At 41.6% G+C, this 57,446-nt stretch carries 57 protein-coding genes and 1 pseudogene; 40 read left to right on the top strand and 18 right to left on the bottom strand.

Features of this window, described 5'->3' with window-relative positions; all coding sequences use genetic code 11:
* From HKX39_RS00005 to HKX39_RS00115, 23 genes are all read left to right on the top strand, one after another.
* Positions 1–691, top strand: a 691-nt coding sequence (locus tag HKX39_RS00005; RefSeq protein ID WP_246225934.1) for an EF-Tu C-terminal domain-related protein, incomplete at its 5' end; no start/stop codon positions are given.
* Between the two features lie 123 nt (positions 692–814).
* A complete protein-coding gene (gene rpsJ / locus HKX39_RS00010) occupies positions 815–1,126 on the top strand; it encodes a 30S ribosomal protein S10 (protein WP_171679271.1) in 312 nt (103 codons plus the stop codon).
* A gap of 234 nt (positions 1,127–1,360) precedes the next feature.
* The gene (locus HKX39_RS00015) at positions 1,361–2,662 is read left to right on the top strand and encodes an MFS transporter (protein ID WP_171679272.1); all 1,302 of its coding nucleotides are present in this window, start codon (positions 1,361–1,363) and stop codon (positions 2,660–2,662) included.
* 306 nt (positions 2,663–2,968) lie between these two features.
* Entirely contained in the window at positions 2,969–3,994 is a 1,026-nt protein-coding gene (locus HKX39_RS00020; RefSeq protein WP_171679273.1) for a methionine ABC transporter ATP-binding protein, read from the top strand.
* A complete protein-coding gene (locus HKX39_RS00025; RefSeq protein ID WP_171679274.1) occupies positions 3,991–4,650 on the top strand; it encodes a methionine ABC transporter permease in 660 nt (219 codons plus the stop codon). The genes HKX39_RS00020 and HKX39_RS00025 overlap by 4 nt, the downstream gene beginning before the upstream one ends.
* Before the next feature lie 49 nt (positions 4,651–4,699).
* Positions 4,700–5,488 carry a MetQ/NlpA family ABC transporter substrate-binding protein gene (locus tag HKX39_RS00030; protein WP_171679275.1) on the top strand — a complete coding sequence of 263 codons (789 nt, stop codon included), beginning with the start codon at positions 4,700–4,702 and terminating at the stop codon, positions 5,486–5,488.
* A gap of 247 nt (positions 5,489–5,735) precedes the next feature.
* Positions 5,736–6,119, top strand: a complete 384-nt coding sequence (locus tag HKX39_RS00035) for a VOC family protein (RefSeq protein ID WP_171679276.1) — start codon at positions 5,736–5,738, stop codon at positions 6,117–6,119.
* On the top strand, positions 6,116–7,417 hold the full coding sequence (locus HKX39_RS00040) for an MFS transporter (protein WP_171679277.1): 1,302 nt from the start codon (positions 6,116–6,118) through the stop codon (positions 7,415–7,417). Before HKX39_RS00035 ends, HKX39_RS00040 begins: the two co-directional genes overlap by 4 nt.
* Before the next feature lie 11 nt (positions 7,418–7,428).
* Complete coding sequence (locus tag HKX39_RS00045; protein WP_171679278.1) at positions 7,429–8,604, top strand: DNA recombination protein RmuC; 1,176 nt, start codon at positions 7,429–7,431, stop codon at positions 8,602–8,604.
* A 304-nt stretch (positions 8,605–8,908) separates the two neighbouring features.
* Complete coding sequence (rplC, locus tag HKX39_RS00050) at positions 8,909–9,598, top strand: 50S ribosomal protein L3 (RefSeq protein ID WP_171679279.1); 690 nt, start codon at positions 8,909–8,911, stop codon at positions 9,596–9,598.
* On the top strand, positions 9,598–10,218 hold the full coding sequence (gene rplD, locus HKX39_RS00055; protein ID WP_171679280.1) for a 50S ribosomal protein L4: 621 nt from the start codon (positions 9,598–9,600) through the stop codon (positions 10,216–10,218). Before rplC ends, rplD begins: the two co-directional genes overlap by 1 nt.
* Positions 10,215–10,517, top strand: coding sequence for a 50S ribosomal protein L23 (gene rplW, locus HKX39_RS00060; protein ID WP_171679281.1), 303 nt, complete (start codon positions 10,215–10,217; stop codon positions 10,515–10,517). The genes rplD and rplW overlap by 4 nt, the downstream gene beginning before the upstream one ends.
* A 1-nt stretch (position 10,518) precedes the next feature.
* A complete protein-coding gene (rplB, locus tag HKX39_RS00065; protein ID WP_171679282.1) occupies positions 10,519–11,346 on the top strand; it encodes a 50S ribosomal protein L2 in 828 nt (275 codons plus the stop codon).
* Positions 11,347–11,362: 16 nt separating this feature from the next.
* Complete coding sequence (gene rpsS / locus HKX39_RS00070; RefSeq protein ID WP_171679283.1) at positions 11,363–11,638, top strand: 30S ribosomal protein S19; 276 nt, start codon at positions 11,363–11,365, stop codon at positions 11,636–11,638.
* 3 nt (positions 11,639–11,641) lie between these two features.
* Positions 11,642–11,971, top strand: a complete 330-nt coding sequence (rplV, locus tag HKX39_RS00075; RefSeq protein ID WP_171679284.1) for a 50S ribosomal protein L22 — start codon at positions 11,642–11,644, stop codon at positions 11,969–11,971.
* 9 nt (positions 11,972–11,980) lie between these two features.
* On the top strand, positions 11,981–12,763 hold the full coding sequence (rpsC, locus tag HKX39_RS00080) for a 30S ribosomal protein S3 (protein WP_171679285.1): 783 nt from the start codon (positions 11,981–11,983) through the stop codon (positions 12,761–12,763).
* A 2-nt stretch (positions 12,764–12,765) separates the two neighbouring features.
* Entirely contained in the window at positions 12,766–13,182 is a 417-nt protein-coding gene (gene rplP / locus HKX39_RS00085; protein WP_171679286.1) for a 50S ribosomal protein L16, read from the top strand.
* A gap of 10 nt (positions 13,183–13,192) precedes the next feature.
* Positions 13,193–13,384 (top strand): 50S ribosomal protein L29, encoded by a 192-nt coding sequence (gene rpmC / locus HKX39_RS00090; protein ID WP_159991439.1) that lies wholly within the window; start codon positions 13,193–13,195, stop codon positions 13,382–13,384.
* A 1-nt stretch (position 13,385) separates the two neighbouring features.
* Entirely contained in the window at positions 13,386–13,658 is a 273-nt protein-coding gene (gene rpsQ / locus HKX39_RS00095; protein WP_171679287.1) for a 30S ribosomal protein S17, read from the top strand.
* A gap of 489 nt (positions 13,659–14,147) precedes the next feature.
* On the top strand, positions 14,148–15,608 hold the full coding sequence (betB, locus tag HKX39_RS00100; protein WP_216605005.1) for a betaine-aldehyde dehydrogenase: 1,461 nt from the start codon (positions 14,148–14,150) through the stop codon (positions 15,606–15,608).
* A 78-nt stretch (positions 15,609–15,686) separates the two neighbouring features.
* Complete coding sequence (betA, locus tag HKX39_RS00105; protein ID WP_171679289.1) at positions 15,687–17,372, top strand: choline dehydrogenase; 1,686 nt, start codon at positions 15,687–15,689, stop codon at positions 17,370–17,372.
* 29 nt (positions 17,373–17,401) lie between these two features.
* Positions 17,402–19,399 (top strand): choline BCCT transporter BetT, encoded by a 1,998-nt coding sequence (gene betT / locus HKX39_RS00110; RefSeq protein ID WP_171679290.1) that lies wholly within the window; start codon positions 17,402–17,404, stop codon positions 19,397–19,399.
* A gap of 268 nt (positions 19,400–19,667) precedes the next feature.
* Positions 19,668–20,843 (top strand): acyl-CoA dehydrogenase, encoded by a 1,176-nt coding sequence (locus HKX39_RS00115; protein WP_171679291.1) that lies wholly within the window; start codon positions 19,668–19,670, stop codon positions 20,841–20,843.
* A 108-nt stretch (positions 20,844–20,951) separates the two neighbouring features.
* Here HKX39_RS00115 and pcaF read toward each other — a convergent pair whose 3' ends face one another.
* The 3 genes from pcaF to HKX39_RS00130 are packed head-to-tail and all read right to left on the bottom strand — an operon-like array spanning position 20,952 to position 23,498.
* On the bottom strand, positions 20,952–22,163 hold the full coding sequence (gene pcaF / locus HKX39_RS00120; protein WP_171679292.1) for a 3-oxoadipyl-CoA thiolase: 1,212 nt from the start codon (positions 22,161–22,163) through the stop codon (positions 20,952–20,954).
* A 14-nt stretch (positions 22,164–22,177) separates the two neighbouring features.
* On the bottom strand, positions 22,178–22,828 hold the full coding sequence (locus HKX39_RS00125) for a 3-oxoacid CoA-transferase subunit B (protein WP_171679293.1): 651 nt from the start codon (positions 22,826–22,828) through the stop codon (positions 22,178–22,180).
* Positions 22,818–23,498: a 3-oxoacid CoA-transferase subunit A gene (locus tag HKX39_RS00130; protein ID WP_171679294.1), complete on the bottom strand. Its 681-nt coding sequence runs from the start codon at positions 23,496–23,498 to the stop codon at positions 22,818–22,820. The genes HKX39_RS00125 and HKX39_RS00130 overlap by 11 nt, the downstream gene beginning before the upstream one ends.
* Before the next feature lie 140 nt (positions 23,499–23,638).
* Here HKX39_RS00130 and HKX39_RS00135 point away from each other — a divergent pair, with 140 nt between their 5' ends.
* The 9 genes and pseudogenes from HKX39_RS00135 to HKX39_RS00175 all read left to right on the top strand — a co-directional run bounded on the left by HKX39_RS00135 (position 23,639) and on the right by HKX39_RS00175 (position 33,231).
* Entirely contained in the window at positions 23,639–24,541 is a 903-nt protein-coding gene (locus tag HKX39_RS00135) for a LysR family transcriptional regulator (RefSeq protein ID WP_171679295.1), read from the top strand.
* Between the two features lie 74 nt (positions 24,542–24,615).
* Positions 24,616–25,974, top strand: a complete 1,359-nt coding sequence (locus HKX39_RS00140) for an FAD-binding oxidoreductase (protein WP_171679296.1) — start codon at positions 24,616–24,618, stop codon at positions 25,972–25,974.
* Positions 25,975–25,994: 20 nt separating this feature from the next.
* A complete protein-coding gene (locus HKX39_RS00145; RefSeq protein ID WP_171679297.1) occupies positions 25,995–27,380 on the top strand; it encodes an FAD-binding oxidoreductase in 1,386 nt (461 codons plus the stop codon).
* 39 nt (positions 27,381–27,419) lie between these two features.
* Positions 27,420–28,316, top strand: a complete 897-nt coding sequence (locus tag HKX39_RS00150; RefSeq protein WP_171679298.1) for an aldose epimerase family protein — start codon at positions 27,420–27,422, stop codon at positions 28,314–28,316.
* Positions 28,317–28,454: 138 nt separating this feature from the next.
* Positions 28,455–28,901: pseudogene (locus tag HKX39_RS00155) on the top strand (tripartite tricarboxylate transporter TctB family protein); the annotation flags it as partial.
* A gap of 98 nt (positions 28,902–28,999) precedes the next feature.
* Complete coding sequence (locus HKX39_RS00160) at positions 29,000–30,508, top strand: tripartite tricarboxylate transporter permease (protein ID WP_171679865.1); 1,509 nt, start codon at positions 29,000–29,002, stop codon at positions 30,506–30,508.
* Positions 30,509–30,646: 138 nt separating this feature from the next.
* Positions 30,647–31,633 (top strand): Bug family tripartite tricarboxylate transporter substrate binding protein, encoded by a 987-nt coding sequence (locus tag HKX39_RS00165; RefSeq protein WP_171679300.1) that lies wholly within the window; start codon positions 30,647–30,649, stop codon positions 31,631–31,633.
* 18 nt (positions 31,634–31,651) lie between these two features.
* A complete protein-coding gene (locus HKX39_RS00170; RefSeq protein ID WP_171679301.1) occupies positions 31,652–32,074 on the top strand; it encodes a PaaI family thioesterase in 423 nt (140 codons plus the stop codon).
* Positions 32,075–32,082: 8 nt separating this feature from the next.
* A complete protein-coding gene (locus HKX39_RS00175) occupies positions 32,083–33,231 on the top strand; it encodes an acyl-CoA dehydrogenase family protein (protein ID WP_171679302.1) in 1,149 nt (382 codons plus the stop codon).
* Between the two features lie 169 nt (positions 33,232–33,400).
* On the opposite strand, the gene HKX39_RS00180 is transcribed toward HKX39_RS00175, so the two are convergent.
* The 7 genes from HKX39_RS00180 to HKX39_RS00210 form a co-directional block, all read right to left on the bottom strand.
* Positions 33,401–34,366: a Bug family tripartite tricarboxylate transporter substrate binding protein gene (locus tag HKX39_RS00180; protein WP_171679303.1), complete on the bottom strand. Its 966-nt coding sequence runs from the start codon at positions 34,364–34,366 to the stop codon at positions 33,401–33,403.
* A gap of 31 nt (positions 34,367–34,397) precedes the next feature.
* Entirely contained in the window at positions 34,398–35,306 is a 909-nt protein-coding gene (locus tag HKX39_RS00185; protein WP_171679304.1) for a hydroxymethylglutaryl-CoA lyase, read from the bottom strand.
* A 19-nt stretch (positions 35,307–35,325) separates the two neighbouring features.
* Positions 35,326–36,528 carry a CaiB/BaiF CoA transferase family protein gene (locus HKX39_RS00190; protein ID WP_171679305.1) on the bottom strand — a complete coding sequence of 401 codons (1,203 nt, stop codon included), beginning with the start codon at positions 36,526–36,528 and terminating at the stop codon, positions 35,326–35,328.
* A gap of 119 nt (positions 36,529–36,647) precedes the next feature.
* Positions 36,648–37,553 carry a LysR substrate-binding domain-containing protein gene (locus tag HKX39_RS00195; protein ID WP_171679306.1) on the bottom strand — a complete coding sequence of 302 codons (906 nt, stop codon included), beginning with the start codon at positions 37,551–37,553 and terminating at the stop codon, positions 36,648–36,650.
* 86 nt (positions 37,554–37,639) lie between these two features.
* The gene (locus HKX39_RS00200; RefSeq protein ID WP_171679307.1) at positions 37,640–38,617 is read right to left on the bottom strand and encodes a tripartite tricarboxylate transporter substrate binding protein BugE; all 978 of its coding nucleotides are present in this window, start codon (positions 38,615–38,617) and stop codon (positions 37,640–37,642) included.
* Between the two features lie 88 nt (positions 38,618–38,705).
* Positions 38,706–39,683, bottom strand: coding sequence for a tripartite tricarboxylate transporter substrate binding protein BugE (locus tag HKX39_RS00205; RefSeq protein WP_171679308.1), 978 nt, complete (start codon positions 39,681–39,683; stop codon positions 38,706–38,708).
* A gap of 130 nt (positions 39,684–39,813) precedes the next feature.
* Positions 39,814–41,019: a CaiB/BaiF CoA transferase family protein gene (locus tag HKX39_RS00210; RefSeq protein WP_171679866.1), complete on the bottom strand. Its 1,206-nt coding sequence runs from the start codon at positions 41,017–41,019 to the stop codon at positions 39,814–39,816.
* A gap of 136 nt (positions 41,020–41,155) precedes the next feature.
* On the opposite strand from HKX39_RS00210, the gene HKX39_RS00215 reads away from it, so the two are divergent.
* On the top strand, positions 41,156–41,365 hold the full coding sequence (locus HKX39_RS00215) for a heavy-metal-associated domain-containing protein (RefSeq protein WP_171679309.1): 210 nt from the start codon (positions 41,156–41,158) through the stop codon (positions 41,363–41,365).
* Between the two features lie 5 nt (positions 41,366–41,370).
* Positions 41,371–43,524: a heavy metal translocating P-type ATPase gene (locus HKX39_RS00220; protein WP_171679310.1), complete on the top strand. Its 2,154-nt coding sequence runs from the start codon at positions 41,371–41,373 to the stop codon at positions 43,522–43,524.
* On the opposite strand, the gene HKX39_RS00225 is transcribed toward HKX39_RS00220, so the two are convergent.
* The 5 genes from HKX39_RS00225 to HKX39_RS00245 all read right to left on the bottom strand — a co-directional run bounded on the left by HKX39_RS00225 (position 43,521) and on the right by HKX39_RS00245 (position 47,899).
* Entirely contained in the window at positions 43,521–44,714 is a 1,194-nt protein-coding gene (locus HKX39_RS00225) for a YncE family protein (protein WP_171679311.1), read from the bottom strand. The genes HKX39_RS00220 and HKX39_RS00225 overlap by 4 nt on opposite strands.
* A 21-nt stretch (positions 44,715–44,735) precedes the next feature.
* Positions 44,736–45,230, bottom strand: a complete 495-nt coding sequence (locus tag HKX39_RS00230; protein WP_171679312.1) for a copper chaperone PCu(A)C — start codon at positions 45,228–45,230, stop codon at positions 44,736–44,738.
* An 18-nt stretch (positions 45,231–45,248) separates the two neighbouring features.
* Positions 45,249–45,812, bottom strand: coding sequence for an SCO family protein (locus HKX39_RS00235; RefSeq protein ID WP_246225936.1), 564 nt, complete (start codon positions 45,810–45,812; stop codon positions 45,249–45,251).
* Positions 45,813–45,897: 85 nt separating this feature from the next.
* Positions 45,898–47,034 (bottom strand): copper-containing nitrite reductase, encoded by a 1,137-nt coding sequence (gene nirK, locus HKX39_RS00240; RefSeq protein WP_171679313.1) that lies wholly within the window; start codon positions 47,032–47,034, stop codon positions 45,898–45,900.
* Positions 47,035–47,296: 262 nt separating this feature from the next.
* Entirely contained in the window at positions 47,297–47,899 is a 603-nt protein-coding gene (locus tag HKX39_RS00245) for a cupin domain-containing protein (protein WP_171679314.1), read from the bottom strand.
* Positions 47,900–48,079: 180 nt separating this feature from the next.
* Between HKX39_RS00245 and HKX39_RS00250 the strand changes: the two genes are divergently transcribed.
* Genes HKX39_RS00250 through HKX39_RS00275 form a run of 6 tightly spaced genes read left to right on the top strand, consistent with a single transcriptional unit; the run spans position 48,080 to position 54,993 of the window.
* On the top strand, positions 48,080–49,759 hold the full coding sequence (locus HKX39_RS00250) for a peptide ABC transporter substrate-binding protein (protein WP_171679315.1): 1,680 nt from the start codon (positions 48,080–48,082) through the stop codon (positions 49,757–49,759).
* A 2-nt stretch (positions 49,760–49,761) separates the two neighbouring features.
* Complete coding sequence (locus HKX39_RS00255) at positions 49,762–50,712, top strand: ABC transporter permease (RefSeq protein WP_171679316.1); 951 nt, start codon at positions 49,762–49,764, stop codon at positions 50,710–50,712.
* A gap of 10 nt (positions 50,713–50,722) precedes the next feature.
* Entirely contained in the window at positions 50,723–51,595 is an 873-nt protein-coding gene (locus HKX39_RS00260; RefSeq protein ID WP_171679317.1) for an ABC transporter permease, read from the top strand.
* 11 nt (positions 51,596–51,606) lie between these two features.
* On the top strand, positions 51,607–52,617 hold the full coding sequence (locus tag HKX39_RS00265) for an ABC transporter ATP-binding protein (protein ID WP_246225938.1): 1,011 nt from the start codon (positions 51,607–51,609) through the stop codon (positions 52,615–52,617).
* Between the two features lies 1 nt (position 52,618).
* Positions 52,619–53,617: an ABC transporter ATP-binding protein gene (locus HKX39_RS00270; RefSeq protein WP_171679319.1), complete on the top strand. Its 999-nt coding sequence runs from the start codon at positions 52,619–52,621 to the stop codon at positions 53,615–53,617.
* A 44-nt stretch (positions 53,618–53,661) separates the two neighbouring features.
* Positions 53,662–54,993, top strand: coding sequence for an NAD(P)/FAD-dependent oxidoreductase (locus HKX39_RS00275; RefSeq protein WP_171679320.1), 1,332 nt, complete (start codon positions 53,662–53,664; stop codon positions 54,991–54,993).
* 92 nt (positions 54,994–55,085) lie between these two features.
* Here the strand turns inward: HKX39_RS00275 and HKX39_RS00280 are convergent, their stop codons facing one another.
* The 3 genes from HKX39_RS00280 to yczE form a co-directional block, all read right to left on the bottom strand.
* Positions 55,086–56,411 (bottom strand): Na+/H+ antiporter family protein, encoded by a 1,326-nt coding sequence (locus tag HKX39_RS00280; RefSeq protein WP_171679321.1) that lies wholly within the window; start codon positions 56,409–56,411, stop codon positions 55,086–55,088.
* Between the two features lie 88 nt (positions 56,412–56,499).
* Entirely contained in the window at positions 56,500–56,649 is a 150-nt protein-coding gene (locus tag HKX39_RS00285; RefSeq protein WP_171679322.1) for a hypothetical protein, read from the bottom strand.
* Between the two features lie 98 nt (positions 56,650–56,747).
* Positions 56,748–57,401 (bottom strand): membrane protein YczE, encoded by a 654-nt coding sequence (gene yczE, locus HKX39_RS00290; RefSeq protein WP_171679323.1) that lies wholly within the window; start codon positions 57,399–57,401, stop codon positions 56,748–56,750.
* Positions 57,402–57,446: the final 45 nt, after the last annotated feature.

Consider the following 57,446-nt stretch of genomic DNA (forward strand, 5'->3'; position numbering starts at 1 on the left):
TACACCAATCGTTAAAGGTTCTGCTAAATTAGCGTTAGAGGGCGACGAAGGTCCTTTAGGTAAGCAAGCGATTTTAGCGTTAGCTGAAGCGTTAGACTCATACATCCCAACACCAGAGCGTGCAGTTGATGGTACATTCTTGATGCCAGTAGAGGACGTATTCTCTATTTCAGGTCGTGGTACAGTGGTAACAGGCCGTATTGAGCGTGGTATCATTAAAGTGGGTGAAGAGATTGAAATCGTAGGTATCCGCGAAACAGCAAAAACAACGTGTACAGGCGTTGAGATGTTCCGTAAGTTACTAGACGAAGGTCAAGCGGGTGACAACGTAGGTTTATTACTACGTGGTACTAAGCGTGAAGACGTAGAGCGTGGTCAAGTATTAGCGAAACCAGGTTCAATCAAGCCACACACAAACTTCTCAGCAGAGGTGTATATCCTTTCGAAAGAAGAGGGTGGTCGTCACACACCATTCTTCCAAGGTTACCGTCCACAGTTCTACTTCCGTACAACGGACGTAACAGGTACAATTACATTACCAGCGGACAAAGAGATGGTATTACCAGGCGATAACGTAGCGATGGAAGTTGAATTAATCGCTCCGATCGCGATGGAAGAAGGTCTACGTTTTGCGATTCGTGAAGGCGGTCGTACAGTAGGCGCTGGCGTTGTATCTAAAATCACTAAGTAATTTATACGCTTTAGTATAGTTGCTTAGACTAGCACGACCATCTTTCGGGATGGTCGTGTTTGTCACATAATAAAATCGTTCTTTTATTATTGTTCTTTAAATCTGTTCTTTAGGATTATTCAAATGAAAAACCAAAAAATTCGTATTCGTTTAAAAGCGTTTGATTACAAATTAATCGATCAATCAGCTGCTGAAATCGTTGATACAGCGAAACGTACAGGTGCAGTAGTTCATGGTCCAGTACCACTACCAACACGCATCAAACGTTACGACGTTTTACGTTCTCCACACGTAAATAAAACATCACGTGACCAATTCGAAATCCGTACACACCAACGTCTAATGGACATCGTTGATCCAACAGACAAAACAGTTGACGCATTAATGCGTTTAGACTTACCAGCTGGTGTTGACGTAGAAATCGCTTTACAATAATCCTAATTATTGAAGCAATGAGCCGCACAAATTGTGCGGCTTTTTTGTTTTTAGACGAAGGGATGCTCAGAATAAGAGTATCCTGCATTGATAAGAAGAATATATTTGCTTTAATTATAAAATAACTATATGGAAAATCCTTATAGTTAAATGTTATTGTATCAGTTACAATTGGAAATATAAAACTATATACACATGCAATAACTTTAAGTTTGAATGATTGAGAGGATTGATATGTCACAACAAACATCTAAAATGCGGAATCTAGCCGCTGCTATTATCGGGAATGCCTTGGAATGGTATGACTTTTTAGTCTTTGCCTTTATGACCCCGATTATTTCTAAAGTCTTCTTTCCTATTCCTGAAGGTGAAGCCAATAGTTTAAATGAAATTCTTTATATGACGGCTATTTTTGGTGTGGGATTCTTTATGCGTCCTGTGGGTGGCGTACTCATTGGTCTTTATGCCGATAAAAAAGGACGTAAAGCAGCGATGGTATTAGTGACAACGCTGATGGCGATTTCCTTAGCATTGATTACGGTGACACCGTCTTATGCGACGATTGGGGTATTAGCTCCCTTGGTTGTGTTGGTAGCACGTTTGATTCAGGGTTTTTCTGCTGGTGGTGAATTTGGTACAGCGACCGCGTTATTAATTGAAATGGCTCCACCTAATCGTCGAGGATTTTACGGCTCATGGCAAATGACCGGTCAAATGATGGGCTTACTCATTGGTGCTGGAGCAGGTACCTTAACGACGGCATTGTTTACACAAGAAGAAATTCAAGCATGGGCATGGCGCATTCCTTTTCTGTTTGGTTTATTGATTATCCCAGTAGCCGTCTATATCCGTAACCGTTTAGAGGAAACAGATACGTTCAAAGAAGCTCAAGCAGAAAATGCGCAGAAAGGCATGCAACAACGTGTGACAATGACTGAGGCATTAATGCAATCGTGGCGTGAGATTCTTATCGGTATTGGTTTAGTCGCCGCAGCGACGGTAACGGTATATATCACCTTTACTTACTTGGTTACCTTTTCAACGCGTATTTTAGGTCTACCTTTACAAGAAACCTTCCAAGTGCAATTATTAGGCGCTTTATGGGTGGTGATTCTGACGCCATTATTTGGTTTATTATCAGACAAGATAAGTAAAGCCTTAATGTTAAAAGTCTCATTAGGCTTATTTTTGGTGTCGATGTACCCTGTATATTCATGGTTGGTAGCGGCTCCTTCTATTGAGCGATTAATGATTCTTCAATTAATTGTGGGTGTCTTTACGGCGTGCTTCTTCTCAGTGTTTAGTACCGTCATGGCGGTATTGTTCCCAACCAAAGTGCGTTCTCTAGGGATGTCAATTTCTTATAATGTAGCGGTATTGGTATTAGGCGGATTTGCGCAATTCTTTGTGACTTGGTTGATTCAACAAACCCAATCACCTTTAGCGCCTACTTATTATGTAATGGGTGGTTTGGCTATTGGTTTAATCGCGGCTATTATTCTTGGTAAGCGAGCGGATGCTGAGATTCCTCATTGAGTAGGGGCATAGCACCTTTCTAGACGAAGTCCTGATGACTGGAACTGACTATTAAACTTCCTCCATAAGTTGGATGTTTATGATGGGTAGTTCAGACCATCAGGGCTTTTTTATGAGTAAAACTAATATATAACTTAAAAGAAAATAATAAATAATTGTTTATTTCTTTTTGTTATATGCAAATAGTTGAATATATTACTAGAGGTGATAATATACACCCAACTCATTCAATAAAGTTATACGTTGTGAGAGCCATGAAGAAGAGTAAAAACTCTCACACACATAGCATATCAGTAGGGTTTTATCTTGATTCAGATTAAAAATATTCATAAGTACTTTAAGACGAAAGAAAAAGTCTTACATGCTTTACAAGGCATTGATTTAAATATCGAGGCAGGTAAGGTCTTTGGTATTATCGGTCGTTCAGGTGCGGGTAAATCAACGCTTATCCGCATGATTAATTTATTAGAGCGCCCAGATCAAGGAGAGGTTATTGTTGATGGGACAGATATTACCAAACTGTCCGTTGATGAATTGCGCAAATTACGTCATCAAATTGGGATGGTGTTCCAGCACTTTAACCTATTGAACTCAAGAACGGTTTTAGATAATGTTATTTATCCTTTACGCATCGCCGGTGTGGATAAAGAGAGTCGTAAAGCGCGTGCTTTAGAGTTATTAAAGCTAGTCGGTCTAGAGGATCATGTGCATAAATATCCTCGCCAGTTGTCAGGTGGTCAGAAACAACGAGTTGGTATTGCACGTGCTTTGGCAACTGAGCCTAAAATTTTATTATGTGATGAAGCAACGAGTGCATTAGATCCTGAAACTACACAATCTGTGTTAGCGTTGCTCAATGAGATTAATCAAAAGCTTGGCATTACGATTGTTTTAATTACGCATAGTATGGATGTGATTCGTAATGTGTGTGATGAGGTGGCTGTCATCGATGGAGGTAAGATTGTTGAGCTAGGTGAGGTGGTTAATGTATTTTTACACCCACAACATAGCACGACAAAAGCCTTACTGAGCGAGAGTGGTGTGGATGCAGATGCTTGGAAGCTATTTTCTGACAATGTTCATGGTGATGTTATTCGTTTAACTTATCATGGCGTTGCCGCTGCAGAGCCTCTATTAAGTCATATCAGTCGTGAACTTGAACTTAACCTCAGTATTCTTCAAGGTTCGGTCGGTAAGATTAAGGATACACCATTTGGTCAGTTGGTGATTGTGGTGAACTACCCTGAGCATACCCCAGCAGAACAAGCTAAGGCTAAAATGAAAGCCTTTTTTGAAGAGAAGAATGTAGACTTTGAGGTATTACAAGCATGAATTGGTCAAACATTAATTGGAGCATCGTTGGTGAAGCGACCATTGATACCTTGTTAATGACAGGGTGGTCGTTATTATTTACTGTGATTATTGGTTTACCATTGGGCGTTTATTTATTTCTGACGAGTGAACGACAATTGTTGGAAAATAAGCCGGTTTACCAAACATTGTCATTTATCGTCAATGTGTTGCGGTCAGTACCGTTCCTGATTTTATTAATTGTGCTTATCCCATTCACACGCTGGATTATGGGCAGTGCTTTAGGTGTACCGGGATCGATTCCTCCGCTTGTGGTAGGTGCAGCGCCTTTCTTTGCTCGTCTTGTAGAGAACGTATTGCGTGAACTGGATCCAGGTATCAGCGAGGCGAGTAAGGCGATGGGGGCAACACCTCGTCAGACAGTATTGTGGGCGTTATTGCCAGAATCACTTACAGGTATCATTAGTGCTGTTGTGGTGACAGCTATTGCATTAGTCAGTTATTCGGCCATGTCAGGTGTTATTGGCGGCGGTGGCTTAGGTGATATTGCCATTCGCTTTGGTTATCAACGTTATCAAACAGACATGATGGTAGTGACCGTCATTATTCTGATTGTGTTAGTGCAACTCATTCAGATGATAGGTGACTTCCTTGTAAAAAAACTCATGCGTAAATAAATCTATATTTAAAGTATTTTTAATTCAACATTATTTAAGGAGTAATTCTATGAAATTATCACAATTATTTGGTGCAGTAGCACTAGCTGGTTTCTTAGCAACTGGCGCACAAGCAGCGACAAAATTAAGCGTAGCTGCAACACCAATTCCTCATGCTGAAATTCTTGAGCAGGTTAAACCTGTTTTAGCTAAAGACGGTATTGAGTTAGACATTAAAGTATTTACTGACTATGTACAACCTAACCAACAAGTATTCGATAAAGCCATCGATGCAAACTTCTTCCAACACCGTCCTTACTTAGAAACGTTTAACAAAGAGCGTAAAACTAACTTAGTAGGTGTGGGCTTAGTGCATGTAGAACCTTTCGGTGCTTACTCTAAAAAGTTGAAAAAAGGTGATGCTATCCCTGAGGGTGCTGTAGTGGCAATTCCTAATGACCCATCAAATGGTGCTCGTGCATTATTATTAATCCAAAAACAAGGTTTAATTAAGCTAAAAGACCCAAGCAACTTATTAGCAACAGCAGCTGATGTGGTTGAGAATCCTAAAAAATTAAAATTTAAAGAGTTAGAAGCGGCAACGTTACCGCGCGTATTAGACGATGTAACATTCGCGTTAATCAATGCTAACTATGCTTTAGAAGCGGGTCTAAAACCAACTCAAGAAGCGTTATTTATTGAGGATGCAGAGTCTCCATACGCTAACTTAGTCGCAACAACACCAGAAAAAGCGGAATCCGCAGAAGTGAAAGCGTTAGTAAAAGCCTTACAAACGCCAGAAGTGAAGAAATTCATTGAAGACAAATACGCTGGTGCTGTAGTACCTGCATTTGAATAAGTTGAGGTTACATGGGTGAGCTAGTATAAGTAGCCCATGCCTTTCAAAACACAATAGATTGACCGCTGAGGAGAATAACTTCTCAGCGGTTTTTGTATGAAACTTTCTCTGTAAAGTGATGAAGTTCTCTTTGCTTCAGAGTAAAAGCCAAGAAGATTTATGCTTATGTTGATTAAAAGGATTGACTTGTCATCGTCAAATAGTGAAAAGCTTGCTTTATAATTTGTTTTTTATAAAAGGATAAACAATGAATATCGAACGTTTAGATCATTTTGTATTAACAGTAGCTGATATTCAACGAACCGTTCAGTTTTATACAAGCATTTTAGGTATGCAAGCAAAAACGTTCGGTGAGGGTAGAGTTGCCTTGCATTACGGACAGCAAAAGATTAATTTACATCTAAAAGGTCATGAGATTGAGCCTAAGGCACAGCACGCTATTTGCGGAAGCGCTGACCTTTGTTTTATCACTAGTACGCCTATTGAAAGTGTATTGCGTGAGTTGCAGGAAAAGCAAGTGGATATCATTGATGGGATTGTTCCGAGAACAGGTGCTTTGGGTCCTATCCAGTCAATTTATTTTCGTGATCCAGATGGGAACCTTATTGAAGTGAGTGCGTATAGTAAATGAAACTCTCCATCCAAGACTATATCAACCAGACCCCTTTTTCAGGCTATCAAAAACTGATTTTTATCATGACTTTTTTAGTGGCTTTTTTTGATGGCTATGATACGGCTGTCATAGGCTATATTGCCCCTAGTCTTGTGCAAGAGTGGGGGATATCGCGACCAGATTTGGCGCCGGTATTAAGTGCCGCTTTATTTGGTTTGGCTTGCGGTGCGATTAGTAGTGGTCCAATTGCTGACCGTTTTGGACGAAAGTATTTATTGATTGCCTCAGTGGCACTTTTCTCCATAGGTAGCTTGATTTCTGCTCAGGTAGATAGTTTGGTTGCTTTAGAACGTTGGCGTTTTATCACGGGGATTGGCTTAGGGGCAGCGATGCCTAATGCGGTAACTTTACTATCAGAGTATTGTCCTCAACATCAACGTGCGCGTATTGTGAATACGATGTTTTGTGGTTTTCCACTAGGTGCGGCATTAGGTGGTTTTATCGCGAGTTATCTGATTCCTGCTTTTGGATGGCGTTCTACCTTGGTTTTTGGTGGTGTATTTCCTCTGGTATTAAGTGTTTTGATGCTTTTTATGATTCCCGAATCCGTGCGCTTTTTATCATCCAAGCCGAATATGCAGTCACGTATACAAGCGATTTTGAGGAAATTTAAAGGGCATGATTTGGATGTTGTGGACTTCAGTTTACAAGAGCAAGGAAACGTTCTAGGGCAAGGAGTAAGACTTGTCTTGTCTCGACAATATATTATTGGTTCAGTGCTTTTGTGGATTTGTTATTTTATGGGCTTAATCATCTTTTATGGTGTGATTAATTGGATGCCCGTATTGTTAGAGCAGGTGATGAGTGCTGCAGTGGCTAAACAAATCGTGGGTTTATTTGCGTTAGGTGGACTGGGAGCGATTGCAAGTGGTTATCTCATGGATCGCTACAATGTGAATTATTTAAATGCTTTTCTTGCACTATTAACCATGATGAGTATTGCAATGATGGGGTGGAGTTTGCAATGGGGTATTGTGGTTTTAATTGTGGTGGTGCTGTTTGCCGGGATTGTGATGAATACTTTACAGGCTTCGTTGCCGACGGTGGCAGCTTTATTCTATCCTACGCAAGGACGGACTACCGGGGTGTCGTGGATGATGGGGATTGGTCGCTTTGGTGGTGTCGCAGGTTCTTATTTAGTGGCAGAATTAGTGCGACGTGAGTTTAGTATTGAACAGGTGTTTTTGAGTTTAGCGGTTCCAGCGGCGATTATGGCTATATGCTTGTTATTGAAGCAATATTTGTATCAACGATAGAAGGGAAGAGAATGAGCTTAGATAGCTTTTTGCAGGCAAATTACCTAACCTTATTAGCGGTGCTATTGCTGTTGGTAATCTTACTCTTTTTTTGGCGACAATTAAGTGTCGCAAGGGCTAGAACACAAATTGCTGTTTTAGAGCGTGCGTTACAGGATACTGAGAATGATTTATTGAGTGCACAACAAACCTTGCATCAGTTGCAACAAGAGCAACAAGCACAAAAAAATATTCAACAGATTTTGCAGCCATTTAAAGAACAGTTACATCAGTTTCATCGACGTGTTAATGATATTCATACACAGTCAATGATGGGACAAGCTGCTCTACAACAGCAAGTACAGCAAATGATGCAAGCCAATATCAAGATGGGTGAAGATGCTCAACAACTGGCACAGGCACTAAAAGGGAATAAGAAGGTCTTAGGCAATTGGGGAGAGTTGCAGTTAGAAACTGCCTTGGAGCATGCAGGTTTGCAGAAAGAGGTGAATTACTTTACACAGCCGCATTTTAAAAATCAGCAAGGTGAACGCTTAATTCCTGATGTAGTGGTTGCGTTGCCAGAAGGTAGACAGCTGATTATCGACAGTAAGGTTTCTTTAGCAGCCTATCAACAAGCAGTTGCTGAAGCTAATTCGCAGAGAGTTGAGCGTTACTTGAAGCAATTAGTAAAAGATGTTCGTGCACATGTTGATGATTTGGCACGCAAAGATTATGCCGGATTGCCTGATATCCAGTCTGTCGGGTTTGTGATGATGTTTATGCCGATTGAAGCGGCTTATGTTGAGGCGTTACGTCAAGACGAGGAGCTTTTTCAATATGCTTATGCAAAAGGTGTTGTCTTGGTATCGCAGACTAGTTTGTTGCCGACTTTGCGTACAGTAGCAAATGTGTGGATGCTCTCTAACAGTCATCGAGAATTACAAGAGATTGGAGATAGGGCCGTGGATACTTATAATCAGTTGGTAACGGTGGCAGAGCATTTATCTAGATTAGGTACGGCACTTAATAATGCCAATAAGGTTTATAACCAAGCGATGACAAGCTTTGCAGGACAACAAGGTCTCGTATCTAAGTTAGATAAGTTTCAGCGGCTCTCAGCTAAGAGTGTCAAAGTAATGCCCGAGCTGGGAGGTATTGATATTGTCGCCGAAACCGATAAACTGCAGTCATTATCAAAAGATTGAGTTAAAAGAGGTCAGAGAGAGATCACTTTCTTATCACCAGCACCTGATAAATTGCTCAAAAAATGCCCAACTTTTTTTGAGGACTTCGATAAAGTATTGAAAAAAAGGGATTTTTACAACAATTTTCGATACTCTCTATTGTGGAAAACTAGGAAAAGTGTTAAATTAGTAGGCTAACCATTAAGGTTAGATAAGTAATATTGTGCTTTTTTCTTATGATTGTCTTTTTAAATCATAGGCTTAGGTGCTTTAATTAATTAATATTTAGAGTCTCACCAATCGTAGTGAGATATTGGAGAAAATGATGTCGAATACGACACCTACACCTGCCGCTCATCGGTTAGGACTAGTGGGTCGCAAAGTTGGCATGATGCGTATTTTTACTGAGGAAGGCGAGTCTATCCCAGTAACAGTATTAGACGTATCAAACAACCGCGTTACTCAAGTTAAGTCTGTTGAAACTGATGGCTATGCAGCAGTTCAAGTTGCTTACGGTACTCGCCGTGCAACTCGTGTGACTAAAGCTCAAGCTGGTCACTATGCTAAAGCTGGCGTTGAAGCTGGTTCAATCCTTAAAGAGTTCCGTTTAGATCCTGCTAAAGCAGCTGAATTCACAGCGGGTGCTGTTGTGCCTGTTGAAAGCGTGTTTGAAGCAGGTCAAAAAGTAGACGTTCAAGGTACAACAATCGGTAAAGGTTTTGCAGGTACTATCAAGCGTCACAACTTCGGTTCTCAACGTGCTTCACACGGTAACTCTCGTTCGCACCGTGTTCCTGGCTCTATCGGTCAAGCACAAGACCCTGGTCGTATTTTCCCTGGTAAGCGCATGTCAGGTCACATGGGTGACGTGACTCGTACTGTTCAAAATCTTGATATCGTTCGTGTAGACGCTGAGCGTGGTTTATTATTGGTTAAGGGCGCTGTTCCTGGCCATAAAAACTCTGACATCGTTGTTCTACCGGCAATCAAAATGTCTGCTAAAGGAGCCAAATAATGGATCTTAAGCTCCTAAATGAACAAGGTCAATCTAGCGCAACTGTTAGCGCTCCAGATACAATTTTCGGTCGCGAGTTCAATGAAGCATTAATCCACCAAGTCGTAGTAGCTTACCAAGCTAATGCACGTAGTGGTAACCGTGCTCAAAAAGATCGTGCGGACGTTAAACACACGACTAAAAAACCATGGCGCCAAAAAGGTACAGGCCGTGCGCGTGCTGGTATGTCTTCTTCACCATTATGGCGTGGAGGTGGTCGTACGTTCCCTAACTCTCCAGACGAGAACTTTAGCCAAAAAGTGAACAAGAAAATGTACCGTGCAGGTATCCGTTCAATCTTGTCACAATTAGCTCGTGAAGACCGTATCGCAGTTGTGGATTCATTCACATTCGATACCCCTAAAACAAAATTGGCTGCAACAAAATTAAAAGCAATGGGTTTAGACTCAGTATTAGTGATTACTGATTCAGTAGACGAGAACACTTACTTAGCGACTCGTAACCTACCACACGTTGCTGTTGTTGAGCCTCGTTACGCTGATCCGCTATCTTTAGTACACTACAAAAAAGTGTTAATTACTAAAGCAGCTATCGCTCAATTTGAGGAGATCTTAGGATGAAAGCAGAACGTTTATTGCAAGTAATTCTGGCTCCAGTCATCACAGAAAAAGCAACATTTATTGCTGAATCTGGCGCGAAACCACAAATCGCTTTACGTGTGGCTTCTGATGCAACTAAACCAGAAATTAAAGCAGCTGTTGAAATGCTTTTTAAAGTAGAAGTTGAGTCTGTCTCTGTTCTGAACCGTAAAGGTAAAGTTAAACGTACTGGCCGTTATGTTGGTCGTCGTCGTAATAACCGTATCGCTTACGTTTCGCTCAAAAAAGGTCAAGAGCTTGACTTTTCGGAGGTGAACTAAGATGGCATTAGTTAAAATGAAACCAACGTCAGCTGGTCGCCGTGGCATGATCAAGGTAGTTACACCTGGTCTACACAAAGGTGCTCCATTTGCTGCGTTATTAGAGTCTAAAAAACGTAGTTCTGGCCGTAACAATAACGGTCATATTACTGTACGTCATCGTGGTGGTGGTCATAAATCTCACTACCGTATTGTTGACTTCCGTCGCAATAAAGATGGTATCCCTGCTAAAGTTGAGCGTATTGAATACGATCCAAACCGTACAGCACACATTGCATTAGTTTGCTATGCTGATGGTGAGCGTCGTTATATCATTGCTCCTCGTAACTTAGAAGTAGGTGCGGTTGTTGAGTCTGGTAAAGAAGTGCCTATCCGTGTAGGTAATACAATGCCAATTCGCAACATTCCAGTAGGTTCTACTATTCACTGCATCGAATTACAACCAGGTAAAGGTGCTCAGCTAGTTCGTTCAGCAGGTGCTTCTGCTGTATTAATGGCTCGTGAAGGTATCTACGCTCAAGTACGTTTACGTTCAGGTGAAGTTCGTTTAGTTCACATTGATTGCCGTGCAACGATCGGTGAAGTGAGCAACGGTGAACATAGCTTACGTCAAATCGGTAAAGCCGGTGCAGTACGTTGGCGCGGTATCCGCCCGACAGTACGTGGTGTAGCAATGAACCCGGTTGATCACCCACATGGTGGTGGTGAAGGCCGTACTGGTGAAGCTCGTGAACCTGTTAGCCCATGGGGTACTCCAGCTAAAGGTTACAAAACTCGCCGTAACAAACGTACAGACAATATGATTGTCTCACGTCGTAAGCGTAAATAAGGGACGGTAATATATTATGTCACGTTCAATTAAAAAAGGTCCTTTCGTAGATGCTCACCTTATCAAAAAGGTAGAAGCTGCTATCGAAGGTAAAGATAAAAAGCCGATCAAAACTTGGTCGCGTCGTTCAACCATCCTTCCTGATTTTATCGGATTGACAATCGCTGTACATAACGGTCGTCAACACGTTCCGGTTTATGTTAACGAAAATATGGTTGGTCATAAGCTTGGCGAATTCGCGCATACTCGTACATACAAGGGTCATGCTGCGGACAAAAAGTCTAAGAGGTAAGCGATGGAAACAACAGCTGTAGTTCGTGGTGTTCATATTTCAGCGCAAAAAACACGTCTTGTTGCGGATTTAATCCGTGGTAAGTCTGTGGCTCAAGCGTTAAATATCTTAACATTCACACAGAAAAAAGCCGCTGGCATCATTAAAAAAGCTTTAGAGTCTGCAATTGCAAACGCTGAGCACAACAATGGTGCTGATATTGATGAGTTAAAAGTAACAACAATCTATGTTGACAAAGCTCAGTCAATGAAGCGATTCTCCGCTCGTGCTAAAGGCCGCGGTAACCGTATTGAGAAGCAAACTTGCCACATCGTGGTTAAAGTTGGTGCTTAAGGAGTCATAATGGGTCAAAAAGTTCACCCTACAGGGTTCCGTCTCGCTGTAACCCGTAACTGGAATTCTCGCTGGTTTGCTGAAGATACAGAGTTCAGCTCAATGTTAGCGGAAGACATTCGTGTACGCGAGTACTTGAAGCGCAAACTTAAAGCAGCTTCAGTTGGTCGTGTATTAATCGAGCGTCCAGCTAAGAATGCTCGTATTACTGTATTCTCATCTCGTCCTGGCGTTATCATTGGTAAAGGCGGTGACGATATCGATTCACTAAAAGCAGATTTGCAACGTTTAATGGGCGTTCCTGTTCATGTGAATATCGAAGAGATTCGTAAACCAGACGTTGATGCGCAATTAATCGCGGATTCTATTGCACAACAACTTGAAAAGCGTATTATGTTCCGTCGTGCTATGAAGCGTGCTATGCAAAATGCAATGCGTGCTGGTGCACAAGGTATCAAAGTAGCTGCATCTGGTCGTTTGAACGGTATCGAGATTGCTCGTACAGAATGGTATCGTGAAGGTCGTGTACCTCTACATACATTACGTGCAATTATTGATTACGCTACATCAGAAGCTCAAACTACTTACGGTATCATCGGTATCAAAGTATGGGTTTACAAAGGCGATTTATTACCAAATGGCGAAATGCCTGCTGAAGTAACAGCACCTCGTGAAGAAGAGCGTCGCGCTCGTCGTCCTCGTGGTGAGCGTACTGAGCAACGTCGTCCAGGTGGTCGTGGTCGTGGTCGCAAACCAGCTGCTGACGCAGCACCTGCGGCAGAAGGAGAATAAGCATGTTATCACCAGCGCGTAGAAAATACCGTAAAGAGCAGAAAGGCCGTAATACTGGTCTAGCTACTCGTGGTACTGACGTAAACTTTGGCGATTTCGGTCTAAAAGCAACTGGTCGTGGTCGTTTGACAGCTCGTCAAATCGAATCTGCACGTCGTGCAATGACTCGCCATATTAAACGTGGTGGCCGTATTTGGATTCGTATCTTCCCAGACAAACCAATTTCGCAAAAACCTGCTGAGGTTCGTATGGGTAACGGTAAAGGTAATCCAGAGTACTGGGTCGCTGAAATTCAACCAGGCAAAGTTCTGTACGAAATGGACGGTGTGAGCGAAGAGCTAGCACGTGAGGCATTCCGTCTGGCAGCTGCCAAGTTACCTATTTCGACGACATTCGTTGTTCGTCGTCTAGGTTCTTAAGGGGATCTTTATGAAAGCTAGTGAACTACGTTCAAAAGACGCAACCGAGCTAAATAAAGAGCTCGAGGACTTGTTGAAAGCACAATTCAACTTACGTATGCAGCGTGCTACTCAACAACTTTCTAACACAAGCCAGTTAGGCAAAGTACGTCGCGATATCGCTCGTGTACGCACTGTATTGACCGAAAAGGCAGGAAAGTAATATGAGCCAAACTCAAACTGAAAAACGCCAACGTACTTTAATCGGTAAAGTGGTAAGCAACAAGATGGATAAAACAGTGGTTGTTCAAGTTGAGAACCGTGTTAAACATCCAATCTATGGCAAAATCATCATCCGTACTAACAAGTACAAAGCGCACGATGAAAACAATCAATACAACGAAGGCGACACAGTAGAAATCGCTGAAGGTCGTCCAATTTCACGCTCAAAATCGTGGAGTGTTGTACGTTTGATTGAAGCTGTTCGCGTAATCTAATTTACGCCTAATAGCGAAAAGAAAAGAGCCGCCAGAAATGGTGGCTCTTTTTTATTTCGGCGTATCGCCGGAGAGTGATGGGTTGGTGTAGTCGGAGGCGATACGCCAAAACCCTTTAGGGGTTATGCGGGCTGTTACGCCAAAACCCTTTAGGGGTTATGCGGGCTGTTACGCCAAAACCCTTTAGGGGTTGTGCGGGCTGTTACGCCAAAACCCTTTAGGGGTTGCTGGAGGGTAATTTGACAACTTACGACAATATACTTTAAACTTATATTAATTTTCATTAATTGCAGTAAATTTCAAAAAATCAGTATAACACTGTTTACAGTGGATGACTGTTGTCTTTTTCAGTTTACGCTGACCTCTTTCAGTATTGCTGTGTAAGTACAGCAATGTATTTCACTAAGCAGTGTTTCAATAAGTAAATTTGCTTATCCTATTCGGTCGATTATGACTGAACAAGAAATACATCACTTAAAGAGGTATCTTATGACAATTCTCACTGCTTATATCAATGGTCGTTACGTTGAGCAAGATAGTCAAGCAGAACGATTCAAGAATATTAATCCTGCGACTGGTGAGGTACTTTCAGAAGTTCAACAATCATCAGAACAAGAAGTTAATCTTGCTATTCAATCAGCTAAAAAAGCCCAACGCATATGGGCGGCGATGACGGCGGTTGAACGTAGCCGTATTTTATTAAAAGCCGTTGCTTTATTACGTGAACGTAATGATGAGTTAGCACGTATCGAAACCTTAGATACAGGTAAAGCCCTTTCTGAAACCCTTTATGTAGACATCGTTACTGGTGCAGATGTGATTGAGTATTATGCAGGTTTGGCAACGATGTTGGAGGGACGTCAAATTCCTTTGCGAGAAACGAGTTTTGTGTATACCCGTCAAGAGCCACTTGGTATCGTTGCAGGTATTGGTGCTTGGAACTATCCTATTCAGATTGCAATGTGGAAAGCTGCCCCTGCATTAGCGGCAGGTAATGCCATGATTTTCAAACCGAGTGAAGTGACGCCAACAGGTGCCTTAAAGCTCGCCGAAATCTTTACAGAAGCTGGTGTTCCTGATGGTCTATTCAATGTCGTACAGGGTGACTGGCGTGTAGGCGCAGCCCTAAGTCAACATCCTGATATTGCTAAGGTATCTTTTACCGGTGGCGTGAGTACAGGTAAAACAGTCATGTCACAAGCGGCATCGTCGAGTCTTAAAGAGGTGACGATGGAGTTGGGTGGCAAGTCTCCTCTGATCATTATGGAGGATGCAGATTTAGATTTAGCTGCGGATATTGCCATGATGGCAAACTTTTACAGCTCGGGTCAGGTATGTACAAATGGTACGCGTGTTTTTGTACCTCTTACTAAGAAAGAGGCGTTTGAGCAAAAGGTCGTAGAACGCGTCCAACGTATCCGCATGGGTAATCCCCTTGATGAAAATACGAATTTTGGTCCTTTAGTGAGCTTTCCTCATATGGAAAAGGTCTTGGCATATATTGAGAAAGGTAAGCAAGAAGGGGCTACTTTATTGATTGGTGGGGGACGAGCAGGTGGTGACTTAGCCAAAGGGGCTTTTATCGAGCCGACTGTTTTTACAGATTGCTTAGACGAGATGACCATTTGCCGAGAAGAAATCTTTGGCCCTGTGATGAGTATTCTGACCTATAGTACAGAAGAAGAAGTGATTGTCCGAGCAAATAATACAACGTATGGTTTAGCCGCAGGTGTTGTCACACCTAATATTCAAACAGCCCATCGTGTTATTGGGCAAATTCAAGCAGGTATTTGTTGGATTAATGCATGGGGAGAGTCGCCAGCACAGATGCCTGTGGGAGGCTATAAGCAGTCAGGTATTGGGCGCGAAAATGGTGTGCAAACGCTTATGCATTATACGCAGACCAAATCAGTGCAAGTGGAATTAGCGAGATACTCCTCTGTATTTTAATCAAGACATATAAGGGTCTATCACTAAAAATCAGATGGACAGACGAGGTGTATTCGCAGACAAAGAATAGGAGAAAAAATGCAATTAAAACCCGCTTATGATTATGTCATTATTGGTGCAGGGAGTGCAGGTAATGTATTAGCTGCACGCTTAACAGAAGACGAAAATGTCTCAGTATTGTTGTTAGAGGCAGGTCTACCTGATTATCGCTTGGATTTTAGAACGCAAATGCCAGCCGCTTTAGCGATGCCTTTACAGGGAACGACCTATAACTGGGGGTATAAAACAGATCCAGAGCCTTATATGAATAATAGGGTGATGGATTGTGGACGAGGCAAGGGTCTTGGAGGCTCATCCTTAATTAATGGGATGTGTTATATCCGAGGCAATGCGTTAGATTTTGACCATTGGGCTAAAAAACCGGGTTTAGAAAATTGGACTTATTTAGATTGTTTACCTTATTTTAAAAAAGCAGAACAACGTGATGCTGGAGAAAATGACTATCATGGTGGCAATGGTCCTATCCATGTGACGACAGCCAAAGCCGATGTTAATCCCTTGTTTGAGGCGATGATTCAAGCAGGTGTGGATGCGGGTTATCCACGTACAGAAGACTTAAATGGTTATCAACAAGAGGGCTTTGGTCCGATGGATCGTTTTGTAACCCCTAATGGTCGTCGGGCATCAACAGCGCGTGGCTATTTAGATATGGCAAAATATCGCGACCGTTTGACGATTGTGACGGGTGCGTTGACTGATACGATTTTATTTGATGGTAAGCGTGCTCGAGGTGTTAAGTTCCTGCATAAAGGCGAAGCTTATAGCATTGATGCCAACAAAGAGGTTTTGCTATGTGCAGGAGCCATTGCTTCGCCACAAATTCTTCAGCGCAGTGGTGTGGGGCCAGGTCAATGGTTGCAAGAAGCCGGAGTGAATGTCATTCTTGATTTGCCGGGTGTGGGCAATAATTTACAAGACCATCTAGAGTTGTACATGCAGTATGAGTGTACGCAACCGGTATCCATTGCACCAGCGACACATTGGTGGAATAAGCCTAAGATTGGTGCAGAATGGTTATTTAATGGTACGGGGCTTGGTGCAACCAATCACTTTGAAGCCGGAGGGTTTATCCGTACGCATGAGAAATTTGCTTGGCCAAATATTCAATATCACTTTTTACCGATAGCGGTGCGTTATGACGGACGTAATGCAAGTAAGTCGCATAGTTTCCAAGCTCATGTGGGGTCGATGCGTTCTTTGAGTCGTGGTCGTATTAAATTAAAGTCACGTAATCCAGCAGAGCATCCGAGCATCTTATTTAACTATATGAGCCATGCGCAGGATTGGGAAGAATTCCGAGCTGCGATTCGTATTACACGAGAGATTATGAATCAGCCTGCACTTGATCCGTATCGAGGCAAAGTCATTACACCCGCAGAGCATTTACAAAGCGATGCTGAGTTAGATGAATACGTGCGTAATCATGCGGAGACCGCTTATCATCCTTCATGCACATGTGCGATGGGTGAAGGAAATGATGCGGTGACTGATGCACAAGGACGCGTGCATGGTATCGAAGGATTACGTATTGTGGATGCATCGATTATGCCCGATATTATTACCGGCAATCTGAATGCCACGACGATTATGATGGCAGAAAAAATTGCAGATGTTATGAGAGGACGTGTGTTACCTAAATCGACAGCCTCCTATTATGTCGCTAATGGTAGTCCAGTGAGAGGGACACCTCTAAGAAGTGTTTAAACATAAACACAAAGAATAAGGAGAAGACTATGCAAATGAGTGTATCTAAGGGAGATAGCACCTCCACGGTGAATAAAACTGTTTTTATTACTGCCTCAGTAGGAACTATCGCTTTAATTTTAGGGACCATTTTATTTCCCGTGACGAGTGAAGCGATTTTAGGTAATGCTTTACGCTGGGTATCCGATTATTTTGGCTGGTATTACATGCTAGCAGTGGCGGCTTATGGAATCTTTGCTTTGTTTATTGGTGTATCACGTTATGGTGATATTAAGTTAGGGCAAGATCATGATAAGCCAGATTTCCCCTTTTTAGCATGGGCAGCTATGCTTTTCTCAGCAGGTATTGGGATCGATTTGTTGTTCTTTGGTGTATCTGAGCCCTTAACACATTACCTTGCTCCACCAATGGGAGAGGGAGGAACCTTAGAGGCAGCAAGAGCCGCTTTGCCTCAAGCTTTTTTACATTGGGGGCTCCATGGATGGGGGATTTACGCCTTAATCGGTATGGCCTTAGCGTATTTTGCGTATCGTAAGAATATGCCTTTAGCCTTACGTAGTGCTTTAGTGCCTTTATTTGGTGAGAAACGCGTCAATGGGGCATTGGGTTATACCGTTGATACATTTGGTGTGGTGTGTACCTTATTGGGTATTGCCACGAGTTTAGGTATTGGCGTATTACAAGCCAATGCGGGTCTCAGCCATATGTTTGGTATAGAAGACAGTAAGACAGTTCAGGCGCTGATTATTATCAGTGTAGTGGCTGCCGCTGCTTTGTCGGCTATGTCAGGTGTGGAAAAAGGGGTGCGTCGTCTATCTGAAATTAATATGCTGGGCGCTACCGTTTTATTAATCGCTTTGCTGGTGATGGGGCCAACGGTTTACTTACTGAATACCTTTACTGAAAATATCGGTGACTATTTCCAAACACTTATCAGTAAAACATTCCAAGTGTATGCGTATGAGGGTGAAAAAGGCGCTGAGTGGAAGTCTTGGTGGACCATTTTCTTCTGGGCATGGTGGGTAGCTTGGGCACCATTTGTTGGGTTGTTTATTGCACGTATTTCGCGCGGTCGTACCTTACGTGAGTTTGTGTTTGGTGTGATGTTTATTCCGTTAGGCTTTATTTTTGCTTGGTTCTCTATCTTTGGTAATAGCGGTATTGAGTTGGTTGCTAATGGGGCTGCAGATCTAGGTAAAGTAGCGCTAGAAGAGCCGGCAATGGGGATGTTTGCCTTATTTGAACATTACCCTTATGCTAAATTATGGTCAATGATGGGAGTCATTATCGGTCTAATTTTCTTTGTAACATCAGCAGACTCTGGTGCATTGGTTTTAGCTAATTTAAGTTCTAAAAATCTATCAGCAGAAGTGGATGCCCCAATTTGGTTGCGATTGTTTTGGGCAGCAGCAACAGGATTGGTCACCTTAGGTTTATTATTCGCGGGTGGTTTTTCATCTTTGCAATCGGTCTCTGTCGTGGCTGGTTTGCCATTCTCTTTTGTCTTAATTGCCTATATGATTTCAATGTGGGTGAGCTTACGTCAAGAGGGCAATAAACGAAAAGCAGTTCATGTAGATAAGGCACTTGTGTTGGATAGTGGTAATAACTGGCGCAATCGTTTACATCGCTTGGTATCATTCCCAGGTAAGAAAGAAGCCTATCGCTTTATGGCGAATTATGTGAATCCAGCCTTAGAGGATGTGGCTTCTGAGTTGGAGAAGAAAGGGCTGACGATTAAGCTACTCAAAGAAGAAGATCGTTTGGAACTTGAAGTATTACATGGTGAAGAAGTGGATTTCTTCTATCAAGTACGTTTAGTCAAAGCGATTAAGCCGGTATTTGCACTGGGGCAATCGGCAAATATTTCTGCTATTCATGATGAGGATATGTATTATCGAGCAGAGGTTTTCTTAGCTGAGGGTAGCCAAGACTATGATATTCTTGGTTGTACTAAGGAGCAAATTATTATTGATGTACTTAATCAATATGAGCGCCATATGCAGTTCTTGCACTTTGAACGCTAATCGTTAGTCTATAACACTAGAGCCAACAAGATTGTTGGCTCTAGTACTGAATAACGTACTGTAAAAATTTGCTGGACTGAGTTTTCTGTGGTGAGGCGTCAGTCGATAGAGTTTTGGATGGGACATTTCTTCAACCTGAATTGTTTGCAACTCTTTAAAGGCATGTAGTAGGGGTTTTTATGCTCTTGCTTGATTGTGTTAATCTGATTAAGATATGAGTATTTTTCAGAAGAATATTCTTTAGATTTTCATCATAGGAGACGGAGTGATGTCGCGAGCCCCATTTAATTGGCAAGACCCTTTTTTATTAACGGATCAACTTACCGAAGAAGAACGTATGGTATCGGATACCGCAGAGGCTTTTTGTCAAGAAGTGCTTATGCCAGGTATTCGTGAGGCTAATCGACATGAACATTTTGACCGTGAGCTGATGGTTAAAATGGGTGAGCTAGGCTTATTAGGATGTACGATTGAAGGTTATGAATGTGCAGGGATGTCTTCGGTTGCTTATGGTTTAATTGCGCGTGCGGTTGAACGCGTAGATTCGGGATATCGTTCTGCCATGAGTGTTCAATCTAGCCTCGTGATGCATCCTATTTATGCTTATGGTACAGAAGCCCAAAAACAAAAATATCTCCCTAAATTAGCTAAAGGTGAATGGGTGGGATGTTTTGGTTTAACAGAGCCAAATGCTGGGTCTGATCCGGGAAGTATGCAAACACGTGCTCGTAAAGTGGAGGGAGGGTACTCATTAACAGGCAATAAAATGTGGATTACTAATAGTCCAATTGCTGACGTCCTCGTCGTATGGGCAAAGGATGATGAGGGTGAAATCCGAGGCTTTGTACTAGAACGAGGTATGAAAGGTTTAAGTACCCCTAAGATTGAAGGCAAATTTTCTTTACGTGCCTCTATTACAGGTGAAATAGTGATGGATGAAGTCTTTGTCCCAGAGGAGAATGCATTCCCTGAAATCCGAGGATTAAAAGGTCCTTTTGGTTGTCTGAATAAAGCACGTTACGGTATTGCATGGGGTGCTATGGGGGCTGCCGAGTTTTGTTGGCAGGCTGCTCGTCAATACACCTTAGACCGTATTCAATTTAATCGCCCATTAGCTGCTACTCAAATTGTTCAATTGAAACTCGCTAATATGCAAACAGAGATTGCTTTAGGACTTCAAGCGGCGCTACGTGTAGGTCGTCTGATGGATGAGGATCGTGCTGCACCAGAGATGATTTCATTGATTAAGCGCAATAACTGCGGCAAAGCATTAGATATTGCCCGTATTGCTCGTGATATGCATGGTGGTAATGGTATTTCTGACGAGTTCCATGTTATCCGTCATGTGATGAATCTAGAAGCCGTCAATACTTACGAAGGAACGCATGATGTACATGCACTGATTTTAGGACGTGCTCAGACAGGCTTACAAGCGTTTGCGTAGAGTATTAGTTCTACGTAGTTTATAAAGCAAGGCGAGAGATAGTGTTAATCTCTCGCCTTTTTGCTGGTGTGGTGAGGGAGGAGAATTTACCCCATGGTGTTGAGTATGTTATTCAATACGCTCAATAATTAAAGCAATACCTTGCCCTACACCAATACACATGCTACAAAGTGCATATTTACCTTTGGTACGCTCTAGTTGATGCAATGCCGTAGTGACTAAGCGTGCGCCTGAGGCACCTAGAGGATGACCAAGAGCAATAGCTCCACCATTTGGATTCACATGTGATGCATTATCAGGTAAGCCTAAGTCACGTAGCACAGCTAGTGCTTGTGCCGCAAATGCCTCATTTAATTCGATGACATCCATCTGTTCGATAGTCAGGCCAGTTTGTTTGAGGAGTTTTCTTACGGCAGGTACAGGGCCATAGCCCATAATACGAGGAGCAAGACCTGCGGTTGCCATCCCAATAATACGTGCACGAGGTTTTAATTGATAGGTCTTAACTGCCTCATCAGAGGCTAATAAGAGCGCACAAGCACCGTCATTGACACCCGAGGCATTACCAGCGGTAATGGTACCGTCAGGTTTTGTAATGGGTTTTAATTTTGCAAGACCTTCTAAAGTAGTTTCTGGGCGAAGATGCTCGTCATCTTTGATGATGATAGGATCTCCTTTGCGTTGAGGGATAGAAACTGGCACGATTTCTTCAGCAAAAATACCAGCCTGTTGAGCACGGGCAGCACGTTGTTGGCTTTCTAGTGCAAATTTATCTTGGTCTTCGCGATTAATGTTATAGTCCGTAGCAACATTTTCCGCTGTCTCGGGCATAGAATCAACACCGTATAAGGACTTCATTCGTGGGTTGATGAGTCGCCAACCAATCGTCGTATCTTCAATTTTCTGCTCACGACTAAAAGCTGTATTGCCTTTGCCCATGACAAAAGGAGCTCGTGTCATGCTTTCAACGCCACCAGCAATGACTAGGTGTTGTTCACCTGTTTTGATGGCTCGAGCGGCTGTACCGATAGCATCTAAGCCTGAACCACATAAACGGTTAATCGTATTGCCACCGACCTCTACAGGGAAACCTGCTAATAATGCAGCCATACGAGCAACATTACGGTTATCTTCACCTGCTTGGTTAGCACAACCGAGAATAACATCATCAATTTGAGACCAGTCAATTTGAGAGTGTTTATTTTTAAGGTATTCAAGAGGGATAGCCGCCAAATCATCAGCTCTCACCGTTGATAAACCACCGCCATAACGACCGATAGGTGTACGAATAGCATCAATAATATACGCATTGTTTAACATAATAAGTCCTTTTGTTATTTGGTAGCATTAATTAAAGGGGCATCGGTGAGTTGTTGAAGTTCTTCAAAAGACAGTCCCGGCACCATCTCAATGACGACGAGCCCCTCGGGCTTGACATCAATAACGGCTAAATCTGTATAAATGCGATCTACGCAAGCAAGACCTGTTAATGGATATGAGCATGATTTCACAATCTTTGGCTCTTTGTTTTTGGTGACATGTTCCATCGCGACATACACCTTTTTCGCACCAACGGCTAAATCCATCGCTCCACCGACAGCAGGAATAGCGCCGGGTGCACCTGTATGCCAGTTAGCCAAGTCGCCACGTTCGGATACTTGGAACGCACCGAGAATACATAAGTCGAGATGACCGCCTCGCATCATAGCAAAAGAGTCTCCATGGTGGAAAAAAGCCCCACCCTTTAGTAGCGTAATATATTCTTTACTTGCATTGATTAAGTCCATGTCACGCTCTTTTTCATGCGGTGCGCCACCCATTCCCAGCATCCCATTTTCACTATGAAGAATGATTTCTTTATCGGCAGGAAGATAGTTAGACACGCGAGTAGGTAAACCAATACCGAGATTAACGTACATGCCTTCTTCAATATCTTGTGCAACGCGCTTAGCAACTTCGTCACGGGTAAGTGGTTTAAAAGTCATAATGAGGTACTCCTGTTTCGACAACGTGCTGGACAAAAATGCCCGGTGTGACGATATGTTCTGGGTTTAAATCACCAAGAGCAACAACTTCTTGGACTTGAGCAATCGTGCATTTTGCGGCGGCTGCCATGATAGGACCAAAGTTACGTCCTGCTTTGCGGTAAGTCAGATTACCCCAGCGATCGCCTTGGTAGGCGCGGACAAGGGCAAAATCAGCTTTGATAGGATATTCGAGTACATAATGCTTGCCATCAATTTCTCGAGTTTCTTTGCCCTCAGCGAGTAGTGTGCCATAACCTGTTGGTGTAAAAACGGCGCCTAATCCCATCGCCGCTGCTTCAATGCGGCATACTAAGGTTCCTTGGGGAACGAGTTCAAGCTCAATTTTATTAGCACGATAGAGTTCATCAAATACATAGGAATCGGCTTGACGAGGATAAGAGCAGATGATTTTACGTACTTGACCCGCTTTTAATAGTGCTGCTAAGCCATACTCTGCATTGCCTGCATTATTGCTGACAATGGTTAAATCTTTGGCACCATGTTGGACAAGTGCATCAATCAGCTCAAAAGGCTTACCTGCAACACCGAAACCACTCGTCATGACAGTAGCACCGTCATGAATTTGGCTGATGACAGCACGTATATCTTCACTGGTTTTATCTATCATTATTATCTCCTTACACCATTTAAGGATGGTTTTCTTAAATAGTTTTTTTGTTATGATTTAACATTAAAATACATTATGTTTGATATTTTTTTAGATGTCTAATATAGATTTAGCAATAAATCATAACTAAAAGGTTATTTATGCTGAACTTAAGAAAACTAAAATATTTTGTGACATTGGTTGAGAAAAAGAGTTTTACTAAAGCGGCAGAAACGCTTCGTATTGCTCAGCCAGCATTAAGCAAGCATATTAAAGAGTTAGAAGACTTTTTAGAGGTTGAACTTATCGTACGCAATAGTCGACCCATGGAATTGACAGATGCAGGTGATTTTTTCTATGGTAAAAGCAAAAGTTTATTAGCGGCGGCCACAGAAGCTGTGGTGATGACCAAAAAGATAGGTGGCATGGATAAGGATAAGGTTGTGACGATTGCCTTTGTCGCTTCCTCTTTATATACGGCTTTGCCAACAGTTTTTAAAACAGTTAAAGAAGAGCTACAAGATGTAGATATTCATTTGCAAGAAATGACGACGATGGCTCAAATTGCAGGCTTAAAAGCTGGAACGATAGATGTGGGCTTTGGGCGATTGCAATTACATGATGCTAGTGTGTCTAGTGAGGTATTGTTTGAAGAGGGTTTATATGTCGCTATTCCAAATCATATGACCGAGCTATTGGATAAGGAAGAGGGTATCCGTTTGGTAGATTTGGTTGAGGTACCCTTAATAGTATTTCCCGAGCATCCACGCCCTAGCTTTGCTGATATTGTTTTGCGAGTTTTTCAGTCGGTAGGATTAAAGCCGCAAAAAGTAATTCAAACAAGGGAGTTACAGTTAGCGTTAGGTTTAGTGGCAGCTGGAGAAGGGGTATGTATTGTGCCAGCCAGTTTTGAAAAACTTCAACGATCCGATATTACTTATCTACCGCTAACAGAGGCAGCCGCCAAAGTGCATGTGGTGATGAATACGCGAGCCTTTGATAAAAGTCCTATTGTGCAGCAAATCAAAGATATTGCTAAATCGGTTTATCGTGCTGAGGAATAGTATTTGTAGGCTGTTATCGCCTCATAAAGTCGCTTATAATGAGGCTATTCGATTACTTGATAAATATTCTTCTGATGAACGCTTTTATTTCTCAACTCTCCTTTATTTCTTCCATTACAGATATTGATCAACTGCAAAAATATACAAGTGATAGTAGTGGCTTTACATCAGCCTTACCTGCTATTGTGTTGCGTCCTGCTTCTACAGAGGAAGTGGCAGCTTGTATAAAAGCGTGTGTTGCACATCAAAAAAACTATACCATTCAGGGTGGCTTAACGGGATTGGCAGGCGGAGCATGTCCTGATGAGGGCGATGTCGTTATCTCGTTAGAACGAATGAATCAGATTGAAGAAATTGATACGGTAGGCGGGACAGCGATTGTTCAAGCAGGTGTTGTCTTAGAACAATTACAACAAGCCGTGTTAGAACAAGGCTGGTATTTTCCGCTTGATTTAGGGGCGCGTGGTTCTTGCCAGATAGGCGGTAATATTGCAACTAATGCGGGAGGGAATAAGGTCTTTCGTTATGGGACGACGAGGGAGTTGGTCCTAGGGTTAGAGGTGGTGTTACCTGATGGTACGGTACTTAATATGCTAAATCGAGTCATCAAAAATAATACTGGTTTAGATTTAAAACATCTCTTTATTGGAACCGAGGGGCGTTATGGTGTGATTACCCGTGCTTGTGTGCGCTTATTTCCAAAGCCTGCAGCTGTGTATAGTGCCTTAGCGGCGTTAAAGTCATTTGCTGACGTGACGGTATTATTGAAAGAAGCGAGAGCGAGTATGGCGGAGTTATCCAGCTTTGAGGTGATGTGGGATAATTATTTAAAAACTGCTGCCCAAGTGGCGAATAAAGCAATTCCGTTTGATGGGCAATACCCTATTTATGTGTTGTTAGAGGCAGAAGGTGCAGCGGAGGGACTAGATACCAAGTTGACGACTTTTTTAGAGCAGCAATTGGAGAGTGGTTTATTGCAAGATGTTATTATTCCGCAGAGTGAGGAACAAGCAAAAGGTCTTTGGCATATTCGTGATGCGAGTGGCGAAACCTTACGTATTATGAAACATTTTGTCGCCTTTGATATTGGTATTCCTTTAAAGCATATGCAAGAGTTTATTGAAAAAACGGAGCAAGCCTTACAAGCTAAATACCCCCATGCGATGAATTTATTTTTCGGTCATTTGGGTGATGGTAATCTGCATTTATTAACAGGGAAATTGACTGAGGAAGAGTTATTGCCTGTCGAGGATTTGGTGTATCAATTAACCGCATTGTATGGTGGTAGTATTACAGCAGAGCATGGTATTGGTCGTATTAAAAAGCCATTTTTACATTACAGCCGCAGTCCTGAGCAAATTAAATTAATGCAAAAAATCAGAGAGTTAATCAACTCAGATAATCTATTAAATAAAGCTCGAGTAGTAGAATAGTTTAAATTTAGAGGAACAAAATGCATAACACATTAACCCCAACCATCCAAGAAGAGTTCGAAAAAGCTTTTGGTACACAGTTCGTGACGAGCTTATCGGTGCGAGAGCATCATGCACGCGATGAGTCGGCTTATGATAAAACACTGCCTGATGCGGTGATTTTTGCGCGCTCAGTTGATGATGTGGTTAAGGCGGTAAAGTTATGCCATACACATAGTATTCCTGTGGTGGCGTTTGGTGCTGGTACTTCTATCGAAGGGCATATTCTTCCTATTCATGGGGGGATTACATTAGACCTAAGTGAAATGAATAAAGTCTTATCGGTGGATGATCAAGACTTTACTGTCACGGTAGAGCCGGGCGTTTTACGTCATCAACTCAACGATGAAATTCGCCATACAGGTTTGTATTTCCCAATTGATCCTGGTGCTAATGCCTCTATTGGGGGGATGGTGAGTACACGAGCGTCAGGGACGACTGCCGTCAAGTATGGAACGATGCGAGAGAATGTATTATCACTCAAAGTGGTCACAGCAAGTGGCGAATTAATTCGTACCAGTAGTCGAGCAGCAAAATCATCCGCAGGTTATGATTTGACGCGTTTATTTATTGGTAGTGAAGGTACATTAGGGATTGTGGTTGAAGTTACGCTGAAAGTTTATCCCGTTCCCGAAGAAATTATCGCTGCGGTATGTGCTTTCCCAAGTTTAGAAGACGCTGTTAATTGTACGGTAATGATTCGTCAAAGCGGTACGAATATTGGGCGTGTAGAATTTTTGGATGCTAATGCTATCAAAGCGGTTAATCAATATAGTCATTTAGGCTTAAAAGAATTACCGACCCTATTCTTTGAGTTTCATGGGTCTTCGACGGGAATCCAAGAGCAAATCAGTTTGATTAAAGAGCTGGCACAAGAGTGTGGAGGGGCTGATTTTGAGTGGGCAAACAAAACAGAAGAGCGCTCTCGTCTTTGGACGGCTCGGCATAATGCGTATTTTGCGAGTCTACAATTACGTCCTAATTCACGGAGTATCACAACCGATGTATGTGTACCTATCTCGGCTTTGGCTCGATGTGTGAGAGAAACAGCAGAGGATTTGAAAGCAATCCAGTTTCCTTGGACGATGTTAGGTCATGTAGGGGATGGTAACTTTCATGTCTTGATGATGATTGATCCGAATAATGATGAGGAACGTGCACAAGCAGAAGCATTAAATCATCGTTTGGTGCAACGAGCCATTGCAATGGATGGAACTTGTACTGGCGAGCATGGAATTGGCATTCATAAAATGGAATTTTTAAAAGAAGAATTGGGTCTGCCGGTTGTTGATATGATGCGACGAGTGAAGCATGCTTTAGACCCAAAAAATATTTTAAACCCCGGTAAAATTTTTTCTTGGGAATAGTTGTATAACCATTGCGTTATAAGTGAATCGGAAAAGGTTATGGTAAAAGTAGTGACATTATTGGCATATGGACAGCTTTTACAAGTGGTTCCTGAATTAGGTGCAGCGATTAGTCGTTATGCTGTTGAATGTGATAATGTCTGGTATGATTTTTTACGTCCAGCGACCTCTCAGGCGATAGCACAAGGGGATATTAGCGGAATGGCCAGTTTCCTCATGGCACCTTGGGCTGGGCGTATTCAGAATGGTCGTTTTGACTATCACGGCAAAACGATTCATTATCCTAGCCGTATCACTGGATTAGCCCATAGTATGCACGGCTTTACGCGCGATATGCCGTGGCAGATTGTTGAGCAGACGCAGGACTGTCTAGTATTGCGATTTGTACATCAAGCTACTGAGGAGTGGCCTTTTTCATTTGACATGGTGCAAACTTACCATTTGACTGAAGATGGGCTTTCTATTGATGTAGAAGTGCAAAATACAGGATTAGAGGTAATGCCCTTTAGCATGGGACATCATCCGTTCTTTCCGATTGATGGAGAAACTACGCTTTATGCCCATGTTCAGCAAGCTTGGTTTAGTGATGATGAATTAATGCCGACGCATTTAGACAATCATCCGTTAGTGCAACGACTAGCGATGGGGTATCCGGTGCAAGAAGGCTCTTGGGACACTATTTTTACGGGTTGGGATAAGTCTGCGACGATTGAGTGGTCCAATCGTCGATTGTCTTATACCGTTAGTACTCCGATGGATTTTTTTGTGCTTTATAACCCAACCGGCGAAACTTGGTTTTGTGCAGAACCTTTTGGCAATATCACCGATAGTTTTAATTTGCGTGAAAAATTTCCAAGGCAAAATATCGGTGGATTAGATATAGCTACAGGCAATAAGCTTAAAACTTATTTTTGTTTGAAGCCAGCTTTTTACTGATTTTTGCTACTTTTTTAACAGAAAATCCAGCCTGCTCGGTACTTTTACCGATAGTTTAGGGAATATTTTTTTAGTATGCTAGACGGTTGTAATCTGTTACAGATTTTTGATTAATTCCCGCTGTATAAGGAATAAAGAATGATGATTAAACACCAGCAAAACTTTTGGTCAGGTATTATGTTTGTGGTACTTGGCTTTTTCTTTGCTTATCATGCTACTAGCTATAACATGGGTACTGCTGCTCGCATGGGGGCAGGTTATTTTCCATTTTGGCTAGGGGTTTTATTAGCTATTTTAGGGGCTATTTTAACTTTGGGTGCCTTAAAAGGAGAGATAGAAGAAGAGCATAAAATAGCTAAGTTTGATTTTGATATTTTATTTTTAATCATTGGTTCTTTATTTGCCTTTGCATTAATGATGAATTATCTTGGCATTTTTGTTGCATTAGCCTTTTTAGTGCTAGTAAGTAGCTTAGCTAGCTATGAATTCAGCCTTAAAGTAGCTATTGGTAATGCTATCTTTTTGTTGGCATTTACCTTTTTTGCCTTTGTTAAGGGCTTAGGGCTAGTGTTCCCTTATTACCCTGTGGCTATTTCTGAGTGGCCTGTCTTTGCACTGATTTTAATCCCTGTGGCACTAATTATCGGTGTTGTTCTTATTGTGCGCCGTGTGAGAGGTTAATGATGGTAGATTTATTTTCTAACTTAGCACTAGGCTTGTCTGTTGCGATTACGCCTGAGAATCTTTTATATGCCTTGTTAGGCTGTTTGTTAGGTACATTGATTGGGGTATTACCCGGCATTGGTCCAGTACCGACCATTGCGATGTTATTGCCATTAACGTATGTGCTTCCTCCGGTTGCTGGTTTGATTATGCTAGCGGGTATTTATTATGGTGCACAGTATGGTGGATCAACGACAGCTATTTTGGTAGCCTTACCTGGAGAGACTTCCGCCGTCGTTACCGTGCTTGATGGACACCAGATGGCAAAACGAGGACGAGCAGGCGCGGCATTGGCATTGGCTGCTTTGGGTTCTTTCTTTGCAGGTTGTGTGGCTACCTTATTATTAGCAGGTTTTGCACCTCCTTTAGCTGAAATTGCCTTCAAGTTTGGTCCTGCTGAATACTTCTCTTTGATGGTATTAGGATTGATTGGTGCCGTCGTTCTTGCTTCTGGCTCATTGTTAAAAGCCGTATGTATGATTGTGCTTGGTTTACTACTCGGTATGATTGGTACGGATGTAAACTCGGGTGTGGCTCGTTTTGACTTTGGTATTCCTGAGTTACAAGACGGTATTGATTTTGCTGTAGTGGCGATGGGTGTCTTCGGTTTAGCAGAGATCATGAATAATCTTGCGCAACGGGAGCAGCGAGTTGATATTACCGATAAATTGGGTTCTTTATATCCAAATCGCCAAGAAATCAAAGAAGCAACACCAGCGATTATTCGTGGTACAGCCTTAGGTTCTGCTTTAGGTATCCTGCCTGGTGGTGGTGCGGTATTATCGGCCTTTGCTTCTTATACACTAGAAAAGAAACTATCGAATGAGCCACAGCGCTTTGGTAAAGGGCATCCAGCAGGTTTAGCTGGTCCAGAATCGGCCAATAACGCAGCAGCACAGACGTCGTTTATTCCTTTATTGACACTAGGTATTCCTGGTAATGCTGTCATGGCATTGATGGTTGGTGCGATGACTATCCATAATATTCAACCTGGCCCCCAGGTGATGTCCTCTCATCCAGAACTTTTCTGGGGGTTGATTGTGTCAATGTGGGTAGGTAACTTAATGTTAGTCATCTTAAACTTACCACTGGTGGGTTTATGGGTCAAACTCTTAAAAGTACCTTATCGTATCTTATTCCCTGCCATCCTTCTATTCTGCGCTATTGGCGTGTATTCACTTAACTATAACGTTTTTGATATCTATATGATGGGTATCTTTGGTGTGATTGGTTATATTTGGAGTAAGTTGAAGTGTGAGGGTGCACCGTTGCTATTGGGTCTTGTGTTAGGCCCTATGATGGAAGAAAACTTCCGTCGCGCATTGCTCTTCTCTCGCGGTGACTATACAACCTTTATTAGCCGTCCATTATCGATGGTGCTATTGTTGATGGCATTGCTCTTGGTGCTTATGGTAGTCTCACCGACTATCCGTAAAAAACGAGAGGAAACATTCGTTGAAGAAGACTAAAAATTAACAGTTTCCCCTGAAGTACATCTGAGTATTTCAGGGGTTTTAATTTGGGGGTTTTACTAACTGTTTTAAATCTAAAAAATAGGTCAAGATATAAAAAGAATATTTTAGATATAAATCAATCATGGAGACAGCATGAATAAAACAATTCAAAGAGGATATAAACGTATCCTTGGTAGCTTAGCATTAAGTCTTATCCCAATGACAATGAGTATGGCGAGCGATACTTACCCAGAAAAGCCCGTACGTATTGTCGTCGGATTTAGTGCAGGTGGCACAACAGATGTATTGGCGCGACTTGTTGGTAAAGAACTAAGTGAAACCTTAGGTCAAAGCTTTGTGGTAGAAAATAAGCCCGGTGCAGGAAGTAATATCGGTACTGAAGAAGTCAAGCGTGCTAAGGGTGACGGCTATACCTTATTGATGATGGCGATTACCTCAACAATTAATCAGTCTTTGTATAAAAACGTTAAGTTTGATATTAATAAAGATTTTGATCCTGTTGTGTTGGTCGCTAAGATTCCTAATGTGTTGATAGTTAATCCTAGTGCACCTTTTCATTCAGTAAGTGAGTTGGTGGATTATGCTAAAGCGAACCCAGAAAAAGTCATTTATGGTTCAAGTGGTTCCGGTTCTTCGATTCACCTAGCGGCGGAGTTGTTTAAACAGCAAGCTGGTATTGATATGCTGCATATCCCTTTTAATGGTAGTGCGCCAGCATTGACGGCTTTATTGGGTGGACAAACACATTTGAACTTTGAGAATATGCCAGCCGCTGCGCCGCATATTCGTTCGGGTAAGCTTAAGGCCTTTGCGGTGACGACAGCACAACGTTCTGATACTTTCCCTGATGTGCCAACGTTAAAAGAGTTAGGTTACCCAGAATACAATCTTAGTTCATGGTTTGGATTAGTTGCGCCAGCAGGTACGCCTAAAGAAATCAGGGAAAAGATTAATCAGGTTGTGCATAATATGCTTAAAAAACCAGATGTTCAAGAAAAATTAAAAGGCTTAGGCGTCGTTTTTGAGCCTAATACCCCAGAACAATTTGGTCAATTTATTTCATCAGAAATTAACCGCTGGTCAGATGTTGTCAAACAAGGCAATATCAGCGTTGATTAATACTGAGGAGCATGATAGATGAGTGAGATTGCTATACCGGCAGGATTTGAGAAACTAGATAGAGATAGTCCTTTTTCGGATTTATCCGGACCTTATTATGAAAAAAAGGAGAATGGTAAGCATATCGCGTTGGGGTTACGGGTAGGGCATCATCATTTAAATAAGATTCGCTTAACACATGGTGGCGTTTATATGACATTGGCAGATAATGCGTTTGGTGACGCCATCCTTAGCTATTTTGATATCCCTGTCACGAATGTCACTGTTAGTTTTTCTGGACAATTTCTTGCCTCTTCTAAAGAGGGAGATTGGTTAGAAGCTACTGTGCAGTTTAATAAAGTGGGAAAAAAGCTTTTGTTTGCCACTTGTCGTATCTTAAATGGAGATACATTGGTGTTTACAGCAGACGCGATATTTAGCGTCATGCCTAAAAAAGAATAGGAAGTACAATGATTAGAGATTTAGAGACACAGAATATTTTGGAAAGTACGATTGAGCGCTTTGTTCAAGAGGTGCTTGTTCCTGCTGAAAACATTGTCGCTGAAACGGATGAAATCCCAGCGGATATTATCCAACAAATGAAAGAGTTGGGACTTTTTGGTTTAACCATCCCAGAGGCTTACGGTGGTTTAGGCTTGACGATGGAGGAAGAGGTTAGATTAGGCTTTCTTTTAGGTCAAACATCCCCTGCATTCCGCTCTTATATTGGTACTAATAATGGTATTGGTAGTAGTGGTCTGGTGATTGATGGTACCGAAGAGCAAAAACAAAAATATTTACCTCAGTTAGCAGCGGGAGAGTTAATTGCATCTTTTGCATTAACAGAGCCAGACGCGGGTTCTGATGCTGGTTCTGTGAAAACTACCGCTGTTCTAGAGGGTGATTATTATGTGTTAAATGGTACCAAGCGCTTTATTACCAATGCCCCACATGCAGGTATTTTTACGGTGATGGCGCGTACCTCTAATGAACCGGGAGCGAAAGGTATTTCGGCGTTTGTGGTTGAAGCAAATACTCCCGGGGTGTCTATCGGAAAACGAGATGTTAAGATGGGACAAAAAGGCGCTCATACCGCTGATGTGATTTTTGAAAATTGTCGTGTACCCAAAGAACAGCTAATTGGACTAAAAGAAGGACAAGGCTTTAAAACAGCGATGAAAGTCTTAGATAAAGGTCGCTTACATATTGCCTCTATTGCGACCGGTGCAGCTAAACGTATGTTAAAGGATGCTTTAGCATACGCCAAAGATCGTAAACAATTTGGTCAGGCGATTGTCGATTTCCAATTGATTCAAGGTATGCTGGCTGATAGCAAGATGGAAATTTATGCCGCAGAGAGTATGATTTTGGATGCAGCTAGACGTCGTGATACAGGAGAGAATGTGTCTACATTGGCTTCGTGTGCAAAATATTTTGCGACAGAGATGTGCTGTCGTGTGGCGGATAGAGCAGTACAAATCTTTGGTGGTGCGGGCTATATTTCTGAATATGGTATTGAACGCTTTTATCGTGATGTACGTTTATTTAGATTATATGAGGGTACATCGCAGATTCAGCAGGTGATTATTGCTAAAGATTTGATTAAGAATGGGGTGTAGATTAGGATAGGGAAAAGAATAAAAAATCCTTTTAATACTCGAGATATAAAAACTCTTATCTCAAATGAATTTAATTTTATTATGTAATCTAGAGTAACCCAATAGGCTTAATCACAAAAACAGGAGGACCTCTTGTGCATAAGAGGTCCTTTTTCTAATGGTAAGTTAATTAATCAGCTTTAATCCCGGCTGTGTCAATGACCTTTTTCCAACGCTCTACCTCTTGAGCAGTATATTGTTTAAGTTCTTGAGGATTCATATATACTGCCTCAGCTCCTTGTTTAGCTGCTTTTTGTTTGTAATCCTCACTTTGCATAATGTCCTTAATGGTGGAGCTTAATTTTTCCAGAATAGGAGCAGGTAAATCTTTAGGCGCATACATGGCAAACCATGAAGAAATTATTAAATCAGGGTATCCTGCTTCAACTGTTGTTGATGTATTAGGCAATGAGGCTATCCGTTTATCATGAGTGACGGCTAAGGCCTTTAAAGCCCCTGCCTCAATGTGTGCTAATAAAGGAGGCGGTGTAGTAATGGTAAAGTCAATACTTCCAGCGAGTAAATCGGTTAGAGCTGGACCTGTACCTTTGTATGGTACATGCGTTGTTTTAATACCGGCTAATTGATTTAATTGTTCGGTGGCGACATGTTGGAGAGCACCGTTACCAGAAGAGGCATAGTTTAGAGCGTTAGGACTTTTTTTAGCCATTGCAATTAATTCTTCGAGCGAATTAACAGGTAAGTCTTTCTTCACCACAAGTACTTGAGGGGCAGAAAGTACATTCGCAACAGGTGTAAAGTCATGAACAGGATCCCAGTCTACTTTCTCAACGCTTGGCGTAATGACTTGGAAGCCTGAGTATTGAAGAAGTAAGGTATAGCCATCAGCAGGTGAGCGTAATAATTGTTGTGTAGCGATTTTACCGGCTGCGCCAGGCTTGTTCTCAACAACTACGGATTGGCCTAATGCTTTTCCTAATGGTTCAGCAATCATGCGGGCGGCAATATCTGTTGTACCACCAGGTGCGGCAGGTACAATTAGGCGAATGCTTTTATTGGGATAGTCACTTGCTATCGCTGATGATGAGAGGGCAATGCATAGTGTTGCTAAGAGAGGTTTCCAGAGTTTTTTCATGACAAATGTCTCCTATAAAATGAAATCTTGCTTATTGAACGGGAGCAGGATGTAAAGTTAATCGAGGCCCGGCTTTGATAATTTGGCTATCCGTAGGGTGTCCTATGAGAGTAGGAAGTTGGCGGCTAGTCGCCATAATCTTTTCCAAATGAATACCAGTCTCTAAATGCATCAGTTCTAACATATGTACTAAGTCTTCGGTGCTGGTGTTACCTGAGGCACCGGGAGCATAGGGACATCCTCCAATACCACCTAAGGAAGCATCAAAGTGGGTGATATTACTTTCTAAAGCAGCAAGTGTATTGGCTAATGCAAGTCCACGGGTATTATGAAAATGTGCAGTCCATTCGATACCTGTTATCGCTGTTTGAATCTCTTGAAAAAGAGCTTTAACTTGGCTGGGGTACGCCATGCCTGTCGTATCGCAAAGTGTAATTTTGGTCACACCAAGGTCTGCAAAGTACTTCGCTAAATTGATGACATCAAGAAAAGGAACATCGCCTTGCATTGGGCAGCCAAAGGCAGTAGAGAGTGAAAGATTAATTTGGCATTGTTGATTAACCGCTTGAATAATCGCCTTTAATTGTTCTTGTGATTGTTCTCGACTCATGCGCAAGTTACTTTGATTATGAGCTTCGCTACAAGACATGACTAAATTGATTTCATCAACTTGACAAGATAATGCTCGTTCAGCACCTCTTAGATTAGGTACTAAAGCAGAATAAATAACGTCAGGATGGCGATGGATATTATGCATCACATATTCCGCATCTTTAAGTGCAGGAATCGCCTTAGGCGATGTAAATGAGGTGACTTCAATTTTGTGGTAACCACATTGACTCAATTGATTAATGAAGGCAATTTTTTGTTCACTTTCAATAAAGACTTTTTCGTTTTGGAAACCATCTCTAGGTGAGACTTCAGAAATATAAATTCGCATAGTTTTACACCACTTCTATTTAAATAATGCCATTCTTTTGCCAATTAGCTAGAGTGTCTTTATCAATGCCTAATTGACTAAAGAATTCATCGTTATCTTGACCTAGCGTAGGTGCTTTATGGTCTACACGTCCTGGTGTTGCACTTAATTTTGGAACAATACCTGGTAGTGTAATAGGTGTACCGTCTTCCAATTCGCCTGGAATAAGCATTTCTCGAGCAAGAAAATGTGGGTCTTCAGCGATATCTTTTGCATCGTAAATTTTGCCTGCCGGGATTTTTGCTTCATGCAGTTGTTGCAATACGCTTTCCAAAGGTAGTTGTGCAGCCCATAATCCAATGACACTATCGATGTATTCTGCATGTTGTGCGCGACCATCATTTTGAGCAAAACGCGGGTCTTCTGCCATATCATCGCGACCTATTAATTGCATTAGACGTTTAAAGATACTGTCGCCATTGCCTGCGATGAGGGCATATTTATTATCGGCGCATAAATAGGCATTGCTTGGTGTGATTCCAGGTAGGCTACTACCTGCAGGTTGACGGATTTCATTAAAAAAGTCATATTCAGGAATGAGACTTTCCATCATATTAAAGACAGACTCATAGAGAGCAACATCGATAACTTGCCCTTCTCCGTCGGGTTTGTCACGTTCTCTTAATGCCAATAAAACACCGATAACGCCATGCAAAGCAGAAAGGGAGTCGCCAATGGATACGCCAACGCGGACTGGAGGACGACCTGGTTCTCCGCTTAAGTGACGTAATCCTCCCATGGCTTCACCGACTACCCCAAATCCAGGTCTATCTTTGTAAGGGCCAGTTTGTCCATAACCAGAAATACGTAGCATAACGAGTTTAGGGTTGATTTTTTTAAGTTCATCAAACCCGAGTCCCCATTTTTCTAAGGTACCGGGACGGAAGTTCTCCACGACAACGTCAATATCTTTAATGATTTGACGGATGAGGTCTTGACCTTCTTGGCTATGCAAGTTAAGTGTGACGGATTTTTTATTGCGAGATTGAGATGCCCACCACACAGAAGTGCCATTGTGTAGCTTACGCCACTTTCTTAATGGGTCGCCTGTAACAGGGGGTTCAATTTTAATTACTTCAGCTCCGAACTCCGCCAAGATTTTCGTTGAAAATGGACCTGCAATGAGTTGCCCAAGTTCTAGAACACGAATGCCATCAAGAGGACGACGATTAAAAAAAGACATACATTACCCTTACTATCATTGATAAATATAGTTGTAATCATGCAGTAAGGTAAGTAAAAAGAAAATTAATTTTTTATGAAATAGACTTTCCAAAATCTCAAGTCTACCTAGGGAAAATCCTATTGTGAAGGTGATTTTTTCTTTAAGAATTCGAATAAATTCAAGGCTTCGGGGGTTAAGCGCCTATTGCGATTAATGCCTAACCACAATGTACGATTTGACCAATCATCCAGTAGCTCTACAACATGCAATGACTTTCCTATCATACCTTGGGAAATTGATTGAATTGGCAAAACACTAATTCCTAGGCCGATAGCTACCATACGACAAATGGCATCAAAGCTACTCACTTGTACGCGAAATCGGACAGATAAATCGGTATTCACACTAGCTTCATGAATAAGGTGATTTAATGAACTCCCTACGGATAGTCCAACAAAGTCATAAGCAAGGGCTTCGCAAAATGCGATGCTTGTTCGTAATGCTAAGGGGTGATTGATAGGTGTTAAAAGGACTAATTTATCTTTGCGATAGGTGATTGTTTGGATTGATGAAGGGACAATCGATGAGGCAAAAATACCAATATCAATTTGTTCTTGATTTAGTGATGAAATAATTTCATGGCTATGTTTTTCTTCTAACGCAATCTTTATATCGGGTTGCTGTTGTGCAAAGTCTGTTAGGTCTTGAGGTAAGAATTGAATAATAGCAGAGGTGTTGGCCCAGATACGAACAAGTCCTTTCTCTCCATTTGCAAAAGCTTTCATATCTGAAGATAACTTATGGATATTAAAAAGAATCTGTTGTGCGTGTTCTATAAGTGCTTGACCAGCAACAGTTAGCTCTAATCCCCGTGCTTTTCTATGGAAAAGAATGCAACCAGTTTGATGTTCAAGCTCAGAAATTCGTTTACTGACGGCTGACAAAGTCATATGGACTTCTGTCGCTGCACGTGTAAGATTGAGATGACGAGCAGCAATAAGAAACACTCTGAGGGTAATGGGGTCAATATGATAAGGATTCATTTATGATTAGCTAAAGACTGTGCATAAAAAATAAGACCTAGGTCATTATATAACCTAGGTCTTGTATTACTGCTATTTGAGAGGGGTTATTGTAATTCTAAACCACCTTTTTTCACGACTTCATGAGCCCAGTCGTATTGCTCTTTAATCTCTTTAGCGAATTCTTCAGGTGTGTTACCAGAGGCAAATGCACCTTGTTTTAATAGAGATTCTTTAACGGCTGGGTCTTGGAGTGCTTGAGCTGCTGCTTTGTAGATAGTATCGACCACTTCTTTTGGTGTATTAGCAGGTGCTAATAAGCCATACCATACAGGACGATTTAGCTGCTCGTAACCAAGCTCTTTAAAAGTAGGTGTATCTGGAAGTTCTGTTAAGCGCTCTTTCCACGCCACCGCTAAAGGACGTAGATTGCCGGCTACAAGGTGTGGTAAAGAAGAAGGGATGTTATCAAAGATAGCTTCAATATGACCACCTACAGCATCAGCGACAGCAGGGCCTGATCCTTTGTAAGGTACGTGCGTGATATCGGTACCAGTTGCTTGGCGGAATGCCTCGCCGAATAAGTGTAAAACACCGCATTGTCCAGAAGATGCATAAGAGAATTTACCTGGATTATCTTTAAGTTGTTTTAGGAATTCATCCAGCGTTTTTGCTTGGAAACTAGGGTGAACAGCTACAACGTTGGGTACATTAGCAAAGTTGGTTACTGGGGTGAAGTCTTTAAGTGGATCATAGCCTAGACCAGTAGGTTTACATGCAGGGTTAACAGCTAATGTTGAAACCGTTGCAATGGATAGTGTGTAACCGTCAGGTTTAGCGCGAGCAGCCTCACGAGCACCAATCGCACCACCAGCACCGCCTTTGTTATCAACCACGATAGATTGACCTAGGATTTCACTCATTTTTGAGGTAACGATACGAGTAACAATATCCGTTGAACCACCTGGTGCGAATGGAACAATCACGCGAATAGGTTGCTCAGGGTAGGCAGCATGGGCAGCTGAAGATAAGGCTGCAAAGCTAAATGCCACAAGCGAGGCAACTTTAAATAAGGTCTTTTTCATGGTACTACTCCATTCATTTGAAACAATTGCCTGAAATGTAACCGAAAGAGACCTTATTTGCTATCAGTAATAACGCTAATATGTGGTTTTATTGGAGTTTCAGCTTACCCTCTGATACCACTTTATGTGCCCAATCAAATTGCGCTTTAATTTCCTTAGCGAATTCTTCTGGTGTATTACCCGAAGCAAATGCTCCTTGTTTGAGTAGCGCTTCTTTAACGGCGGGGTCTTGTAGTGCTTTGGCTGCAGCTTGATGTAGGGTATCAATCACTTCTTTTGGTGTATTGGCGGGTGCTAATAGACCATACCATGAGGGCTGATTGAGTTGCGCATAGCCTAGCTCTTTAAATGTAGGGACATCAGGTAAGTCTTTTAAGCGTTCTGGCCAAGCAATAGCAAGAGCACGTAATTTTTGAGCTTGAATTTGAGGGAATGATGACGGTAAGTTGTCAAAAAGAATTTCGATATGACCCGCCACCGCATCAGCAACTGCTGGGCCTGCTCCGCGATAGGGTGCATGTGTAATATCGGTATCTGTCGCTTGTCTAAATGCCTCACCAAACAAATGGCTAATGCTGCATTGACCAGCGGAACCATAAGAGAATTTATTAGGATTATCTTTCAGTCTTTTAATAAATTCGTTAAGGTCTTTTGCCTGAAAACTAGGATGTACAGAAACAACATTAGGTACATTGGCAAAGTTAGTGACAGGAGAGAAGTCCTTAAATGGATCATAACCTAAACCTGTGGGTTTACAGTTAGGATTGACTGCCATACTAGATACGGTGGCTGCTGATAATGTATAACCGTCAGGTTTTGCACGAGCAGCTTCTTGAGCGCCAACAGCACCACCTGCGCCAGCTTTATTTTCAACAACTATCGGTTGTTCGAGATACTCGCTCATTTTGGTACTGACAATACGAGTCACAATATCGGTTGAACCGCCAGGCGCAAAAGGAACGATAATACGAATAGGCTGCTCAGGATACGTAGCTAGAGCAACTGAGCTAACGAAAGGGGTAAAGAGAGTGGCAACTGCAGCCATTTTAAAGAGGGTCTTTTTCATGGTGCTTCCTTTTTGTGGTTGATTATTTGACAAATCTAATTAAAAAAGAAGTGTGTTGCCATTCGTAAAAACGCTAATGAACTAGCGTATTAGCACATTAATTGCTGGTGGACGTTATGGTATGGCAATTTTAATTATTCAGAAAATCTTGCAGATTAAATTCTTTGAGGATTTCATCTGTATGCTCGCCCAATAAGGGAGGGTGTTTCTTATACTGAATCGGTGTATCAGAGAATCTCATTGGACTTGCTACAGTTGGAACAGTCCCTGCTGTCGGATGAGGTAATGTTTGCCACATTTCTCTTGCTTGTACTTGAGGCATATCAAAGACTTGCTTGATATTATTAATTGGACCACAAGGTACTTTGGCAGCATTTAGCTTGTTTAACCAGTTATCTCGAGTATCGGTTTTAAGAATATCGGTGAGTATACCGACAAGGAGATCACGATGAGCCAAACGAGAGGGGTTGGTGATAAATCGTTCGTCTTGTGCCAATTCTGGATGGTTAATGGCCTGACAAAAATCTCGATATTGCTTATCATTGCCTACTGCCACAATTAAGTGTCCGTCGTTGGCAGGAAATACTTGATAGGGGACGATATTCAGGTGTGCATTGCCATAGCGTGGTGGAATATTACCCGATGTCATATAGTTAAGATTTTGATTGGCTAATAAAGCGACATGTGAATCCAATAGGGCGATATCCAAATATTGTCCAAGACCACTGCGGTGTCGTTCATGCAAGGCACCCAGAATAGCGACCGTAGCATACATCCCCGTCATTAAATCGGTGACAGCAACCCCTGCTTTTTGAGGACCTCCGCCGGGCAAATCATCTCGTTCACCCGTAATACTCATTAGCCCACCCATCCCTTGGATAATAAAATCATAACCAGGGTCTTGAGCCATAGAGCCAGTTTGACCAAAGCCTGTGATAGAACAATAGATGAGTTTAGGATTAATGGCTTTGAGGCTTTCATAGTCCAAGCCATATTTTTTTAAGCCACCTACTTTGAAATTCTCAATAAAAATATCGCAAGATTTTGCTAATTCACGAACAAGAGCACTGCCTTTAGGTGAGGCAATATCAATGGCAATAGAACGCTTGTTTCTATTGGTACTTAAATAATAAGCGGCTTCAGTTGTGTTTTTACCTTGTTCGTCTTTTAAAAAAGGAGGTCCCCAAGCACGGGTATCATCACCGGTTTCAGGGCGTTCTACTTTAATAATGTCAGCACCAAGGTCGGCTAAGTTTTGTGTACACCAAGGACCAGCTAAAACACGCGTTAAGTCAAGAACTTTAACGCCATCAAGAGGGGGTTTACGAGTATTCATCATTTTTTTCATTTTAAAAGTTAGTCTCTCTACGTATAGTAGGCTATTTTTTTCTTTTTGTTGAGTATTTTGTAAAAAAAATGGTTTGGGAGTAGAATGAACTCACATCTAACAGATGATTTTTTGTGAGGTTAGGATGAAAACAGTCGTATTTAATGTAGAAGGTATGACCTGTGGAGGTTGTGCAAAGAGTGTGACGCGTGTGTTGACAGAGTTATCAGGCGTGCAAAGTGCTCAGGTTAATCACAGTGAGAGAAAAGCTGAAGTGGTTTTTGATGAAACGGTGGTGACAGAAGCTACATTAGTTGAGGCGATCGAGGACGCAGGCTTTGAGGTTATTGCGTAGTAGTAATGGAAAAATTGCAGTTTTCTATCGAAGGGATGACATGCCAAGCGTGTGCGACTCGAATTGAAAAAATATTAAATAAAAAAGAAGCCATTCATCAGGCACAAGTCAATTTTGCTTCAGAAGAGGCACAGATTGTTTTTAATCCTCAGTTGATTGATACTGAGGGGCTTATCGAGCTAATTAGAAAAGCAGGCTATAACGCCGCTATAAAAAAAGAGCCGATGATTCAGCAAGCCCATATGACCCCTCGCTTGTGGTTGTTATTAGTGATTAATATTCCCTTTCTTGTGGGGATGCTGGGGATGTTGTTGGGGCAACATCAATGGATGCTGCCGCCATTATGGCAGCTTATACTCGCCAGTATTGTTCAATGGCTATTAGCGATTCCTTTTTATAAAAGCGCTTGGGCCGCGATTAAAGGTGGCTTAGCAAATATGGATGTTTTAGTGACATTAGGGACAGTCGCTATTTATCTTTATTCGATTTATCAGCTTTTCTTTAGTCCTCATGCAGGACATCATGGTAGTAGTATGCCTCATGTGTATTTTGAGGCGAGTGTAATGATTATTGGTTTTGTCAGTCTAGGAAAATACCTAGAGGAGCGAGCCAAGAAAAATAGTCTAAATAGTTTACGTTTGTTATTGCGATTACGCCCGACCAAAGTACAGCGTCAGCAGGGAGTAAGTTGGGAAACGATTGCTTTAGATGATGTGAAAGTGGGTGATATTCTGCGAGCCAATCACGGTGATCGTATTGCTGCTGATGGTGTTGTATTGCAAGGTAATGCTTGGATGGATGAGAGCCATTTAACTGGAGAATCACGTGCAGAGGAAAAACTATCTGGCTCTGCGGTATTGGCAGGGTCATTAGTGAATGACGGTAGTATTATCTATCAGGCACAGCAACTAGGCTCACAGACCTTGTTAGGTGATATGATGTCAGCGCTATCTGAAGCACAAGGCAGTAAAGCACCTATTGCTCGTTTGGCAGATAAGGTTTCAGCGATTTTTGTCCCTGTCGTTGTGGGGATTGCGATACTCACGTTTATCCTTACTTTTTGGTTAAAAGGTGATGTAGAGTCTGCGATTATGAATGCCGTCGCTGTTTTGGTGATTGCTTGTCCTTGTGCGCTAGGTTTAGCGACACCTGCAGCCATTATGGTCGGTATGGGTCAAGCTGTTAAGCGTGGTATTTGGTTTAAAGATGCAACAGTGATGGAAGAAGCGGCACATGTTAACGCCGTCGTTTTTGATAAGACAGGGACATTAACTGCAGGTAAACCAGAGTTAGTAGCAAGCCATATTGAGGATGTGACTTTCTCAGAAGATAAGTTGTTGCAAATAGTCGCTAGTGTTGAGCAAAGTGCCACACATCCTTTAGCAAAAGCCTTAGTTAGCGCTGCACAGAAGAAAGGCTTAGTGTTATTGGAAGCATTTAATGTTACCAATGTGGTCGGTCAGGGCGTGATGGCAGAGCTGACAGATATTGGCGTTATTCGTGTAGGTAAACCTGATTTCTGTGGTTTATCCATGACTAATCTAAGTGATAAGGTCTGGGGTATTGCGAGTATTGTGGCTATTGCGATTAACGACAAGCCAGTCGGTGCTTTTGCATTAGCCGATGGATTGAAAGAAGATACTCGCCTTGCCATTGAACGCTTAAAAGACCATCAAATTGATATCTATGTCATGAGTGGTGATCATCAACAAGTGGTATCGTATATTGCACAACAATTAGGTATTACGCATGCTTATGGTCAATGTAGTCCTCGAGATAAGGCTGAGCGTATCCGAGCTTTAAGGCAAGAGGGGAAAGTAGTGGCTATGGTAGGTGATGGCGTTAATGATGCGCCTGCATTGGTTGCAGCGAATGTGAGTTTTGCTATGAAAGGAGGCTCTGATGTTGCAGAATACTCAGCTTCTGCATCGCTTATGCAACAATCAGCCAATCAGATGGTGGATGCCTTATTGGTGTCGCGAGCGACCTTAAAGAATATTAAACAGAATCTATTTTTTGCCTTTATTTATAATGTGTTGGGTATACCATTAGCTGCACTCGGTTTTTTAAATCCTATTATTGCAGGTGCAGCCATGGCATTAAGTTCTGTTTCGGTATTAAGCAATGCTTTAAGATTAAAACATTTAAGATTAAATTAGTAGCAGATACTATTATTGCTACCCATCCGTAATGTACCGCCCATCACAACGCCGCGTACAGGCATGGGCTCTAGCATTTCGCGTGTGCGAATATCAAAACGAAGTACTTGTGGAGGTCCCTCATCGACGGTTACGTAGAGCGTTTTACTATCACCTGTTACCCACATATCAACGACTTCGTATGGGAAGCGATAGGTTTTGTGATTGTCAGGGTTATCAAAATCATGGAATCGAAGACCCTTGTCCCCTCCGATAATCCATGTGCTTTCTAGCCAACCACTGCGAATGAGTCGAGGTGAAAAATCCACTTTATAGCGAGTTGGCTTTTCATCTCCACGCTCGAGGTTGAAATAAGCCATATTGCCAGAAACATCAGCAAATAAAACTCGTTTGGAATAAGCATCAATATAGGGTGATACCATTGGGCGATAAGTTGATCCTACGGTATACATATCTCCTGTGTGTAGGAGTTTATCTTTCTCAGGGAAGTAGATAAGTCCTTCAGAGCCATCTAGCGTATTAAAAGCAATCATATAGTCTTCAGGACTCGCTACCCCTTTATCTAAGCCAGAAGACGTATTTAAGCGCTTAGAGAAATCAATAGTACGCCATGGGGTATCCATAGAGGCTTCACCATAATTGTGATAAATCACAGGTTTTGTTTTATCTAATACCCAGAATGATTGGCTAAAAGAGCTGAATAATAAGGTGTAGTACTGATAAAGAACTGTTTCTCGTTTATTTGAATCAAATTTCTGAGGGAAGATTTTCATTTCCCCAGAGACATAATTAACAATGCCCACCTGATCTCTCAATGCAACAGCGAGTAGTTTGGATTGAGGGATAAAGAAAATTTGATAGACAGGTGAAGGAGTCTTCACCACTTTGGTTTCTTGCGTTTTTAAATCAAATAGATATAGTGCAGAAAGCTCAGGATTGCCCAATGCTAACATGCTGTCATCACGAGCCATTTCAATAACTTTAGGGCGAAAATTGAAATTTAAATGACCCACACGCTTACCAGTTACTGTATCAAAGACAGCAATGTAATAGGTAGAGTTATCCGTGATGAAAATATAGCGAGTAGGGGCATGAAGAGATGGTGTAGCTTCACTCGCAAAAGTATTGGCGCCTGATAGGCCTAATGCTAGGCTACCAGTTGTCAAGGAAAGAAAATCGCGTCTATTCATGACCGTACTCGCTTGATGAGATTAGTGTTTATGGTGATTTTGCTGATGACCATCTGCTTTTGTGGCCTCAATCACTTCTTTTGCTGTTTTAACAATGGCTTCACAACTTGCCGTTGAGCCGTCAGTGAAGCTAAATGTCATTGTATGCTTTTCACCCGCTTTAGGGAGTTTGTCAGTAGGGATTTGCATTAACATGACATGATCCCCCCCTTTGCGGAAGATGCGCTCACCATCTACGACGAGGTCAGTCATGGGGCTCATTGTCATGACATTATCTTTCATTGTCATGGTGTGTAACTCGGCATTAGCAGTGATGCTGGAGACATCAACCTTGCTAATTGTGACAGGGTTGCCATGACGGATTAATTTTAAAAAAGCACCCGTCATGTGTTTACCCGGAATCGGTTCTTGAATAATGCACTCTTCAAGATGGATGCCTGTATGCCCTTGATGTTGAGCTAATGCAGGTACTGTGGCACTTAAGGTAAGTGCGAGTGTGATAAGTGTTTTTTTCATGGATTATTCCCTTGATGATTATTTTTTCACAAGAACTTTATTTAAAGCTGCCGCTAAATCATCAGCACCGATTTGATAGTCAAAGACATCAACGAGCTGACCTTCAGGGTTGATTAAGTAAATGAGGGAAGTATGATAAACCGTATAAGCGGTGCCTTTTTCAGGTATATCAATACGTTTGCCATCGAGTCGGTAACCAAAAGTCGCGCCTAACTGATCGGTTAAGGCTTTAATATTTGCCATTGAACCTGTTAAACCAACAATGCGTTTATCAAAGTATTCGGTGTAGGAGAGTAGAGTCTCTGCTGTGTCATTGACTGGATCAATCGTCACAAAAATGGGAACGATAGCATCTGGTTGTTCTAATTGTTCTAGTGTAGCAGCGTATTCGTATAAGGTCGTAGGACAAATATCAGGGCAAGAGGTATAGCCTAGAGACAGTAATAGATATTTACCCGGATAACTGGCTTGTGTGACTTTACCTTGGATATTTTCTAAATCAAATGAAATTTGACGTGCGTAGACTTGTGTTCCTGCTAGCATTGATATGACTAAAAACATGCGAACAAACAAACGAAACATTTTTGATAGGCCCTTTAAGATAAAAATGGCTGCTAATTTTTGAGAAAACTAGCAGCCACCTATTTATTTAACAAATTTCAAAGAATTATTCTTTGCTTTTTGTTGGTGGGAGTGTTTGCTCCATTAAATCGTTGTTCCATTTACCATCAACTTTAATTTGAGCTAATGCACCTAAGTTCACCGCTTCAATTAAGTTGTGGTTGAGGTAAACGTACGTACCTGGTTGTTTGAAAGTATACATGGCTGCACCAGCAGAACCTGCTGCGATTACCCAGGATTCTAAATCTTGTGCAGGTGTATCAGCTAAGTTACCACGCTCCCATACGTACTCACCGTGACCACCAATTAAGTGTGGGTAAGACTGACGGTTAGCTTGTGAATGGTAAATCATGATAGTTTCACCAACTTTTGATGTTGGGGCATTATCACCAGTATAAGCACCCTTACGCTCACCGAACACAACGTGTGTTGGGATTAAGCCATCCATCACTTTCTTGTCGTCAGCGAAAGAAAGAGCAGCGCTTTCGTAACGTTTGTAATTGCCTTTCTCATCTTTTGGTAAGTAGAAGTCTTGCTCACCGATGTAAATCGCTTTGTCGTATTTTAACTTGTTGCCGTTTTTGTCTTTTAGACCATCTTTTGGTAGGACAACAATCGCACCATTCATACCATGTACAACGTGCCAAGGAATCATCGCACCGCCAGGAGCGCAGTGGTAAACGTGGATACCAGGTTTAGTTGCTTTCCAACGTACTTTAACTTCTTCACCTGGAGCAACGTGAGTTAATTCACCAGCACCTAACGCACCTGTAGACGCGTGGAAGTCGATGTTATGTACTAATTGGTTTTTAGAAAGGTTTTTCAATGTTAATTCAACGTAATCACCTTCGTGAACGATGATTAGCGGACCAGGAACCGAGCCGTTGAATGTGAATGCCCACATAAACACGCCTGGTTCAACTTCGATTTCTTTTTCTTCGATAAACATTTCTACTTCAACAATACGTGGAGCAGCGGGTGCATCTAAGCTATGCTCTGGTACGTTTGGTGGAGCAACGAGTGTTTGTTTAACGCGTTCTAGTTTAGCGATGCTCTCTGGTGCTTGAATAACATCATAGCCAGGTAAACCACCTGTTGTTGATTTAACAGGGTCAGCAGCATGAGCAGCTGTAGCACCAAATAAAGCAGCAAAAAGGGCTGTTGCGACAAATTTTTTATTCATTTGAAACTCTCCTCTAACGGAATAAAAGTGTTAATGAAGCCAGTATAAACCCTAGGCATAGAAAGGGTAATTGATAAAAATCAAGATAGCCGAGAAATTTACTAGGAAATAGTTAAAGAGAGTAAAAATAGGTATAAAAGCAACAAAAAGGGCTTTACTAGATTTGGATAGTAAAGCCTGGTTTTGAGTGGTGAGATGGTGGAATCGGTCATAAGAGTAAGAAATTTCTTATGTAATATATTTTTTACTTAAAATAGAAGAGTTAGAGCTTATTAAGAAGAACAATACTCCAGATAAATTCACATGGTTGATTACTTATATTGCTAAAAGCATGAGGGAGATCTGTAGGAATTCTGAAACTATCACCCTCAACAAGAGTGAAATGATTGCCGTTTAGAGTGACGTGTAACTCTCCTTTGAGCACATAACAGAACTTTTCGCCTTTTGCGATATATTTAATATCACCACTATTCGCATCAGGCAAAAGGTGCACTAAATAGGTTTCAATTAATCCGTTTTCATTAGGTACGATTAAGTGCTTTGATAGTCCATTTTTAAGCGTAACACGGCGTCGAGAATTATGCCGGACAATATAATTTTCAGGCTGTGCTATTTGCTCTTGCTCATCAAAAAAACGTGCAATAGGGATATCTAGTGCTGTTGCTAATAAGCGCAAAGACCTCATCGATGGGTCTGTGAAATTACGTTCAATTTGGCTAAGTAGGCCAACAGACATACCAGTCGCTGTTGCTACCTCTTGCAGGGTGAGTCCTGCTTTTTTTCGCAGATGGCGAATCTGTTGTCCAACAAGTAGATTGTCTGTGTGTTGATTAGTATTTGTTTTTTCTGTCGTGGTGATAGTCATAAGAGTTGTTATATAAGGATTAACTATACAAAAAGTGATTTTGACTACTTGTCGAATAAGCCTCATTAAATATTACTAAATATTATTGACATGAAACATCTAGTGTACTAGTATTTTAGCAGGATTAAAAAAAATTCAAATAAATTAACTTGTACTAAAATTTCTGCAGGAGATAACAGTATGTTAGTGACTAATTGTAATAATCAAGTAATTAAGACTTTTAAAGCAAATAAAGTTTTCCGTCAAGTTTTAAATTTTGGATTTGGTATAAGTATTTTAGGTGCGGGTCTAGCATTTCAGAATGTTTGGGCGAATCCCCCTAAGACACCGACAGGCTTGGCGGTGATAGGACTTTCTCAAGAGCCAACAGTATTACATCCATTGCTTTCTGCTATTGAGGTTGATCATGGTGTATGGTGGAATTTATACGACCCATTATGGGCAGTAGATGCTGAAGGTAATTTTTTTCCAAAATTAGCAGAAGAAGTACCTACTGTAGAAAATGGGGGAATCTCTGCAGATGGATTGACATGGCATATAAAGTTGCGTAAAGATGTGGTGTGGCATGACGGTGAGCCTTTTACAGCTCATGATGTTGCTTATACGTTGAATCTCATTAAGCAGCCTAACTTTAATACTCGTACACGTCAAGGACATGAATTAATTGAGTCTATTGAGGTCATTAATGATTATGAAATTAAGTGGACAATGAAAGAGGTTTATGCTCCTTATATTTCTCAATTATCATCAACTTTTATTGTGCCCAAACATGTTCTTGAGAAAGATGCTGATCCTAATGCATCAAGTATGAGTCAAAAACCTATCGGTACTGGCCCTTTCAAATTTGACCGTCGTGTATCTGGTGATAGGATTGTATTGGTAGCTAATGACAAATACTATGGTGAAGGTCCTTACTTAGAACGATTGGAGTTTAAATATATTCCTGATATGAATGGTTTATACACTCAGTTCAGAACAGGTCAGATCGATGTGGTAGGGATTCAGGGTGTCCCTCATAACTTCTACGATGAAATTAAAAACTCAAAAACTGTAGATGTTAAGCTGGTTCCATTGGCTTCAATGGAAGTGGTAGCAGTTAATCACGGACATCCTATCTTACAAGATAAAGCTGTACGTCAAGCACTTTATCATGGAATGAATAGAGATGCCATTGTAAATCTTATTTATTATGGTATTCCAGAAAAGACCGAGAGTTTTTTACCTAAAACTTCATGGGCATATGCTAAGGACTTGCCAGCACAAGTTTATGATTTAAATAAAGCAAATCAAATTCTAGAGGAGGCTGGCTGGAAGAAAGGGCAAGGAGGAATTCGAGAGAAAGACGGTCGTCGTTTAGCCTTTACGATTAGTACGACATCAGGTAATGAGTTGCGAGCACAAACGCAACAGTTAATTCAACAGGATTGGAAAAATATTGGTGTTGAATTAAATATCAATAATATGCCAGCGGCAGTAATGTGGGGTGATAACTGGACCAAATCAAAATTTGAAAGCGCATTGGTTGGTGTTAACTTAATAACAGGGAATGATCCTGATGCAATGCATCGATTTGGTAGTAAATCCATTCCGGCTCAGGGCGGTGCTGGTAGCAATGTTTTCCAATATAAAAATCCACAAGCTGATGAGTTGTTGGTTAAAGGGCGACAAACGTTTAATCTTGAAGAGCGTAAGGAAATTTATCGTCAACTTCAGCACGTACTACGTGATGATTTAGCACTTTTGCCTTTGTATCAAATGGTGAGAGTTGAAGGACATAAGAAAGGTCTATCAGGTTTTGAGCCTAATGTAAACGTCTTGTCTAATGCATGGAATGCAAATACTTGGTATTGGAATAAATAAAAATGGCGAGTTATGTTGTACGGCGCTTGTTAATAGCGGTAGGTATCCTGCTTCTAGTCACAATGATAGGCTTTGCTGTATTGCATGCGGTACCGGGCGGACCTATGGCTCAATTTGCAGCCATGGGCGAGCTTAGTGCTGCGGATATTGCAGCTATTGAAGAGCGTATGGGTTTAAATAGACCAATCTATATTCAATACTTTGACTGGTTAGGGAGTATGTTGCAGGGTGACTGGGGAAAATCATATCGAGATCAGCAACCAGTGTTGCATGTGATAGCCTCTCATCTAGGAGCGACTTTTCAGTTAATGATTGCGGCTACTATTTTGGCCGCATTGATTGGTTGTTGGATTGGAATAGTTGGGGCTATACGCCGTAATTCATGGTTTGATTCTTTGTCTACTATTGTATCTATGGTGGCTATTTCAATACCAACTTTTTGGTTTGGATTGATTGTGATTTATATTTTCTCCATTGAATTGCAGTGGCTTCCTTCCGGCAATCGTTATACGCCCGGCGATGAGTCTTTTTGGAATTATATTCATCATTTAATTGCTCCGACAATTGTTTTGGCTTTAGTATCTACAGCGACATGGAGCCGTTATATGCGATCATCTATGCTAGATGTCATTAACATGGATTTTGTTCGTACAGCACGTGCCAAAGGGGTCAGTGAACGTGGCATATTATTTGGGCACATTCTAAGAAACGCTTTGTTGCCTATGATTACTTTGGCAGGTTTGCAATTACCTTCTTTATTGGGAGGAGCTTTAGTAACTGAAACTATTTTTGCTTGGCCGGGTATGGGAAGGTTGTTTTTAGACTCTATTGATTATCGTGATTATCCTGTCGTGATGGGGATATTAATGTTCACGGCTATTTTAGTATTGTTAGGAAGTTTGTTGGCTGACTTACTATATAGCATTGTAGACCCTCGAATTAAGAACCATTAAGGAGAGTGAGATGCAAGCAACAGTTTCATTAGCTTCTCCAGCAAAGAAGAATACAGCTTTTCGTCGTTTTATGAGTCATAAATTGGCGATGTTTGGCATTTTTACTATTACCTTTCTTGTATTAGCATGTTTTTTGGGACCATGGTTAATTACACATAATGATACACAAGTGAATATCTTGGCTAGATTTACTCCACCGTTCAATAGCGAGTATTGGTTGGGTACTGATCAATTAGGTCGAGATATGTTGGCGCGATTATTAATGGCTGGACGTATTTCATTAGCTGTTGGTTTTGGCGCTATGTTATTAAGTATGTTAATCGGTGTATTGGTTGGTCTAGTTGCTGGTTATTTTGGGGGAACCATCGGTACTGTATTGATGAGGTTTGTTGATGCGATTCTTTGTTTTCCCACAATCTTTTTATTATTGGCCTTAGCAGCTTTTATAAAACCAGATATCGATTCAATCATCTTCTTGCTTGCAGCGACAGGTTGGATGGAGGTGGCTCGTATTGTTGAAGCACAAGTACGCTCTTTAAAAACTCGGGATTTTACTGTGGCATCAGTTGCCCTTGGTGCAAGCAATATGAGAATTATCTTTAAAGAGTTATTACCAAATGCTATTGCTCCTATTGTGGTTGCGGCGACATTAAGTGTCGCACATGCGATTTTGATGGAGTCATATATTAGCTTTTTAGGTTATGGTATTCAGCCACCGACTCCTAGTTGGGGAAATATGCTTGGTGCCGCTCAGTCCTATTTGAGTAATGCCCCTTGGTTAGCATTATTACCTGGTTTAATGATTACTTTATCGGTGACGAGTATTAATTTTATTGGTGATGGGTTGCGTGATGCATTAGACCCGCGAGCTGAGGTGAATTAATGAGTAGTATTATGCAACCTATATTACAAGTGAAAGATTTATGTGTCCAGTTTAAAACTGTTAATGGCATAGTTACTGCGGTTAATCATGTTTCTTTTGATATTTCTCAAGGAGAAACCGTTGCTTTGGTGGGGGAATCAGGTTCAGGCAAGAGCGTGACTAGTCTGGGGATTATGCGTCTAACACCACCTACACCACGAGTAAGTTTAACTGGAGAGGTTTTATTTCAAGGCCCTCGAGATGAAGTTGCTGTTGATTTACTTAAGTTATCTGAAAAGGAAATGAGAGAGCGACGAGGTCGTGATATTGCTATGGTTTTTCAGGAGCCTATGACTTCTTTTAATCCATTGCATACGATTGGTAGACAAATTGCAGAAGGTGTGAGGTTACATCATAAAATTAGTAAGGCTGCTGCTTTAGACCGTGCGGTAGAGTTATTGGATATGGTTGGTATTTCTGCTCCTCGAGAGAGATTAAATAATTACCCACATGAGATGTCCGGTGGAATGCGTCAACGAGCTATGATCGCTATGGCGTTGGCTAATGACCCTTGTTTATTAATTGCTGATGAACCAACGACAGCATTAGATGTGACAATTCAGGCTCAAATTACGGAACTGTTGCTAGAGTTGCAGCAGAAAAATAAAATGGGTTTGTTATTTATTACGCATAACTTAGGGGTCGTTGCCGAAATTGCAGATAGAGTGATGGTGATGTATTGTGGACAAATTGTTGAGCAAGCATCCGTTGATGAGTTATTTGAACATCCTAGTATGCCTTATACTCAGGGTTTATTAAAGTCTGTTCCTAGATTGCAATTAGATGATGATCATCAACAAAAGTTACCTTCTATCCCAGGGTATGTTCCTAGCCCTTTTCAACTTCCACAAGGTTGTAAATTTGGTCCTCGCTGTGATTATTTTAAAGAGTCTATTTGCCATAAACCTCAGTCATTGGCGGAAATACGACCCTCACATTGGATACGTTGTGAACGCTGGGAAGAATTAGAAGAGGGGGCTTAGGATGAGTGAAATAGTTTTAGATGTAAGGGATTTAACAAAGCGCTTTACCATTGAGAAGGACTTCTTAGGCAGAACCAAGAAGGAGTTGGTTGCCGTTGATAATGTTAGCTTTTCGATTAAACGCCAAGAAATTTTGGGGCTGGTTGGTGAGTCTGGATCAGGAAAAACAACAGTTGGGCGTAGTGTATTACGATTGGTAGAGCCTACATCTGGTTATGTGGGTTTTAAAGGGCAAGATATTTTGCCGTTAAATAAATCTCAGTTGCGTCGCCTACGTCAGAAAATGCAATTAGTGTTTCAGGATCCGTACGCTTCTCTAAATCCACGACATACAGTGGAAACTATTTTGAGTGCTCCTTTGGAGATTCACCAATTAGCATCTTCTAGAGAAGAAAAACGTAGAAAAATAGAAGAAATGTTGGAGTTGGTGGGGCTAAGGCCAGATCAAATGAATAGATACGCACATGAGTTTTCTGGTGGACAAAGACAACGAGTGGGTATTGCTCGAGCGTTGATGTGTCAACCAGAGCTATTAGTAGCAGATGAGCCAGTATCAGCTCTGGATGTGTCTATTCAGGCTCAGATTGTTAATTTACTCTTAGAGTTAAAAAATAAATTAGGTATTTCCATCCTATTTATTGCACATGATTTGTCTGTTGTGGGACATATGTCGGATCGTATTGCCGTTATGTATTTGGGACGAATGATGGAGATTGCTCCAACTAAGGAATTGTTTACAAATCCTCAACATCCCTATACAGAGGCATTATTATCAGCAGTCCCTGTACCAGATACTAAGAAAACAAAGCAAGGAAGAATAGTATTGCAAGGCGATATTCCTAGTCCAATTAATCCTCCGTCGGGCTGTGCTTTCCGTAATCGTTGTCGGTATGCAGTTGATGCTTGTGCTAAACAAAAACCTGAGTTAACTGAAGTGAGTCCGGGACATTGGAAAGCATGTATTCGTCACGATTTACAGTTACGCCCAGCTGATTTGTAAGGTGATATCATTTTGCGTCTACAACATTATTATTGGGAATTAAAATGCCAGCAGATTTACTCACTATAGAAGTTGACCAACAATTGCCAACAGAAACTGATGTAGTTATTGTTGGTGGAGGGATTATTGGTATTGCTACCGCATATGAGTTAGCAAAAAAGGGAGTTAGAGCAATAGTAGTTGAAAAAGGTATTATTGCTGACGAGCAGTCGAGCCGTAATTGGGGCTGGTGCCGTAAACAGAATCGTGATGAAAAAGAAATTCCCTTGATTAAGTATAGCTTAATGCGATGGGCAGAGATTTCAGAAGAAATCGGTGCTGATATAAGTTTTAGAGCCACGGGAGTCACCTATGTTTCTGATAAAGAATCAGATATCGCCAAGTGGGAAGCCTGGAATAAGATGGCAAAGCCGTATGGTATGGATTGTCGGATGTTAAGTGCGCAAGAGGCGCAACAATTAGCTTATGGTACAGAAAAGGCATGGATAGGGGGAGAAACGTCTCCTTCAGATGGTAGAGCAGAGCCAGGTATTGCAACCACTAGATTGGCAGAAGCTGCAAGAAAGTTGGGTGTTAAGATTTTCCAATTTTGTGCAGCTCGAGGGGTAGAGGTCACAAATGGGCAAGTTAGTGGTGTTTATACTGAAAAGGGCTTTGTGAAATGTAGTAGTGCCGTCTGTGCGGGTGGAGCATGGTCATCACTATTTTTGCGTCGGATAGGACTAAGTCTTCCTCAGGCTAGTGTTTATAGCACAGCTTTCCGAACGGAAGAGGCACCAGAGTTTTTAAAAGGGAATTTATCCGTACCTGGATTAGCAATCCGTAGACGTTTGGATGGGGGATATACCTTGGGGTTAGCGGCACAAGGAAGAATGGATGTTACGCCCCAAGGTCTGCGTTATGCTTTTAAATTTTTAAAAATGTTGCAAGAGCGTAGAGGTAATCTCAAAATAGGTATCGGTAAAACGTTTTTCCAAGGGCCAGAAGCTTTTTATGGTAAATGGTCTTTTGATGAAAAGTCCCCTTTTGAACGTTACCGTAAACTTTCATTAGAGCCTGACCCTACTTTGGTGCATCGATTAATGTCTGTTTTAGAGGAAACTTTTCCACTTTTAAAGGGAGTGAAAGTAAAAGAGGCATGGTCTGGGTTAATCGATAGTACACCTGATGGGATACCTGTTATTTCTAAGGTAGATGAGATAAGAGGTTTGGTAGTTTCATCAGGTTATAGTGGACATGGTTTTGGTATTGGTCTAGGGGCGGGGAGGTTGACAGCCGATTTGGTTGCGAACGATAACCCTATTGTTGATGCAACACCTTTTAGATTCGCTCGTCTTGTTGATGGATCAAAGATTCAAAGACCAGGAATGATGTAAAATTTGGTGTGAGATAAAAGAGGTCTTGTTAGCTTATTTCAGAATGTTGAAAAAGGGTCTGCTTGAGTGGACCCTTTTTCTTATGACTGTGATTACAACACCATAGCCGCTATCCAGCCTGATACTAATAACGGTAAGTTATAGTGTAGGAACGTCGGGATAACCGTATCTCGCATATGATCGTGCTGACCGTCAACATTTAAACCAGCGGTCGGTCCAAGTGTTGAGTCGGAAGCAGGTGAACCAGCGTCGCCAAGTGCACCAGCTGTACCAATAAGAGCCACAGTTGCTGCAGGAGAAAAGCCCATCGCAACACATAAGGGTACGTAAATGGCAGCAATAATCGGTAATGTAGAGAATGAACTACCAATACCCATTGTTACGAGTAGACCAACCACAAGCATAGCAAGTGCAGCCATGCCTTTGCTATTGCCAAAAAGCGCAGCAGAAGCCTCTACTAAGGGTTGAATTTGTTTGGTTTCTTTCATGACTTCGGCAAAACCTTGGGCGGCAATCATAATAAAACCAATCATTGCCATCATCTTAATACCGTCATTAAAGACATTATCAGCCTCTTTCCAACGCACTACGCCTAAAGCCATAAAGACAGCAAAACCTACCATGGCACCAATAAGCAGGGAATCTGTTTTTAGTTGAACGATAAATGATAAAACAATAGCAAATAAGGCCACAAAACTACGATAACGGGAAGTCTCTGGTGTCTTTGTTTGTTGATTAGCTTGAATATCAATCTCTGTGGTGGTGTATTGGCGAGGCTTACGATAGCTAATAAATACGGCAATCAATAGACCAGCAACCATACCCAAGGCAGGGATTGTCATGGTATTAAATAGGTTAACGTCTGAGACATCAAGACCCGCTTGGGTAATATTACCAACAAGAATTTTTTGTAGGAATATTTTACCGAAACCGTAAGGAAGCCACATATAGGTAGTGACTAGACCAAATGTCATTATGCAGGCGAGTAAACGACGGTCTACTTGCATACGATTGAAGACAAGTAATAGTGGGGGGATAATGAGAGGAATAAAGGCAATATGAATAGGGATAATATTTTGGCTCATAATACTCATCGCGAGAATAACGAACAAAATCCCCCATTTCACCATGCCACCAGCACTATTTGAGCCATTTAATTTATTAATAACGTTATTGGCTAGCATTTGAGGTAAACCCGAATGAGCGATAGCAACAGCAAAAGCACCGAGTAGTGCATAAGAAAGCGCAATTTGCGCACCATTTGATAAGCCTGTTTGGAAGGCCTTCATCGTGGTCGTCATATCTAAGCCAGCGCTAAGTCCACCAGCAATTGCCCCTAGAATGAGGCTGAGTACCACGTGCACGCGAGCCAGCGACAGAATAAGCATCACTGCTACGGCAATAATAACGGCGTTCATTAAAAACTCCTTAAGAAAAATTAACATTTCTGAAGGAGTGTATCACGAAGCAATTATTTGTTACTAAAAAAAGTCATAAAGACGTTACTTAGCCACCACATGCGCCGCAGCAGCCGCTTTTTGTTGCTTTCTCTTGCGGAGGGGTTTGTTGTGGCTGTTTATTTGAATTCTGAGCGGTGGTTGAGCGCTGAACTTGTTCAAATTGTGGTTCTTGTTGGTTTTCTTGTGACATTGTCATCTCCAAGACGAGTTATTAACACCCTTTATTCTAGAGGAGAGTTAAATGATGGGGACTAATAGTCACAAGAAATAAAAGCTTTAAAAATGAAAGGGTATTTATACTTCTTTTATAGAAAAGTGGCGAACAATAAATCCTAATGTTCCTTGTAATACCCAGCCAACACCTAATGCAAAGACTAATGTACCAATACCAACAATACCACCAAGTAACCAACCCATAAAACACACAGTGGCTTCAATTAATGTACGGATGGTACCGATTTTCCAGCCTGTCATTTGATATAAACCGACCATTAAGCCGTCACGAGGGCCGGGTCCCATGTGGCAAGTGAGGTAAAAGGCGGAAGCTGATCCGATTAAGATCACACCAGCCAACATAAACACAATGCGCCAGAGCATTTCAGTAGGGGCTGGTACGATAGAAGCGGTAAAGCCTAAGCCGACAGCAATGAGAGAAATATTCAGAATTGTCCCTAGTCCAGGCTTTTGTTTGAAGGGTAGCCAAGTGAGCATCACTCCAACACTGACAAAAAAACTCACCCAACCAATGTGCCCCCCTGTTTTGTTTGCAATCCCTTGGGCAAAGACTGTCCAAGGCGTAGAACCTAGATGAGATAAAAGTAACAAACCATCACCAATCCCAAAAATCAGCAAAGAAATAGAAAGCACGGGCAATGAAGAGGGTGTGGGAATCCAGTGTGATTTCGCAGACCAAGGCGTTTTGGGTAGCGTATGTTTACGTTGACTCATGACGGTTTTTAAAAAGAGGGGGAGTTTTTGATTATGGATGAAAAA

Origin of the sequence: Pelistega suis (genome assembly GCF_013133795.1) — a bacterium.
Taxonomy (GTDB): Bacteria; Pseudomonadota; Gammaproteobacteria; order Burkholderiales; family Burkholderiaceae_B; genus Taylorella; species Taylorella suis.

What these genes read in the sequence shown, in the direction of transcription:
- betB (WP_216605005.1), top strand. Translation starts at nt 14,148, where the DNA reads ATGACAATTCTCACTGCTTATATCAATGGTCGTTACGTTGAGCAAGAT.
- betT (WP_171679290.1), top strand. Translation starts at nt 17,402, where the DNA reads ATGCAAATGAGTGTATCTAAGGGAGATAGCACCTCCACGGTGAATAAA.
- rpsQ (WP_171679287.1), top strand. Translation starts at nt 13,386, where the DNA reads ATGAGCCAAACTCAAACTGAAAAACGCCAACGTACTTTAATCGGTAAA.
- rplP (WP_171679286.1), top strand. Translation starts at nt 12,766, where the DNA reads ATGTTATCACCAGCGCGTAGAAAATACCGTAAAGAGCAGAAAGGCCGT.
- yczE (WP_171679323.1), bottom strand. Translation starts at nt 57,401, where the DNA reads ATGAGTCAACGTAAACATACGCTACCCAAAACGCCTTGGTCTGCGAAA.
- HKX39_RS00015 (WP_171679272.1), top strand. Translation starts at nt 1,361, where the DNA reads ATGTCACAACAAACATCTAAAATGCGGAATCTAGCCGCTGCTATTATC.
- rplB (WP_171679282.1), top strand. Translation starts at nt 10,519, where the DNA reads ATGGCATTAGTTAAAATGAAACCAACGTCAGCTGGTCGCCGTGGCATG.
- HKX39_RS00200 (WP_171679307.1), bottom strand. Translation starts at nt 38,617, where the DNA reads ATGAAAAAGACCTTATTTAAAGTTGCCTCGCTTGTGGCATTTAGCTTT.
- betA (WP_171679289.1), top strand. Translation starts at nt 15,687, where the DNA reads ATGCAATTAAAACCCGCTTATGATTATGTCATTATTGGTGCAGGGAGT.
- HKX39_RS00270 (WP_171679319.1), top strand. Translation starts at nt 52,619, where the DNA reads ATGAGTGAAATAGTTTTAGATGTAAGGGATTTAACAAAGCGCTTTACC.
- HKX39_RS00175 (WP_171679302.1), top strand. Translation starts at nt 32,083, where the DNA reads ATGATTAGAGATTTAGAGACACAGAATATTTTGGAAAGTACGATTGAG.
- HKX39_RS00035 (WP_171679276.1), top strand. Translation starts at nt 5,736, where the DNA reads ATGAATATCGAACGTTTAGATCATTTTGTATTAACAGTAGCTGATATT.
- HKX39_RS00280 (WP_171679321.1), bottom strand. Translation starts at nt 56,411, where the DNA reads ATGAACGCCGTTATTATTGCCGTAGCAGTGATGCTTATTCTGTCGCTG.
- HKX39_RS00140 (WP_171679296.1), top strand. Translation starts at nt 24,616, where the DNA reads ATGAACGCTTTTATTTCTCAACTCTCCTTTATTTCTTCCATTACAGAT.
- HKX39_RS00115 (WP_171679291.1), top strand. Translation starts at nt 19,668, where the DNA reads ATGTCGCGAGCCCCATTTAATTGGCAAGACCCTTTTTTATTAACGGAT.
- HKX39_RS00150 (WP_171679298.1), top strand. Translation starts at nt 27,420, where the DNA reads ATGGTAAAAGTAGTGACATTATTGGCATATGGACAGCTTTTACAAGTG.
- HKX39_RS00145 (WP_171679297.1), top strand. Translation starts at nt 25,995, where the DNA reads ATGCATAACACATTAACCCCAACCATCCAAGAAGAGTTCGAAAAAGCT.
- nirK (WP_171679313.1), bottom strand. Translation starts at nt 47,034, where the DNA reads ATGAATAAAAAATTTGTCGCAACAGCCCTTTTTGCTGCTTTATTTGGT.
- HKX39_RS00185 (WP_171679304.1), bottom strand. Translation starts at nt 35,306, where the DNA reads ATGCGAATTTATATTTCTGAAGTCTCACCTAGAGATGGTTTCCAAAAC.
- HKX39_RS00125 (WP_171679293.1), bottom strand. Translation starts at nt 22,828, where the DNA reads ATGACTTTTAAACCACTTACCCGTGACGAAGTTGCTAAGCGCGTTGCA.
- HKX39_RS00165 (WP_171679300.1), top strand. Translation starts at nt 30,647, where the DNA reads ATGAATAAAACAATTCAAAGAGGATATAAACGTATCCTTGGTAGCTTA.
- HKX39_RS00135 (WP_171679295.1), top strand. Translation starts at nt 23,639, where the DNA reads ATGCTGAACTTAAGAAAACTAAAATATTTTGTGACATTGGTTGAGAAA.
- HKX39_RS00025 (WP_171679274.1), top strand. Translation starts at nt 3,991, where the DNA reads ATGAATTGGTCAAACATTAATTGGAGCATCGTTGGTGAAGCGACCATT.
- HKX39_RS00275 (WP_171679320.1), top strand. Translation starts at nt 53,662, where the DNA reads ATGCCAGCAGATTTACTCACTATAGAAGTTGACCAACAATTGCCAACA.
- HKX39_RS00190 (WP_171679305.1), bottom strand. Translation starts at nt 36,528, where the DNA reads ATGTCTTTTTTTAATCGTCGTCCTCTTGATGGCATTCGTGTTCTAGAA.
- HKX39_RS00170 (WP_171679301.1), top strand. Translation starts at nt 31,652, where the DNA reads ATGAGTGAGATTGCTATACCGGCAGGATTTGAGAAACTAGATAGAGAT.
- HKX39_RS00235 (WP_246225936.1), bottom strand. Translation starts at nt 45,812, where the DNA reads ATGTTTCGTTTGTTTGTTCGCATGTTTTTAGTCATATCAATGCTAGCA.
- HKX39_RS00045 (WP_171679278.1), top strand. Translation starts at nt 7,429, where the DNA reads ATGAGCTTAGATAGCTTTTTGCAGGCAAATTACCTAACCTTATTAGCG.
- rpsC (WP_171679285.1), top strand. Translation starts at nt 11,981, where the DNA reads ATGGGTCAAAAAGTTCACCCTACAGGGTTCCGTCTCGCTGTAACCCGT.
- HKX39_RS00195 (WP_171679306.1), bottom strand. Translation starts at nt 37,553, where the DNA reads ATGAATCCTTATCATATTGACCCCATTACCCTCAGAGTGTTTCTTATT.
- rpsJ (WP_171679271.1), top strand. Translation starts at nt 815, where the DNA reads ATGAAAAACCAAAAAATTCGTATTCGTTTAAAAGCGTTTGATTACAAA.
- HKX39_RS00210 (WP_171679866.1), bottom strand. Translation starts at nt 41,019, where the DNA reads ATGAATACTCGTAAACCCCCTCTTGATGGCGTTAAAGTTCTTGACTTA.
- HKX39_RS00245 (WP_171679314.1), bottom strand. Translation starts at nt 47,899, where the DNA reads ATGACTATCACCACGACAGAAAAAACAAATACTAATCAACACACAGAC.
- pcaF (WP_171679292.1), bottom strand. Translation starts at nt 22,163, where the DNA reads ATGTTAAACAATGCGTATATTATTGATGCTATTCGTACACCTATCGGT.
- rplD (WP_171679280.1), top strand. Translation starts at nt 9,598, where the DNA reads ATGGATCTTAAGCTCCTAAATGAACAAGGTCAATCTAGCGCAACTGTT.
- HKX39_RS00255 (WP_171679316.1), top strand. Translation starts at nt 49,762, where the DNA reads ATGGCGAGTTATGTTGTACGGCGCTTGTTAATAGCGGTAGGTATCCTG.
- HKX39_RS00180 (WP_171679303.1), bottom strand. Translation starts at nt 34,366, where the DNA reads ATGAAAAAACTCTGGAAACCTCTCTTAGCAACACTATGCATTGCCCTC.
- rplC (WP_171679279.1), top strand. Translation starts at nt 8,909, where the DNA reads ATGTCGAATACGACACCTACACCTGCCGCTCATCGGTTAGGACTAGTG.
- HKX39_RS00220 (WP_171679310.1), top strand. Translation starts at nt 41,371, where the DNA reads ATGGAAAAATTGCAGTTTTCTATCGAAGGGATGACATGCCAAGCGTGT.
- HKX39_RS00265 (WP_246225938.1), top strand. Translation starts at nt 51,607, where the DNA reads ATGCAACCTATATTACAAGTGAAAGATTTATGTGTCCAGTTTAAAACT.
- HKX39_RS00205 (WP_171679308.1), bottom strand. Translation starts at nt 39,683, where the DNA reads ATGAAAAAGACCCTCTTTAAAATGGCTGCAGTTGCCACTCTCTTTACC.
- rpsS (WP_171679283.1), top strand. Translation starts at nt 11,363, where the DNA reads ATGTCACGTTCAATTAAAAAAGGTCCTTTCGTAGATGCTCACCTTATC.
- HKX39_RS00215 (WP_171679309.1), top strand. Translation starts at nt 41,156, where the DNA reads ATGAAAACAGTCGTATTTAATGTAGAAGGTATGACCTGTGGAGGTTGT.
- rpmC (WP_159991439.1), top strand. Translation starts at nt 13,193, where the DNA reads ATGAAAGCTAGTGAACTACGTTCAAAAGACGCAACCGAGCTAAATAAA.
- HKX39_RS00250 (WP_171679315.1), top strand. Translation starts at nt 48,080, where the DNA reads ATGTTAGTGACTAATTGTAATAATCAAGTAATTAAGACTTTTAAAGCA.
- HKX39_RS00040 (WP_171679277.1), top strand. Translation starts at nt 6,116, where the DNA reads ATGAAACTCTCCATCCAAGACTATATCAACCAGACCCCTTTTTCAGGC.
- HKX39_RS00260 (WP_171679317.1), top strand. Translation starts at nt 50,723, where the DNA reads ATGCAAGCAACAGTTTCATTAGCTTCTCCAGCAAAGAAGAATACAGCT.
- rplW (WP_171679281.1), top strand. Translation starts at nt 10,215, where the DNA reads ATGAAAGCAGAACGTTTATTGCAAGTAATTCTGGCTCCAGTCATCACA.
- HKX39_RS00285 (WP_171679322.1), bottom strand. Translation starts at nt 56,649, where the DNA reads ATGACAATGTCACAAGAAAACCAACAAGAACCACAATTTGAACAAGTT.
- HKX39_RS00225 (WP_171679311.1), bottom strand. Translation starts at nt 44,714, where the DNA reads ATGAATAGACGCGATTTTCTTTCCTTGACAACTGGTAGCCTAGCATTA.
- HKX39_RS00160 (WP_171679865.1), top strand. Translation starts at nt 29,000, where the DNA reads ATGGTAGATTTATTTTCTAACTTAGCACTAGGCTTGTCTGTTGCGATT.
- rplV (WP_171679284.1), top strand. Translation starts at nt 11,642, where the DNA reads ATGGAAACAACAGCTGTAGTTCGTGGTGTTCATATTTCAGCGCAAAAA.
- HKX39_RS00130 (WP_171679294.1), bottom strand. Translation starts at nt 23,498, where the DNA reads ATGATAGATAAAACCAGTGAAGATATACGTGCTGTCATCAGCCAAATT.
- HKX39_RS00230 (WP_171679312.1), bottom strand. Translation starts at nt 45,230, where the DNA reads ATGAAAAAAACACTTATCACACTCGCACTTACCTTAAGTGCCACAGTA.
- HKX39_RS00030 (WP_171679275.1), top strand. Translation starts at nt 4,700, where the DNA reads ATGAAATTATCACAATTATTTGGTGCAGTAGCACTAGCTGGTTTCTTA.